At 62.7% G+C, this 57,459-nt stretch carries 48 protein-coding genes, 1 other RNA gene and 4 pseudogenes; 20 read left to right on the top strand and 33 right to left on the bottom strand.

Annotated features, from left to right (window positions below; translation table 11 throughout):
- Positions 1-88 precede the first annotated feature (88 nt).
- Positions 89-934 carry an aldo/keto reductase gene (locus tag BKP54_RS24625; RefSeq protein ID WP_025427651.1) on the top strand — a complete coding sequence of 282 codons (846 nt, stop codon included), beginning with the start codon at positions 89-91 and terminating at the stop codon, positions 932-934.
- A 627-nt stretch (positions 935-1,561) separates the two neighbouring features.
- Here BKP54_RS24625 and BKP54_RS24620 read toward each other — a convergent pair.
- The 7 genes and pseudogenes from BKP54_RS24620 to BKP54_RS24585 all read right to left on the bottom strand — a co-directional run bounded on the left by BKP54_RS24620 (position 1,562) and on the right by BKP54_RS24585 (position 10,971).
- Positions 1,562-2,056 (bottom strand): nucleoside deaminase, encoded by a 495-nt coding sequence (locus tag BKP54_RS24620; RefSeq protein ID WP_025427652.1) that lies wholly within the window; start codon positions 2,054-2,056, stop codon positions 1,562-1,564.
- 472 nt (positions 2,057-2,528) lie between these two features.
- Positions 2,529-3,101, bottom strand: a complete 573-nt coding sequence (gene ilvN, locus BKP54_RS24615; RefSeq protein ID WP_025427653.1) for an acetolactate synthase small subunit — start codon at positions 3,099-3,101, stop codon at positions 2,529-2,531.
- A 22-nt stretch (positions 3,102-3,123) separates the two neighbouring features.
- Positions 3,124-4,902 carry an acetolactate synthase 3 large subunit gene (locus tag BKP54_RS24610; RefSeq protein WP_025427654.1) on the bottom strand — a complete coding sequence of 593 codons (1,779 nt, stop codon included), beginning with the start codon at positions 4,900-4,902 and terminating at the stop codon, positions 3,124-3,126.
- A gap of 795 nt (positions 4,903-5,697) precedes the next feature.
- On the bottom strand, positions 5,698-6,915 hold the full coding sequence (locus tag BKP54_RS24600) for an MFS transporter (protein ID WP_084815050.1): 1,218 nt from the start codon (positions 6,913-6,915) through the stop codon (positions 5,698-5,700).
- A 254-nt stretch (positions 6,916-7,169) separates the two neighbouring features.
- Positions 7,170-7,703 carry an SRPBCC family protein gene (locus tag BKP54_RS24595; RefSeq protein WP_025427656.1) on the bottom strand — a complete coding sequence of 178 codons (534 nt, stop codon included), beginning with the start codon at positions 7,701-7,703 and terminating at the stop codon, positions 7,170-7,172.
- 421 nt (positions 7,704-8,124) lie between these two features.
- Entirely contained in the window at positions 8,125-8,472 is a 348-nt protein-coding gene (locus tag BKP54_RS24590) for a hypothetical protein (protein WP_025427657.1), read from the bottom strand.
- 58 nt (positions 8,473-8,530) lie between these two features.
- Positions 8,531-10,971, bottom strand: a pseudogene (locus tag BKP54_RS24585) (arylsulfatase).
- Between the two features lie 216 nt (positions 10,972-11,187).
- Here BKP54_RS24585 and BKP54_RS24580 point away from each other — a divergent pair.
- Together BKP54_RS24580 and BKP54_RS24575 are read left to right on the top strand one after the other, a co-directional pair.
- Complete coding sequence (locus tag BKP54_RS24580; RefSeq protein WP_162174744.1) at positions 11,188-13,212, top strand: ATP-binding protein; 2,025 nt, start codon at positions 11,188-11,190, stop codon at positions 13,210-13,212.
- Positions 13,213-13,481: 269 nt separating this feature from the next.
- The gene (locus tag BKP54_RS24575) at positions 13,482-13,883 is read left to right on the top strand and encodes a VOC family protein (protein ID WP_025427660.1); all 402 of its coding nucleotides are present in this window, start codon (positions 13,482-13,484) and stop codon (positions 13,881-13,883) included.
- Between the two features lie 29 nt (positions 13,884-13,912).
- On the opposite strand, the gene cax is transcribed toward BKP54_RS24575, so the two are convergent.
- Both cax and BKP54_RS24565 read right to left on the bottom strand, forming a co-directional pair.
- Entirely contained in the window at positions 13,913-15,013 is a 1,101-nt protein-coding gene (cax, locus tag BKP54_RS24570; RefSeq protein WP_057211147.1) for a calcium/proton exchanger, read from the bottom strand.
- A 61-nt stretch (positions 15,014-15,074) separates the two neighbouring features.
- The gene (locus tag BKP54_RS24565) at positions 15,075-15,416 is read right to left on the bottom strand and encodes a potassium channel family protein (protein ID WP_025427662.1); all 342 of its coding nucleotides are present in this window, start codon (positions 15,414-15,416) and stop codon (positions 15,075-15,077) included.
- 186 nt (positions 15,417-15,602) lie between these two features.
- Between BKP54_RS24565 and BKP54_RS24560 the strand changes: the two are divergent.
- Positions 15,603-16,744: pseudogene (locus BKP54_RS24560) on the top strand (sulfatase-like hydrolase/transferase); the annotation flags it as partial.
- Between the two features lie 166 nt (positions 16,745-16,910).
- On the opposite strand, the gene miaA reads toward BKP54_RS24560, so the two are convergent.
- Positions 16,911-17,822, bottom strand: coding sequence for a tRNA (adenosine(37)-N6)-dimethylallyltransferase MiaA (gene miaA / locus BKP54_RS24555; RefSeq protein WP_025427664.1), 912 nt, complete (start codon positions 17,820-17,822; stop codon positions 16,911-16,913).
- Between miaA and serB the strand changes: the two genes are divergently transcribed.
- Positions 17,821-18,708, top strand: a complete 888-nt coding sequence (serB, locus tag BKP54_RS24550) for a phosphoserine phosphatase SerB (RefSeq protein WP_025427665.1) — start codon at positions 17,821-17,823, stop codon at positions 18,706-18,708. The two genes, miaA and serB, sit on opposite strands and share 2 nt — an antisense overlap.
- Positions 18,705-19,280 carry a GNAT family N-acetyltransferase gene (locus BKP54_RS24545; protein ID WP_025427666.1) on the top strand — a complete coding sequence of 192 codons (576 nt, stop codon included), beginning with the start codon at positions 18,705-18,707 and terminating at the stop codon, positions 19,278-19,280. Before serB ends, BKP54_RS24545 begins: the two co-directional genes overlap by 4 nt.
- Before the next feature lie 272 nt (positions 19,281-19,552).
- On the opposite strand, the gene BKP54_RS24540 is transcribed toward BKP54_RS24545, so the two are convergent.
- A complete protein-coding gene (locus BKP54_RS24540) occupies positions 19,553-20,455 on the bottom strand; it encodes a LysR substrate-binding domain-containing protein (RefSeq protein ID WP_084815049.1) in 903 nt (300 codons plus the stop codon).
- A 94-nt stretch (positions 20,456-20,549) separates the two neighbouring features.
- Here BKP54_RS24540 and BKP54_RS37160 point away from each other — a divergent pair, with 94 nt between their 5' ends.
- On the top strand, positions 20,550-20,678 hold the full coding sequence (locus tag BKP54_RS37160; RefSeq protein ID WP_255569857.1) for a hypothetical protein: 129 nt from the start codon (positions 20,550-20,552) through the stop codon (positions 20,676-20,678).
- 331 nt (positions 20,679-21,009) lie between these two features.
- On the opposite strand, the gene BKP54_RS24535 is transcribed toward BKP54_RS37160, so the two are convergent.
- The 9 genes and pseudogenes from BKP54_RS24535 to BKP54_RS24495 form a co-directional block, all read right to left on the bottom strand.
- Complete coding sequence (locus tag BKP54_RS24535) at positions 21,010-22,518, bottom strand: DegQ family serine endoprotease (protein ID WP_057217699.1); 1,509 nt, start codon at positions 22,516-22,518, stop codon at positions 21,010-21,012.
- A gap of 397 nt (positions 22,519-22,915) precedes the next feature.
- Positions 22,916-23,302: an ACT domain-containing protein gene (locus BKP54_RS24530; RefSeq protein WP_025427669.1), complete on the bottom strand. Its 387-nt coding sequence runs from the start codon at positions 23,300-23,302 to the stop codon at positions 22,916-22,918.
- A 5-nt stretch (positions 23,303-23,307) separates the two neighbouring features.
- Positions 23,308-23,493, bottom strand: coding sequence for a DUF2065 domain-containing protein (locus BKP54_RS24525; protein ID WP_025427670.1), 186 nt, complete (start codon positions 23,491-23,493; stop codon positions 23,308-23,310).
- Positions 23,494-23,500: 7 nt separating this feature from the next.
- Entirely contained in the window at positions 23,501-24,424 is a 924-nt protein-coding gene (locus BKP54_RS24520; protein ID WP_025427671.1) for a protease modulator HflC, read from the bottom strand.
- Positions 24,421-25,518 carry an FtsH protease activity modulator HflK gene (gene hflK / locus BKP54_RS24515; protein WP_025427672.1) on the bottom strand — a complete coding sequence of 366 codons (1,098 nt, stop codon included), beginning with the start codon at positions 25,516-25,518 and terminating at the stop codon, positions 24,421-24,423. The genes BKP54_RS24520 and hflK overlap by 4 nt, the downstream gene beginning before the upstream one ends.
- 253 nt (positions 25,519-25,771) lie before the next feature.
- On the bottom strand, positions 25,772-26,308 hold the full coding sequence (locus tag BKP54_RS24510) for a dihydrofolate reductase (RefSeq protein ID WP_025427673.1): 537 nt from the start codon (positions 26,306-26,308) through the stop codon (positions 25,772-25,774).
- Positions 26,301-26,904 (bottom strand): annotated as a pseudogene (locus BKP54_RS24505) (glutathione S-transferase). Before BKP54_RS24505 ends, BKP54_RS24510 begins: the two are co-directional and overlap by 8 nt.
- A 151-nt stretch (positions 26,905-27,055) precedes the next feature.
- Positions 27,056-27,850, bottom strand: coding sequence for a thymidylate synthase (locus BKP54_RS24500; protein WP_025427675.1), 795 nt, complete (start codon positions 27,848-27,850; stop codon positions 27,056-27,058).
- 163 nt (positions 27,851-28,013) lie between these two features.
- Positions 28,014-28,322, bottom strand: coding sequence for a DUF2853 family protein (locus BKP54_RS24495; protein ID WP_025427676.1), 309 nt, complete (start codon positions 28,320-28,322; stop codon positions 28,014-28,016).
- 144 nt (positions 28,323-28,466) lie between these two features.
- Between BKP54_RS24495 and ssrA the strand changes: the two genes are divergently transcribed.
- The 4 genes from ssrA to BKP54_RS24475 all read left to right on the top strand — a co-directional run bounded on the left by ssrA (position 28,467) and on the right by BKP54_RS24475 (position 30,136).
- Positions 28,467-28,830, top strand: a transfer-messenger RNA (tmRNA) gene (gene ssrA / locus BKP54_RS24490).
- A gap of 111 nt (positions 28,831-28,941) precedes the next feature.
- Positions 28,942-29,457, top strand: coding sequence for an SspB family protein (locus BKP54_RS24485; protein WP_025427677.1), 516 nt, complete (start codon positions 28,942-28,944; stop codon positions 29,455-29,457).
- A 20-nt stretch (positions 29,458-29,477) separates the two neighbouring features.
- Complete coding sequence (locus BKP54_RS24480) at positions 29,478-29,687, top strand: DUF4169 family protein (RefSeq protein ID WP_025427678.1); 210 nt, start codon at positions 29,478-29,480, stop codon at positions 29,685-29,687.
- A 212-nt stretch (positions 29,688-29,899) separates the two neighbouring features.
- Positions 29,900-30,136 (top strand): ribbon-helix-helix domain-containing protein, encoded by a 237-nt coding sequence (locus BKP54_RS24475; protein WP_025427679.1) that lies wholly within the window; start codon positions 29,900-29,902, stop codon positions 30,134-30,136.
- On the opposite strand, the gene BKP54_RS24470 is transcribed toward BKP54_RS24475, so the two are convergent.
- On the bottom strand, positions 30,116-31,000 hold the full coding sequence (locus BKP54_RS24470; protein WP_025427680.1) for a GGDEF domain-containing protein: 885 nt from the start codon (positions 30,998-31,000) through the stop codon (positions 30,116-30,118). The genes BKP54_RS24475 and BKP54_RS24470 overlap by 21 nt on opposite strands.
- Before the next feature lie 401 nt (positions 31,001-31,401).
- On the opposite strand from BKP54_RS24470, the gene BKP54_RS24465 reads away from it, so the two are divergent.
- Entirely contained in the window at positions 31,402-32,193 is a 792-nt protein-coding gene (locus tag BKP54_RS24465) for a hypothetical protein (protein ID WP_025427681.1), read from the top strand.
- A 389-nt stretch (positions 32,194-32,582) separates the two neighbouring features.
- On the opposite strand, the gene BKP54_RS24460 is transcribed toward BKP54_RS24465, so the two are convergent.
- Together BKP54_RS24460 and BKP54_RS24455 are read right to left on the bottom strand one after the other, a co-directional pair.
- Positions 32,583-36,320 carry an AsmA-like C-terminal region-containing protein gene (locus BKP54_RS24460; protein ID WP_025427682.1) on the bottom strand — a complete coding sequence of 1,246 codons (3,738 nt, stop codon included), beginning with the start codon at positions 36,318-36,320 and terminating at the stop codon, positions 32,583-32,585.
- A 167-nt stretch (positions 36,321-36,487) separates the two neighbouring features.
- Positions 36,488-37,894: an FAD-linked oxidase C-terminal domain-containing protein gene (locus tag BKP54_RS24455; RefSeq protein WP_025427683.1), complete on the bottom strand. Its 1,407-nt coding sequence runs from the start codon at positions 37,892-37,894 to the stop codon at positions 36,488-36,490.
- Between the two features lie 311 nt (positions 37,895-38,205).
- On the opposite strand from BKP54_RS24455, the pseudogene BKP54_RS24450 reads away from it, so the two are divergent.
- A pseudogene (locus BKP54_RS24450) lies at positions 38,206-38,642 on the top strand (DUF1772 domain-containing protein).
- Between the two features lie 76 nt (positions 38,643-38,718).
- On the opposite strand, the gene BKP54_RS24445 reads toward BKP54_RS24450, so the two are convergent.
- Together BKP54_RS24445 and BKP54_RS24440 are read right to left on the bottom strand one after the other, a co-directional pair.
- A complete protein-coding gene (locus BKP54_RS24445) occupies positions 38,719-41,859 on the bottom strand; it encodes an efflux RND transporter permease subunit (RefSeq protein ID WP_025427684.1) in 3,141 nt (1,046 codons plus the stop codon).
- The gene (locus BKP54_RS24440) at positions 41,856-43,040 is read right to left on the bottom strand and encodes an efflux RND transporter periplasmic adaptor subunit (RefSeq protein WP_025427685.1); all 1,185 of its coding nucleotides are present in this window, start codon (positions 43,038-43,040) and stop codon (positions 41,856-41,858) included. The genes BKP54_RS24445 and BKP54_RS24440 overlap by 4 nt, the downstream gene beginning before the upstream one ends.
- A 316-nt stretch (positions 43,041-43,356) precedes the next feature.
- Between BKP54_RS24440 and BKP54_RS24435 the strand changes: the two genes are divergently transcribed.
- The 4 genes from BKP54_RS24435 to BKP54_RS24420 all read left to right on the top strand — a co-directional run bounded on the left by BKP54_RS24435 (position 43,357) and on the right by BKP54_RS24420 (position 47,979).
- Positions 43,357-44,178 carry a cyclase family protein gene (locus BKP54_RS24435; protein ID WP_057211137.1) on the top strand — a complete coding sequence of 274 codons (822 nt, stop codon included), beginning with the start codon at positions 43,357-43,359 and terminating at the stop codon, positions 44,176-44,178.
- A gap of 131 nt (positions 44,179-44,309) precedes the next feature.
- Positions 44,310-44,714: a carboxymuconolactone decarboxylase family protein gene (locus BKP54_RS24430; RefSeq protein WP_025427687.1), complete on the top strand. Its 405-nt coding sequence runs from the start codon at positions 44,310-44,312 to the stop codon at positions 44,712-44,714.
- 135 nt (positions 44,715-44,849) lie between these two features.
- Positions 44,850-47,294, top strand: coding sequence for a UvrD-helicase domain-containing protein (locus BKP54_RS24425; RefSeq protein WP_025427688.1), 2,445 nt, complete (start codon positions 44,850-44,852; stop codon positions 47,292-47,294).
- A gap of 382 nt (positions 47,295-47,676) precedes the next feature.
- Entirely contained in the window at positions 47,677-47,979 is a 303-nt protein-coding gene (locus tag BKP54_RS24420; protein ID WP_128090488.1) for a hypothetical protein, read from the top strand.
- Between the two features lie 34 nt (positions 47,980-48,013).
- Here the strand turns inward: BKP54_RS24420 and BKP54_RS24415 are convergent, their stop codons facing one another.
- The 4 genes from BKP54_RS24415 to BKP54_RS24400 form a co-directional block, all read right to left on the bottom strand.
- Entirely contained in the window at positions 48,014-48,460 is a 447-nt protein-coding gene (locus BKP54_RS24415) for a DUF488 domain-containing protein (RefSeq protein ID WP_025427690.1), read from the bottom strand.
- Positions 48,461-48,511: 51 nt separating this feature from the next.
- The gene (locus tag BKP54_RS24410; RefSeq protein ID WP_025427691.1) at positions 48,512-48,973 is read right to left on the bottom strand and encodes a GNAT family N-acetyltransferase; all 462 of its coding nucleotides are present in this window, start codon (positions 48,971-48,973) and stop codon (positions 48,512-48,514) included.
- 237 nt (positions 48,974-49,210) lie between these two features.
- The gene (locus tag BKP54_RS24405; RefSeq protein WP_245317893.1) at positions 49,211-49,804 is read right to left on the bottom strand and encodes an isochorismatase family cysteine hydrolase; all 594 of its coding nucleotides are present in this window, start codon (positions 49,802-49,804) and stop codon (positions 49,211-49,213) included.
- Between the two features lie 130 nt (positions 49,805-49,934).
- Positions 49,935-50,609 carry a phosphoribosyltransferase gene (locus BKP54_RS24400; protein ID WP_025427693.1) on the bottom strand — a complete coding sequence of 225 codons (675 nt, stop codon included), beginning with the start codon at positions 50,607-50,609 and terminating at the stop codon, positions 49,935-49,937.
- 248 nt (positions 50,610-50,857) lie between these two features.
- Here BKP54_RS24400 and BKP54_RS24395 point away from each other — a divergent pair, with 248 nt between their 5' ends.
- Both BKP54_RS24395 and BKP54_RS24390 read left to right on the top strand, forming a co-directional pair.
- Positions 50,858-52,102 (top strand): GGDEF domain-containing protein, encoded by a 1,245-nt coding sequence (locus BKP54_RS24395; RefSeq protein WP_025427694.1) that lies wholly within the window; start codon positions 50,858-50,860, stop codon positions 52,100-52,102.
- 107 nt (positions 52,103-52,209) lie between these two features.
- Positions 52,210-52,710, top strand: coding sequence for a CreA family protein (locus BKP54_RS24390; RefSeq protein WP_084815048.1), 501 nt, complete (start codon positions 52,210-52,212; stop codon positions 52,708-52,710).
- An 82-nt stretch (positions 52,711-52,792) separates the two neighbouring features.
- On the opposite strand, the gene BKP54_RS24385 is transcribed toward BKP54_RS24390, so the two are convergent.
- From BKP54_RS24385 to BKP54_RS24370, 4 genes are all read right to left on the bottom strand, one after another.
- Positions 52,793-53,089, bottom strand: a complete 297-nt coding sequence (locus tag BKP54_RS24385) for a hypothetical protein (RefSeq protein WP_025427696.1) — start codon at positions 53,087-53,089, stop codon at positions 52,793-52,795.
- A gap of 247 nt (positions 53,090-53,336) precedes the next feature.
- Positions 53,337-53,801, bottom strand: a complete 465-nt coding sequence (locus BKP54_RS24380; protein WP_018326507.1) for a chemotaxis protein CheW — start codon at positions 53,799-53,801, stop codon at positions 53,337-53,339.
- Between the two features lie 2 nt (positions 53,802-53,803).
- Positions 53,804-55,939: a methyl-accepting chemotaxis protein gene (locus tag BKP54_RS24375; protein WP_038577246.1), complete on the bottom strand. Its 2,136-nt coding sequence runs from the start codon at positions 55,937-55,939 to the stop codon at positions 53,804-53,806.
- A 179-nt stretch (positions 55,940-56,118) separates the two neighbouring features.
- Positions 56,119-56,532: a MarR family transcriptional regulator gene (locus tag BKP54_RS24370; protein ID WP_309141651.1), complete on the bottom strand. Its 414-nt coding sequence runs from the start codon at positions 56,530-56,532 to the stop codon at positions 56,119-56,121.
- A 148-nt stretch (positions 56,533-56,680) separates the two neighbouring features.
- Here BKP54_RS24370 and BKP54_RS24365 point away from each other — a divergent pair.
- On the top strand, positions 56,681-57,459 hold a 779-nt coding region (locus BKP54_RS24365; RefSeq protein WP_245317892.1), incomplete at its 3' end, for an NAD(P)/FAD-dependent oxidoreductase.

Here is a 57,459-nt window from a genome sequence, read left to right as displayed (position 1 = left end):
CCGCCGATTGCGCTAGATTGCGACATACGAAACGCTGGGACCCGCCCAACGCTTAATCCCGTCCACGTCCGACCAAGGGGAAAGCCGAATGCACGATCCGATCCCGACCACCACGCTCATCGATGGACGCTCCGTTCCGGTTCTCGGCCAGGGCACCTGGCGCATGGGCGACGAGCGCTCGCGCGCCGCAGAGGAAGTGAAGAGCCTGCAGGCCGGCCTCGACCTCGGCATGACGCTGATCGACACCGCCGAAATGTACGGCAACGGCGCCTCGGAGCGCGTCGTCGGCGAGGCGGTCAAAGGCCGGCGCGACGAAGCCTTCATCGTCAGCAAGGTGCTGCCCTCCAATGCCAGCCGGATCGGCACCGAGGCCGCCTGCGAGCGCAGCCTGAAGCATCTCGGCATCGACCATATCGATCTCTACCTGCTGCACTGGCGCGGCGGCTATCCGCTCGCCGAGACGGTGGCGGCGTTCGAAGCCCTGAAGAAGGCCGGCAAGATCGGCGCCTGGGGCGTTTCCAACTTCGATGTCGACGACATGGAGGAGTTGTTGGCGGTTCCCGGCGGCAAGAACGTCGCCGCCAACCAGGTTCTCTACAATCTCTCAAGGCGCGGCATCGAATATGATCTCCTGCCCTGGTGCCAGAAGCGCGGTGTCGCCGTCATGGCCTATTCGCCGCTCGACGAGGGCCGGCTCTTGCGCAACGCGGATCTCGTCCACATCGCCAAGGCGCACCAGGCAACGCCGGCGCAGATCGCACTCGCCTTCCTGAAAACCCGCCCCGGCGTGATCTCGATCCCCAAGACTGGCTCGGCGGAACGCGCCCGCGAAAACCGCGACGCGATGGACATCCACCTGACCCCGGAAAACCTCGCGACCCTCGACAACGCCTTCCCGCCACCGAAGCGCAAAAGGTCGTTGGAGATGATTTGAGGGCCGACCGTTTAAGGCCCCACTCGGATCTTTCCGGCAGAAATTGGCAGGTTCAGCTCTCATGATGACGGGTCGTGGAGACGCTGGGGACCGGCCAAACCCCCCGTCATTCCTGTGCTTGTCACAGGAATCCAGCCAGCCCAAGTCTTTGGGCTGAAAGGTCTTTTGACCCGACGGACGTCGAGTCGCTGGATTCCGGCACTACAGCGCCGCGCGTCTTATTAGGCGCGCAAAGGTCGCTGTAGCACTTTGAATTGCTGCATGTATCCTTAGGATACATGCAGTGGGCCGGAATGCGGGAGAATGGCGTGCCCCTATCGCGTGTAGGCTGTTTACGGGATTAGCCAACTGCCTGGCCTGTCGAAGTTTCCTGGCGACTTGCACAGCGTTCCGCCCGCCCCTCATCCGGCCCGCCGGCCACCTTCTCCCCGCCTGCGGGGAGAAGGATAGATGCGGCAAACTTGCGCAATTAGGCAGAAACTGCCACCAGACTCCAATCCATTGGACTCATAGGATCGTCGCGATCCAGAGCATTTCCAGGAAAAGTGCGAAGCGGCATTCCGTCAGGAAATGCGTAAAAACAAAGAGATAGGGCGTTTCTGCGACTCCGTTTGAATCGGAAACGCTTTAACGACGAGACCAGTATTCTTCGTGGAGTTTCGCCGCCTCGTCCACAAGCATGGGGCCGACGACTTCCGTTGGGCGCTGACCGGCGGCGAACACGATGTGGCAGGGGAGATCAAGCGTCGGATTTTCCTCGCTCGCGCCTATCTGTTGTTTCATCTCTCTCTCGGACAGGCCAAACACGACGCGCCCTATGCCTGCCCAATAGATCGCGCCTGAGCACATGGCGCATGGCTCCGCGGACGTGTACATCGTGCATCCGGCAAGAAAATCCAAATCATAGGCTTTGCCGGCGCGCGTGGCTAAAAGCCGCTCCGCGTGGGCCGTGCGGTCGCCACCTTCCGAACTGTAGCCGTTGCACTGTTCCAGTAAGACATTGCCGTCACGGTCGGCGAGAATTGAACCAAACGGGTGATCCCCGCCCTCGCGCGAACGCCGCGCCACATCGAAGGCCTTCCGCAAAAGTGTCTCATCATAGGGCCGCTTGCTGCTTGCCATTTTGTGAGCTCCTGAGAATTATCGCGGTTCATTCACCACTAATGTTTCCCCGGTAACGGAACGGGTAATTTGCATTCTCTGCCAGGTAAAAGGATGTCAGCTCCCCAGCGCCGCCTATCTGCCATTCCCCCGATGAACAGATACAAGAATCAATTTGATCTTTTTTGACTTTGGCAGCAAGGCCGATCGAGGTGCGAGCTTGTCAGGGAAGAATCGGGGGGACGGGTGGCAGTCGCCACCTAGAGCATTTCCAGGAAAAGTGCGAAGCGGTTTTCCGTCAGGAAATGTGTCAAAACAGGGAGATAGAGCGTTTCTGCGACTCTGTCTAAACCGGAAACGCTCCAGTTGCGCAAACTCGAAGTGCACCCCCTCTCCCCGCCTGCGGGGAGAGGGCTGAGGTGTGGGGGCAAACACCCCCCGCCTGGCTCAGATAGGCCAGACAAGGGTCACCCCCCTACCCGCTAACCTACAATCACATCCCCTGCGGGCCGCGGTTCATCGCGGCGATGCCGGTGCGGCAGACTTCGATGAGACCGAGCGGCTTCATGATGGCGATGAACTGTTCGATCTTCGACGACTTGCCGGTGATCTCGAACACGAAGTGATCGATATTGGCGTCGATGACGGAAGCACGGAAGGCATCTGCCAACCGCAGGGCCTCGACGCGATGGTCGCCCGAGCCATGCACCTTGACGAGCGCCAGCTCGCGCTCGACCGGGCGGTCATGGCCAAGCGTGCCGGCACGCACGGTGAGATCGACGACCCGGTGGACCGGAACCAGCCGCTCGAGCTGGTTCTTGATCTGGTCGAGCACGTGCGGCGTGCCGCGGGTGACGATGGTGATGCGCGAGAGATGCGCCTGATGTTCCGTTTCCGAAACGGTCAGGCTCTCGATGTTGTAGCCTCGGCCGGAGAACAGGCCGATGACCCGGGCGAGAACGCCCGGCTCGTTGTCGACGAGAACCGAAAGCGTGTGCGTTTCGGCGACTTCGGTTTCCTTGGCGATGAAATAGGCGGAACCGGTCGGTTGAAGGTGTGCGCTCATTTTATTGTTTCCTGTCCCTATCTCAAACCAGCTGGCGGCCCTTGGCGTCGATCGCGTTGGCGACCGCTTCGTCCGTGGCTTCGTCCGGCAACAGCATCTCGTTGTGCGCCTTGCCCGATGGGATCATCGGGAAGCAGTTGGCGAGGTTGGCAACGCGGCAATCGAAGATGACCGGCGCCGGCGTGTCGATCATGCGACGGATCGCATCGTCGAGTTCGCCCGGCTTGTCGCAGCGGATGCCGACACCGCCATAGGCTTCCGCCAGCTTGACGAAGTCAGGCATCGCCTCGGTGTAGGAATGCGACAGACGGTTGCCGTGAAGCAGCTGCTGCCACTGGCGCACCATGCCCATGTACTGGTTGTTGAGGATGAAGATCTTGACCGGCAGGCCGTACTGGACCGCGCAGGACATTTCCTGGATGCACATCTGGATCGAGGCATCGCCGGCAATGTCGATGACGAGGCTGTCGGGATGCGCGACCTGGACGCCGATGGCAGCCGGGAAACCGTAACCCATCGTGCCGAGACCACCCGAGGTCATCCAGCGGTTCGGCTGTTCGAAGCCGAAGAACTGGGCGGCCCACATCTGATGCTGGCCGACTTCGGTGGTGATGTAGGTGTCGCGACCCTTGCTCAACTCATAGAGCCGCTGGATCGCGTATTGCGGCATGATGACGTCGTCGTTGGCGGCATAGGCCAGCGAGTTGCGCGCCCGCCACTTGACGATGCCTTCCCACCAGTCGGCCAGCCGTGTCTTGTCGTCCGCCTTTGTGGCCGCACGCCAAAGCCGGACCATGTCTTCGAGAACCGAGCCGACATCGCCGAGGATCGGCACGTCGACGCGAACGTTCTTGTTGATCGACGACGGATCGATGTCGATGTGGATTTTCTTGGAGTTGGGCGAGAACGCGTTGAGGCGGCCGGTGATGCGGTCGTCGAAGCGCGCGCCGACGCAGATCATGACGTCGCAGTCATGCATCGCCATGTTGGCTTCGTAGGTGCCGTGCATGCCCAGCATGCCGAGCCAGTTCTTGCCGGAAGCAGGATAGGCACCCAGCCCCATCAGCGTCGAGGTGATCGGGAAATTGGTGAGCTCGACCAGTTCGCGCAGCAGCTGCGAGGCTTGAGGGCCGGAATTGACGACACCGCCACCGGAATAGATGATCGGACGGCGGGCCGTCTTCATCAGTTCGACGGCTTCCTCGATCTTCTTCAGATCGCCCTGCGTCTTCGGCTGGTAGCTCGTCTGGGCCGGAACGGCCGACGGCGGCGTATAGGTGCCGGTCGCAAACTGCACGTCCTTCGGGATGTCGACAACGACAGGACCCGGACGGCCGGACTGGGCGATGCGGAACGCCTCATGGATAACGCGGGCGAGATCGTTGACGTCGCGAACCAGCCAGTTGTGCTTGGTGCACGGCCGGGTGATGCCGATCGTGTCGCACTCCTGGAAGGCGTCCGAGCCGATCAGAGAGGTCGGGACCTGGCCGGAGATGCAGACGAGCGGGATGGAATCCATCAGCGCGTCCTGCAGCGGGGTGACGGCGTTGGTGGCTCCGGGACCGGAGGTAACCAGCATGACGCCGACCTTGCCGGTGGAGCGGGCATAGCCTTCGGCCATGTGGCCGGCGCCCTGCTCGTGGCGAACGAGGATGTGCTGGATATCTTCCTGCTGGTGAATTTCGTCGTAGATCGGAAGCACGGCGCCACCGGGATAGCCGAAGATATGCTCGACGCCATTGTCCTTCAGTGCCTGGAGAACGATCTCCGCGCCTGTCATCTGGTTCTCTGTACCGCTCATTGACTTGCTTCCATCCCTTTTCCCAGTTGGGTGCTTAGCTTGTTTGAAGGCATAAAAAAAGGCCCCGTCAGGAGCCTCGTTTAGCGCATGGGTGGCTACTGCCGGATGGTTACACCATCCTGCCCATGCGCCGTCCCACCACAAGAATAACCGCAAAATTTATCATGGGACGATTTGTTAAACGCAAAAGCCGGAAGCGTCAACGCTTTTTCCGGGAGATATCGGATTGCACGAAACCGGGCCGCCGCCGCCGCAAGCGCCCATGAGGCAACGTCGCGCCATCGCCACCAATCCCTTCCGTTTACCATATCGATCCACTTAAACTTAAGTGGCCTGGGGAAAGATGGCCCGGCTGCATGATGCAGTGCTAAAAAACAAGGCAATGATATGCTTGACCTTTCCGTACTCTCGCCGCTGGTCATCAGCGCTGGCGCCATCTACCTGTTCTTCCGCTGGGTCGTCTTCGACATGAACTCCCACCAATAGAGCGGTTGCGACAGAGCCGGCCCTGCCCGTTCACGGACCAAAGCTCCCTTGATCGCGGCCGAAAGCTCCGCCGACGTCATGCGTTGACCAGCTTAGCCACGAGATCGCCGAGCAACCGTTCCAGTTCCCGGTCACCGTTGGGTTTGCCGACCCGCTGCGTGTCGCGTCATTGACGCGGCCCAGCCCGTCGCTTGCCCGCCTCCGTACACGGGCCGGTCCTCGAACTTCGCCTGGTACCCGGGCGCTGACCGAGCGAGGCGGACCTGATCCAAGCCCTCGCGGCCGTCCACGTGGGCTATCGCCCGATGATCACTGTGCCGGTACGGGCACCGGCACGCCTTTGGGGAATGGCCTGAAGGTCAAGGCGATCAGGAAGGCGCCGAGACCGATGCCCCAGGCACCGATATAGAGCCAGGCGTAGCTGGCGAAGGCGTCATAGATCAGGCCACCGGCCAAGGGTCCGGTCGCCATGCCAAGGCTACCTGCCATGGCCGTGCCGCCAATCACCGTGCCCATCATCCGCTGCGGAAAATTCTCGCGCGCCAGCACCGCATAAAGCGGCATGACACCGGCATAGATGAAGCCGAACAGCACCGCCACCGCATAGAACGCCCCCAGTTCGCTGACGAAGACATAGGCAAGCGCGCCGAACGCCTGGATCAGCAGTCCCAGAACCAGAATGCGCTTGGCTCCGAACCGGTCCCCGAGCAGGCCGAAGGCGACGCGGCCGCCCATGCCCGCGAGCCCTTCGACGCTGTAGATCGAAACGGCAGCTATCATCGGGATGCCGCAGGTGACCGCGTAGCTCACCGTATGGAAGATCGGGCCCGAATGGGTGGCGCAGCAGAAAAAGTTCGTCAGCAGAAGCACGATGAATTGCGGGGACCGGACGGCCTGGCTGACCGACATTGACGATTGCGGCCCGCTATCCATTGCCGAAGCGGTGTTTTCGTCTTCCTGAACCGGCGGGCGGCGCACCAAGAGCGTCGTCGGTATCATCACGGCGGCAACGATGACCGCGATGATCTGCAGCGCCGTTCTCCAATCGTAGATGGAGACGAGCCATGCCGCCAGCGGCGACATGGTCATCGGCGCCATGCCCATGCCGGCAGAAACCAGGGATACCGCCAGGCTGCGATGGGTATCGAACCAGCCGGTGACGCAGGCCATCATCGGCGCAAAGATCGCCGCGGTCGCCGCGCCGACGAGAAGGCCGAAGACGATCTGAAACTCGATGAGCGATGTCGCCCGGCTTGCCAAAAGCAGGCTCCCGGCAAGAATAACCGACCCGATCAGCACGATCATCCGGGCGCCCAGCCGGTCCGAGAGGCTGCCCCAGGCGATGCTTGCCGCCGCCATGGATAGAAAGCCGATGGTCATCGCGCTGGAGACGCCGGTGACGGACCAGCCGGTATCCTGCGAGATCTGCCGAAGAAACACCGGCAGCGAAAACATGGCGCCGATGGCGATGCAGCCCAACAGGCCGCCCGCCGCGACGATCACCCAGCGATATCGGGAATTGTGCATGTGGTATCTCCTCGTACCTCATCTCGACTGCTGTTCTTCAAGCGGCCCGGCTTGCGCCGGCCCGGACGGAAACTCCACGCAAGGCACACACACCGTCCCCTCGGCACAAGGACGCTTCCGGGCTCGGACATCCGACTCGTCGTCGCACTTTTTTTGCGCGAACAGATTTCTGGAGCACAGCCGGCGTGCGGCATCGGGCTCTCGGAGCGAGAAGCCCTGCATCGCCACACGCCTGTTGTGACCGGCGCTCCCCTTCAGGCAGGCAGCCGTTGGTCGTAGTCTTTCATCAGGCGGTTCCAGCCGTCCCAGAAAGGTTGCGGCTCCGTGCCGTTGGCACGAGCAGCCAGAATGTCGAGATGCATGTGCCAGCCGGCACCGAACATCAGCATGGTGGCGCGGTCGGCAATGCTGCGGTGGGTCACGGTCAACAGCACCCTGTTGCCCACCGTCTCCAGCTCGAAGGAAACGTCACCACTACCGGCCCAGCTTATCGAGAGCTTTCTCGGCGGGTCGAGGTCGGTGATCTGGCTCTGCATCCGATGCTCTTCGGGAAAACCGGCCGGGCGCTCGCCGGGCGGGTTGGTGAGTTCGTCGTTGCGCCAGACGAGTTCGACCGGCGCGCCTACCTTCATCTCCATCTGGCCTGACGCCAACCACTGCTGGCGCAGGTCGCTTTCGGTCAGATAGGCCCAGACTCGCTCGATCGGCCCGGGTAGTAGCCGCGTCATCTTCAACGTGTCCGGTTCACTCAGCACGCCATAGGTGTCCAGGGTCGAAAGGTCGTTCATCTGTCGTCTCCTTTTTGGGTTTGTCGGGCTTGGGTTTGTCGGGCCCGGAAAGGCCGGGCGAGGTTCGATCGGGTCGGCTTTGGTCTGGCCACGGCCGGTCGGGCCGTGGTTTTCCGTTGATGGAGACACGCGCTGGCTCAACGCCCTCTCGAGCCTGTCGAGACGGTCGGTCCAGAAGCGTTCTTGGGCATTCGGCAGGTGGTCGGGGTGAAAGACGAACATCATCTCAGGCACCTATAATTCAACCATTTGGTTGAATGTACGCGCGCACTGGCAAATAGTCAACCGTTTGGTTGAATTACGTTTGCGACAGGACGTATGGTTTCCCGAACTTCCCCGTTATTGCGAACAGGTCAGCCGCCGTGGCCTTCAATCAAGGTTGTCGTCCCCGAGATTCCGCGTCCTGAACTGGGATCTTCGTTCAACGCTCCGGAGCGACGAGCCAAGCGCGCGACAAAAGGATGGAAAAGACGGCATGAAGCGCGACGACCGGCCACAGCAGGACGCCGGTCAGCTCACCGGCGACAGCGAGATAGGCAAGATAAAGCGTCACGGCCACATTGTAGGTCAACATGCCGACCAGAGGCGAATGCCGCCAGCAGGCGAGCCCCAATGCGATCAGGGCGATCCCGGCCACGCGAGCAGCCGACGCTCCCGCGCCGGCCAGGGGCTCGCCGAACAACAGTTCCGCCACAAACGACGGGGCGATGAGTAACGCCATCCCCGTGGCCGCCTCGCTGACGGCGGCGAACATCAGGACCGTTTTCATCGAACTCACCAGCATATACCTTTCATTCAACCATGCGCTTCAAGGCTGCCTGAACAGCCTAAGGCTTCGCTGTTGGCTGCTCGCTCAACTTGAAAGTCAACTTGTCGATTTTGCCGGTGAACCTGAAAGGTGGATCGTAGCGATACTCGATCATCGCGACGCCGGAGCGCGTATCCAGGCCAACATCGAAAGATTCGTCTTCCGGAAACGTGATCGGCGTGGTGTGATCCAGCGAATTCCTTACCACTTCCTTGCCATCCACGGTCAAGATACCCGTGCCACCTTGACCCAGCGCTGGGCCGTCCGACTTGAAGTCAAAGACAATGGTGTGCTTGCCGGCATCCAGTGTGGGCCCTTCCCATGTGGTTCGTTTGAGGTCGAGCAGGTTATAGAGGAAGACGACCTTACCGCTCCCGAATCCCAGTTCTCCCTTGCTCAGGAACAGCCCGTAACCGCCGAACCTCCCACCCTCGGTGACGATCATGCCTTCCGCTCCGCCTTCGGGTATCTCGACTTCGGCCGTGATGCCGTAGGACTTGTCCAGTATTTTCGGCGCAGCACTGGCTGGCACACCGCTTAGTTCGCCCGAATAGGTGAATTCCGCCCGTCCCGCCGTCAGGCTCGGACGAGGCGCGTTCCAGCGGGCGAGCGTGGAGTTATCCAGCGGCAAGACGTCGTGTTTTGCTGCCTCCGAATAAAACAGCGCCTGCATTTCCTTAAGCTTGTCTGGCATCTTGGCGGCAAGGTCGTCGAACTGGGTGGGGTCGTCCTTGACGTTGTAGAGCTCCCATTTGTATCCGGAGATCACATCGGGAGGCGTCTTGGCGCTCAGCTCCCACGGCAGGGTCGCTGGCGTCGTCGCCGCCACCCAGCCGTCGTGATAGATGGCGCGATTGCCGAGCATCTCGAAATATTGGGTCTTGCGCGTGGATGGCGCCTCGGCGTTGGCTTTGTCGCAGGTATACATCATGCTCACGCCATCGAAGGGGCGCTGCTGGATGCCGTTGATCGTGTCCGGCGCTGTGATACCGGTCGCCTCAAGGATCGTCGGCACGATGTCGATGAAATGGTGGAACTGCCGGCGGATACCTCCCGCGTCAACAATGTGGCCCGGCCACGACATCGCCATGCCCTGAGCCGTTCCGCCGAAGTGCGACGGCACCTGCTTCATCCATTTGAACGGCGTGCCCATCGCCCACGCCCAACCAGCGGAGAAATGCGGGAACGTGCGGTCCGACCCCCAGAATTCGTACCAGAGATACTGGTCTTTCACCGGGACCGGAACGCCGTTGAACGTCGTGAACTCGTTCGGCGTGCCGTTGACCATGCCTTCGGCGCTCGCACCGTTGTCGCCGCTGATGTAGATGATCAGCGTGTTGTCGCGTTCGCCCAGATCGTCGACCGCCTGGATGACCCTGCCGATCTCATTGTCGGTATAGGCGAGATAGGCTCCATAAACGTCCGCTTGCTTGATGAAGAGCTTCTTCTGCTCAAGATTGAGGGTATCCCATTCCGGCAGTTCCTTCGGCCAAGGCGTCAGCTTGGCATTTTCGGGCATGATGCCCAGCCGTTTCTGGTTGGCAAAGATGGTCTCGCGAAGCTTGTTCCAGCCTCGTCGAAGAGATGCATATCGCCGATCTTCTTAATCCATTCCGGCGTGGGATGGTGCGGCGCGTGGGTGCCGCCGGGCACGTAGTAGACGAGGAACGGCTTGTCTGGCGCGATCTCCTTCAACTGCGTCATGTACTGTATGGCATCGTCGGCCATTGCCGTGGTCAGGTTCCAATCGGGCTTGCCCTCGAACGGGTAGATGGCCGTGGTGTTGCGGAACAGGTTCGGTTGCCACTGGCTCGCGTCGCCCCCGACGAAGCCGTAGAAATATTCGAAGCCCATTCCGCTCGGCCATTGGTCGAACGGGCCCGCCTGGCTTGACTGATAGAAGGGCGTGTTGTGGTTCTTGCCGAACCACGAGGTGGCATAGCCATGGTCCCTGAGAATGGTGCCGATGGTGCCGTTCTCCTTGCGGATGATCGAGTTATAGCCAGGATATCCCGTTGCCATCTCACCAACGACACCGAAGCCGGCGACGTGATGGTTGCGGCCGGTAATCAATGCCGCTCGTGAAGGCGAGCACAGCGATGTGGAGTGGAAGTTCGCGAAACGCAGGCCCTCGTTGGCGATGCGATCGAGAGCAGGCGTCGGGACGACGCCACCAAAGGTGCCGGGCGCACCGAAGCCCACATCGTCCGTCATGATAAGCAGCACGTTGGGAGCGCCCTGCGGCGGCGCGATGCGCGGGGCCCACCAGGGCTGCGACTCCGAGGCCTTTTGATTGATCACGCCGCCGAAGCGCGGATCGGCTTGGGGAAGCTGCTTGCCGTCAATCGTGATCGTGGCGTCCGGAGAACCCGGGAGACCTTTGACCTCCTGCGCCAACCCGGGGATGCAACTCATGGCGAGAAAACCTGCGCCCGCAAGCATGCTGTGACAAATTTTCATGAGGAAAATCTCCCGTGGCTCAGGCACACTTTGAATTCATTATATTAGAGTACGCGCATAAATTGATGCGAGCAATGCACCAGCCATGCGTCGCTGGCAGCGTTCGCGCCTGATCGTCGCAGCCAATGCCGAAACCACTTGTTAAATCCCCCGCGCTAACATGAAGGACCGTTGTGCCGGGGTTGTGCGTTGCTGAACAATGATCTTCATTCCTCGATGCGTGCCGGAGAGCAGGATCGCCGCGACGGCTTGAAGCCCGGCAATCGCTTCCTCGGCCGCGTCGTCGCGTGCAGCGGTTCGCGCGCAACCATTGCTGCCGTCGCGGAAAAGGGCGAAACCTCGCTGACGGAACTCTGGTCGGTCGGCCGGCTGATCTCGATCACGGTCGGAAGAAACCGTGTGGTTGCCCTCGTCTATTCCATGCAGACGGCCAGCAGCGAATGGGGCGAAGACACCGACAACACCTTCCGCATCGAGGTCGAGCTGATGGGAGAAGTCCATGTCGGCCCCGGAGGCCGTGAGGAGTTTTCCGCCGGCATCAGCGTGTATCCCTACCTTGGTGCGGTCGCCCATCGCATTCGCACCGCCGATCTCGCCCGCATCTACGATTCCGGCCAGGACGATTGCTGCATCATCGGCAAGCTGACCCAGGACGAAAGCCTCGACGCGACGATCCATGTGCCGTCGATGCTGGCCAAGCATTTCGCCATCGTCGGCACCACGGGTGTCGGCAAGTCGACCGCCGTGACGCTGCTGCTCAACAAGGCGATTGCCGCCGATCCGAAACTGCGCGTGCTGATCCTCGACCCGCACAACGAATTTGCCGCCGCCTTCCCGGAACTTGCTGTCGTCATCGACCCCGATACGCTTGACCTGCCGTTCTGGTTCTTCCGGCTGGAGGAGTTCGCCGAGGTCATTTTCCGTGGCCGTCCCGCCATCCCCGAAGAACTCGACATCCTGCGCGACGTCATTCCCGACGCCAAGAAAGCCTTCAAGGGCAGCGCCGAGTCCGGCCTCGTGCGCCGCCAGACGGAAAAGAGCTCGATTACCGCCGATACCCCCGTGCCCTATCGCATCGCCGACCTCTTGGCGCTGATCGACGAGCGCATTGGCCGGCTCGAAGGGCGAAACGACAAGCCGCATCTGCGTTCGCTCAAGGTCAGGATCGTCTCGGCGATCAACGACCCGCGCTACCACTTCATGTTCTCGTCGAACACGATCTCCGACACGATCCAGGACACGATCGCCAAGGTCTTCCGCATTCCCGGCGAGGGCCGGCCGATCGCCACCTTCCAACTCGCAGGCATCCCGTCGGAAGTCGTCAATTCCGTCGCCTCGGTGCTTTGCCGCATGGCGTTCGAAATCGGCCTTTGGAGCAGTGGCGGCATCCACATGCTGGTCGTGTGCGAAGAGGCACACCGCTATGTGCCCGCCGACCCGTCGCTCGGCTTCCTGCCGACGCGCCAGGCGATCGCCCGCATCGCCAAGGAAGGCCGAAAATACGGGGTCTCGCTCGGCATCATCACCCAGCGTCCGGGCGAACTCGACCCGACGATCCTGTCGCAGTGCTCGACGGTCTTTGCCATGCGGCTCGCCAACGACCGCGACCAGGAGATCATCCGCTCGGCCATTCCCAACTCGTCGATCTCGACCACCAGTTTCATCTCATCGATTGGCAACGGCGAAGCCATCGCCTTCGGCGAGGCGGTCGCCGTGCCCATGCGAATGCGCTTTACCCGCGTCAACGAGGAGCGGCTGCCCCGCGCCCACGGGATTATCGACCGGGTCGACGAGGACGCGCCGCCGACCGTCGACATCCGCTCGATCGTCAACCGCATGCGGGCGATCACCGGCCCGAACATCTCGAATTTCCAGCAGAGCTATCTGGCGGCCGCCACCACCGACGAGCAGGACGAGCGGCTCTGGGCCGCAGAACTGGGCCCCGAGACCCGCGACGAACCGGCGCCTGCCGGCTTCGACGACGATGACGTAGCGGAGATCGAGCCCTATCGCCCCGACATGCTGCCCCGCGCGCCCGAGCCCGGCAATCCGCAGCTCGAGCGTTTCAACCAGATCCGCCAGCAGCTTCTGACCGAGACACCGGAGCCGGCGGCCGGCTATCGCCCGCCGCCACCGACTGATGCCTATGCTGTCCGCCCCGCCACCGAACCGCGACGCGAAGGCTCGCTGCGCGACAGCCTGCTCAAGCGGCCGCTCGGCAGCATCATCCGCAAACCCTGAGACGCGCAGGTGCGCCTCGGCAGGCTTCGGCTCGCGCCGGCCCCTCAAGGCGTTTTCACCCTCCCCACCGGACATCAGCAGATCGGACAGACTTGTGCGCCCCCGCCGCGTGCGGCAAAAGTGCGCCCGCGTTCGCGCCAGCAAAGGCACGGGCGCGTCAAAGGAGCGGGAACCGCAGGGCCGACCTGGCCGTTCTCCAGTACGGGGCCAAGCCGACATCAAAACAGCGCCGCGGCGTGCGGCCAAAACATTCGACGCAGGAGGCAGACATGGTAGCAGCCGTCACCCCTTTCCTGATGTTCCAAGGCAGCAACAGGGCCGAGACCGCGATGGCGCTCTACGTCTCGCTGTTTCCCGATGCCGAGATCCTGTCGATCGAGCGCTATGGCCCTGGCGAACAGGGTGCCGAAGGCAGCGTCAAGGTGGCAGCCTTCCGCCTTGGCGGCCAGACGGTGAAATGCATCGACAGCCCGGTCAGCCACGCCTTCGATTTCACCCCGTCCTTCTCCTTTTTCATCGATTGCGACAGCGAGGAAGAACTCACTCGTCTTTCCACCGCTCTTGCTGAGGACGGCAAGATACTGATGCCACCGGAGGATTACGGCTTCAGCCGGCGTTTCACCTGGGTCAACGATCGCTTCGGCGTTTCCTGGCAGATCAACCTGCCCTGAACAGCTGGGTCCTTTGCCTGCGTGCGAGCTCACAAGAGCTTGGGCGGCAGCAGATACAGCGTCATGGCGAAGATCACATAGACCATGAGCATCAGCACGCCTACGAACCACGCGGCCCGGCCGCTGGTCGTGACGATGAAGGCCGTCATGGTGGAGAGCAGCACCATGGTGACCGCACCCGGCCAGAACTGCAGGTCCATCGGCGTCGGCCCGATGACGTAGCTCAAAAGCACGAGAACGGGAGCAACGAAAAGGGCAATCTGGGCAGCACTACCGAGCGCAATGCCGACGCTCAGGTCCAGCCGGTTTTTGCGAGCGCCGGAAAATGCCGACGCCATTTCGGCCGCCGCCCCCACCAGTGCCACGACGATAAACCCGACGAATGCCGGCGTCATTCCGAACGTCTCGGCCGCCTGCTGCACCGATTCCACGAAGACTTCGCTGACTAGGGCGACCATGACCGTCACGGCGGCCAACGTCGCAAGCGCAACACTCAACGGCCAGGGAGCATCGTCCGAGGTGGCAGCATGCTCGACGCTGCCGAAGAATTCGCGATGGCTTTTCAGGGAGAAGAACAAGCCCAACCCGTATGCGATGATCAGAACGATCGCCAGACCGAAGCTCAACTCCTGCATGAAGTCCGGTGCCGCTGCGAGACTATCGGCCTCGGCCATTGCCGACGGAACGATAAGGGCGATCGTTGCCAGGAAAAGCATGCTCGTCTGCAGGCGGGCGCCGACGCGATTGTAGTCCTGAACGTGGTATTTCAGGCCGCCGAGCAGGAATGAAGCGCCCAGCATGAAAAGCGTGTTGCAGACGATGGCGCCGGCCAATGAGGCCTTCACCAGCGTGTACTGACCAAGCCGCAAGGCGGCCAGCGCAATGATAAGCTCGGTCAGATTGCCGAGTGTTGCGTTGAGAAGGCTGCCGACCGTGTCGCCCGTCCTGGCGGCGACGGCTTCGGTGGCATGGCTCAACAAAGTTGCCAACGGAATGATCGCCAAGACCGAAAGCAGGAAAAGCAGCGTGTGCGCATCGGGTGCGGCACTATGCGCCACCAGCACCAACGGCCCCAGGACCAGGAGCCAGAGGAGCGGAGTGTGCCGAATTTCGTGCCAAAGCTGGCTCATGAGCCCCCCAAATGCATCGAGGCTTCTCGACCGGAATGCGGCCGGCGACAGCAAACAAGGCTCAGTCTGGCGAATCTCGCCCGTTGCTATCATCGGCCGTAGTCCTCAGCGCCTGGACACTGACGGCTGCCACGAGGCCGGTGAGCACAATCCCCGTAAGACCGATAAGCAAGGCCAGCACGCGCGAAGACAAGTGGCTCGGCACCAGATCGCCGTAGCCGATGGTAAGACCGGTCACGAAGGTGAAATACAGCGTGTCCATCATCCGCCATTCCTCTATTCGCCCGATCAACAGGCCGCACCCGAGCATGATGCCAAGCATGCCGGACAGGATTGGCCAGACAACGCCAAGCTGGCGATAGAACTCGATGAAGAAGATCCGTCTTGTGCGCTTAGTACCCATCGGACCCTGCCCGAGAAACGAAAGCCGCCATCCCCATGATGGCCGCCTGAAAGACATTTCCAGATAATGCCGACGACCAGATTACCCCTGCAGTCCAGATTACAATTTAGGGTGATCTAATGTGGAGAAATGTCAACTCTGTAACGGTAACGAGGTAGGTCGGCTGCCATCGAGCGGATTTTGCGGTTCCCCGACATGGATCCGAAGCTGCGGGCGATGTTCCAGAAAGTGACCAAAGGCGCTCTGTCAGGCAAAGCGGGTGAAAAAGCCGTGGAAGAGTTCAAGATCAACGGCCAGTACGTCGATACGCCGACGATCAACGGTGCACCGGGTGTTGTCGGTATTCCGTTCTTCGATAGCTACGTCGAGAAGGCCGCCGTTGGCTTCCTGACGACGCATCCAAATCCGACAAGCCATTCTTTATCAGCGTCAACTTCATGAAGGTGCACCAGCCGAACCTGCCTGCACCGGAGTTCGAGCATAAGTCGATGTCGAAATCGAAGTATGCCGACAGCATCGTGGAACTGGACACCCGCATTGGCCGCATCATGGACAAACTCCATGAAACCGGCTTGGACAGAAATACCCTCGTGTTCTACACCACCGATAACGGCGCCTGGCAGGACGTGTACCCCGACGCCGGTTACACGCCATTCCGCGGCACCAAAGGTACCGTTCGCGAAGGCGGCAATCGCGTTCCCGCCATCGCTGTCTGGCCGGGCAAGGTCAAGCCAAACAGCAAGAACCACGATATCGTCGGCGGGCTTGATCTGATGGCGACTTTCGCCTCCGTCGCCGGCGTCGCCCTGCCGGATAAGGACCGCGAGGGCCAGCCGACCATCTTCGACAGCTATGACATGTCGCCGATCCTGCTCGGTACGGGCAAGTCGGAACGCACGTCCTGGTTCTACTTCACCGAGAACGAACTTTCGCCCGGCGCTGCCCGCGTCGGCAATTACAAGGCGGTGTTCAATTTGCGCGGCGACGACGGTCAGTCGACGGGAGGACTGGCGGTCGATTCGAACCTTGGCTGGAAGGGCGCATCCAAATATGTCGCAACGGTCCCGCAGGTCTTCGATCTTTGGCAGGACCCGCAGGAGCGCTACGACATCTTCATGAACAACTACACGGAGCGCACCTGGACGATGGTCACCATCGGCGACGCGATCAAACAGCTGATGGAAACCTATGTAAAGTATCCGCCGCGCAAGCTGCAGAGCGCGAGCTACTCCGGTCCGATCGAGATCTCGAAATACCAACAATTCCAGTGGCTACGCGATGAGTTGTCAAAGGACGGTTTTAGTATCCCGATGCCAACAGGCAACTGATCACCTATCCCGAAGGTGGTCGCCCGCATAGCCGCGCCGTCGACCGCGGCGCGTCTTGACGACGACACTTCCGCACCAAACGACAAAGCCGCCGAGAATGGCGGCTTTGTCCTGCAAGTCTGAATTTTACACATCGTTATCCGGTGGTGCGATCGCCCGCCGGAACTCAAATAGCCTCGGCAGCATTCTCGATGCGCTGCCAGCTGTCGTCGAGCTGGTTGCGAAACCAGGTCATCTGCCGCTTGGCATATTGCCGGGTTGCGGCGGCGCCGGTCTCGATCACCTCGGCCTCATCGATCTCGCCGCGCAGGAGCGCGGCAATCTGGCTGACGCCGATCGCCTTCATCACGGGCATGGCCGGATCGAGGTTCAGCGCCAAGAGCGCACGCACCTCGTCGATCGCCCCACCGGAGAGCATCATACCGAAGCGGCGGTTGATGCGATCGTGCAGCACCTTGCGATCCGGCAGCACGACAAGCTTTCGCGCCCGTTGCGGATCGATGATCTCAGGGCCGCTCTTCTGCTGGTAGAGGCGGATCGACTGGCCGGTCGCCTCCACCACTTCGAGCGCGCGCACGATACGCTGGCCGTCGCCGGGCTTCAGCGTCTCTGCCGTCTGCGGGTCGCGCGCGGCAAGCTCGGCATGCAGCCCATCCGGCCCCTCTTGCATCAGCCGCTCGCGCAGCCGCTCGCGAATGGCGGCCGGAATTTCGGGCATGTCGGCAAGCCCGCCGGTCAACGCCTTGAAGTAGAGCCCGGTGCCGCCGACGAAGACCGGCAACCGGCCGGTCTTGCGCAGCGTGGCGACGAGCGCTTGCGCCTCGCGCAGCCACGCCCCGGTCGAATAGGCCTGACCGGCAGGCATATGGCCGTAGAGACGGTGTTCGACGCCACCCATATCGGCCTCGTCAGGGCGCGCGGTCAGCACCCGCAAAGTGTCATAGACCTGCATGCTGTCGGCGTTGATGACCACGCCGTCATGCCGGCGCGCCAATTCGACCGCAAGCGCGGACTTGCCGCTGGCGGTCGGCCCGGTTATCAGGATCGCGTCCGTATCGGTTTCAAGGTTGTTGTCCATGGCTCTCGTTGCCACGCTTATCGCCAATCCGTCAAATCCTGTTCTGACGCCAGCGCTCGCGGAAGCCGCCGCTGACGCCGTTAGGGCATCCGGTCTCTACTGGCTCGCCGACGGCGTCGCCTGCGACCTGGCGCTCACCGACGGCACGGACCCCTTTGCCGCCGAGGCGGCGCTGCGCGGCGCGCTGAACGGAACGCCTGTCGATGTCGCCGTCCAGGACGCCGACACCAGGCGCAAGAAGCTTCTGATCGCCGACATGGACTCCACCATGATCGGCCAGGAATGCATCGACGAACTTGCCGCCGAAGTCGGCCTCAAGGACAAGGTTGCCGCCATCACCGCCCGCGCCATGAACGGCGAGATCGCCTTCGAGCCGGCGCTGATCGAGCGCGTCGCGCTGCTGAAGGGCCTGCCTTCGAGCGTCGTAGGCGATGTCATCGCCAGGCGCATCACGCTGACGCCGGGCGGCCCTGAGCTGATCGCCACGATGAAGGCGAAGGGCTACTACACCGCCCTCATCTCCGGCGGCTTCACCGTGTTTACCGGCCCGGTCGCCGACATGCTCGGCTTCCAGGAAAACCGCGCCAATACGCTGATCGAGAAGGACGGCACGCTGACCGGCGAGGTCGCCGAACCGATCCTCGGCAAACAGGCCAAGGTCGATGCGCTCATCGACATTGCCGGCCGCCTCGGCATTTCGACCGACGAGGCGCTTGCCGTCGGCGACGGCGCCAACGATCTCGGCATGCTGCAGCTCGCCGGCACCGGCGTTGCGCTGCACGCCAAGCCCGTGGTCGCCGAACAGGCGAAGGTCCGCATCGACCATGGCGACCTCACGGCCCTTCTCTATCTGCAGGGCTATCGAAAGACCGATTTCGTCAGATGATCGTTTCCGAGACCGAACGCCTGCGCATCCGCGCCTGGAAGGAGGCCGACCGCGATCTCTTCTTCGAGATCAACAATGATGCCGAGGTGATGGCGTTCTTCCCCCATCGCCGCAACCGGGAGGAAACCGACGCGCTGTTCGACCGCGTCGGCCAGGGCATCGCCGAAACGGGGCTCGGCTTCTTCGCTGTCGCGCTGAAAAAAGACGACCGGCCGATCGGCTTCTGCGGCCTCGCCTATACCGACCTCGAGCCCCACCTGCCGAAAGGCACCGTCGAGATCGGCTGGCGGCTCGCCGCCCCCTTCTGGGGCAAGGGCTATATCACCGAGGCAGCGTCCGACCTCCTGCGCTACGGCTTCGACGAAAAAGGCCTTCGCGAAATCGTCTCCTTCGCCGTCCCCGACAACACCCGCTCGACGGCGGTGATGGCGCGCCTTGGAATGCACCGCGACCCCGCACGCGACTTCAACCACCCGCGCATCCCCGCCGACAAACCGCAGCTCGTTCGCCACGTGCTCTACGCAATCACCCGGGCGGAATGGCAGGCACAGCGGGCGAAGGACGTGGCGTGAAAGCGCCGCGGCGCCGGTAAACGGCGGCTTGCGGGTTCATCCGTCAGCCGCTTGCAGTTCATGACGCTGCGCTTGCCCCTCACTGTCCTGCCGGACATCTCTCCCCGCCAGCGGGGAGAGATGCGCAAGCCGAACCCTCTTCGCCAATCCGCAACGTTTGCGCGTTGTCAGTCCGGTCACATCCGAGCCTGCTCCCCGCAGGCGGCGAGAAGGTGCCAGCAGGCGGATGAGGGGCGACCCACCCGGAACATCTCGCAACGCCATCCGAGACGTCACCCCCCGCGCCCTGCCCCCGGATAACTCCGTTCGACCCAAGTGACGAACGCCTGCGCCGCCTCTGACAAAGCGTCGAACCGCCGCGCCACGAGAAAGAAGGCGCCATAGGGCACCGAGACATCGAACGGCTGCAGCAGGCGCCCGGCCGCAAGCTCGTCGCGCACATGGTCGCGATCGACCAACCCGACGCCGTTGCCGCGCAACGCCGCCTGCAGCACCATGGCGCCATCGGTAAAGATCGCGCCCCGCTCGATGCGAACCGGTCCCGCCCCGGCAGCAGTGAACCATTGCTGCCATGCTTCGCGATTGTCCTCGTGCAGGAGCGCATGCTGCATGAGATCGACAGGCATCAACAAGGGCCTGCCGGACCGGGCAAGCTCCGGCGCGATCACCGGGATCATCTCCACCTGCGCAAGCCGTCGCGCCTCGACGCGCGGCCAGGAGGAGAGCTTCAAGCTGTGACGCATGGCGATATCAGCGTCCCCGCTGCGAAACTCCACAAGCCGCGGGTCGGCGTCGATCAACAGGTCGATCTCGGGATGCTCGCTCTGGAACTCCGCCAGATGCGGAACCAGCCAGCAGCCGGTAAGGGACGGTTCGGCACTGACCCTCAGCGTATGGCCAGGCTTGTGCCCGGAGAGCGCCTCCAGGCTGTCTCCCACCATGTCGAAGGCGGAGGTCAGCACCGAAAGCAGCGACCGGCCCTCGACCGTCAGGCTGACGCTGCGGTGGCGCCGCTCAAACAGCGGCCGGCCGATGAGGTTTTCCAGCTCGCGGATCTGTCGGCTGATTGCGGCTTGGGAAACGAAAAGCTCGCCGGCAGCCAGCGTGAAGCTTTCGAGCCGGCCCGCACCCTCGAAACTCCGCAACGCTGTCAGGGGCAGACGGCCGCGCTTCATGCATAACCTCAAGTCATCCGAAGACAACTGTAAACTCGTTTGAGCCTTTGCGACAAGTGCGTTGAAATGAGGAACCAGAAAGGAGGATCCGGCCATGTACGCCATCCTCGAGACCCTGATCGACGCGCTGCGCCTGATGACCTTTCAGCCCCTGCGGCACGACATACACCGCACCCGACCGGAACGGACCGCCAGCCACGGCGTGCCCTGCGCCAAAGACTGAGGGGGGGGGCCGCCGCACCGCTTTCCCCAACGGCGCTGCAGGCGGTACCTCCAAGACAGCGGCCACCGCCCGTCACCACAGTGCCGGACGTAAGACAGGACCTACCAAACATGCAGCAATTCAAAGTGCGACAGCGACCTTTGCGCGTCCAATAAGACGCGCGACGCTGTAGATCGCCCGAAGCGCCACCGCATAATACTGAGCTTCGACCGCTGCCGGTTCAAGGAAGACACCGCCTTGAATCGAAATCTCAGGGATCGGAATCAAGCCGGGAGAGAACGGCGCGATCATCCTGAAAGGATTCAGGAAAAGGCCATCGCGCCACGCCGTCCTATTCCATGCGCACGGTGACGAAGCGCAATTCGCCGGTCTTGTTGGAAAGCATCAGCAGCGCATTGCGCCGGCCGTCGGACTTCAGCTCTTCAACGCGCTCGGAGACGTCGTCAGGCGTATCCATCGCTTCCTGGCCGACCTCGACGATAACGTCACCCGGCTCCACCCGCCGCTCGGCGGCGGCAGAGCCTGCCTGGACCTCGGCGATCACCACGCCTTCGACATCGTCGGCAATGCCGAACTTCTTGCGGCTTTCGGCATTGAGCGTGGTCAGCTTCATGCCGAGCACCGTGTCGGTGGCGGGCAGCTCGGCTGCCGGCGGCTGATCCGTCTTCTTGTCCTCGCCGCCTTCTTCATTGGTGGTTACCGCGGCATTGGCGATGCCCTCGCCATCCTCGAGCCGTCCGAGCGTGACCTTGACCGTCTGCTCCTTGCCGTCGCGGATGATCACCACGTCGACGGCCTTGCCGACGGCACTTTCGGCGACCGCCCGCGGCAGGTCGCGCATCTCGGAGACGTCCTTGCCATCGAACTTGATGATGACGTCGCCGGCCTTGATCTCGCCCTTGGCGATCGGCCCGCCCTCGATAATGCCCGAGACCAGAGCGCCGCGCGGCGAGGCCATCTTCAGGCTTTCAGCGATATCGTCCGTCACCGGCTGGATGCGCACGCCAAGCCAGCCGCGCCGCGTCTCGCCGAAATCCTTCAGCTGCAGCACGACATTGGCGGCAAGCTCGGTCGGAACCGAGAAGCCGATACCGATCGAGCCGCCCGTCGGCGAAATGATCGCCGTGTTGATGCCGATCACCTCGCCCTGCATGTTGAACAGCGGGCCGCCCGAGTTGCCGCGGTTGATGGCGGCGTCCGTTTGGATGAAATTGTCGTAGGGGCCGGCATTGATGTTCCGGCCGCGCGCCGAGATGATGCCGACGGAGACAGAGCCGCCAAAGCCGAACGGGTTGCCGATCGCCATGACCCAATCGCCGATCCGCATCTTGCGGGAATCGCCGAAGGGTACTGCCTTCAGCGGCGTCTTCGGCTCGACCTTGAGCACCGCGAGGTCGGTCTTGGTATCCTTGCCGACGAGCTTGGCCTTCAGCTTGCTGCCATTGGCGAAGATCACTTCGATATCGTCGGCACCCTCGATCACGTGATTGTTGGTGACGATGACGCCGGCGGGATCGATGACGAAGCCGGAGCCGAGCGAATTGACGGTGCGCTGGCGGTTGCCGCCCTTGTCGCCCTGCCCCTTGAAGAACTCGTCGAAGAAGTCCTGATAGGGCGAGCCCTCCGGCACCTGCGGCGTCGGCGCATCGTCGTCGTTCTTGACGCGCTGGGACGTCGAAATGTTCACGACCGCATCAAGCAGGCCGGCCGCAAGGTCGGCGACGGATGCGGGGCCATTGCTCGGCGGGCGAACGGCGGCCGTCTGCGCCATGGCCGCATTGGACAGAAGCAGCGTGGCGGCCAGCGCCAGAGCGCCGAAGGATTTCGATCGAGTGGACAATTCGCGGAGCTCCTCACATTGTCTCGGCGGTGCGGCGCCCTTGAAGGTAGCCGCGTCATGCGATGCTCTGCAGCCCCATGCGCCCGACAAAGAGCAAGGGTCGCTGCAGCGACTTTGATTTGCCGCATAATTTATCCCACGATCGATCCCGATCGGAAGACTTATGCAGCCGGTGACAGCGACGCGATCCGGGGATCACGTTGCACCCGATCTTCCAGTGAAGATACGGCGGAATTCAGAAGCGTCCAGACACGATTTTCTGATCCGCTCGAAAGTGCGGATACGGAGCCTACAGCGCCGCGCGTCAAATATGACGCGCTAAGGACGCTGTAGCACTTCAGGCTCACTGCATAATTTCTCCTTAAATCGAATCCGATTTAAGGAATTATGCAGTAGATCAGATGGTGATCTCGTGCCCGTGCTCTTTCAGCGCCTGCACCGCTTTGTCGAGATCGGAGCCCGGCACGAAGATATAGTCGGTGCTGAAGGTCGAATTGGCAAAGACGCCGATGCCCGCGGCCGACAGCGGCCTGAGCACGGAAGAAAGCACGCCGGGCACGTCGACGCTGAAATGCTGTTCGATACGGAAGCAGCGCCAGCCGAGCGAACTCTGGGTGCTGGAAGGGACGCGCGCGGCGCGACAGACGAGGGTCATTTCCTCTCGCGAGCTGGACACGGTCCAGAAACCCGGCCCCGGCAGCCATTCCGGCATCTGGGAACCGACATTGAGACGGGTGATCGCATATTCGGCATCGACCAGCCGGATCAGCAGTTTATGTGGCATTCGCATTATCCTCGAAGCAACCAGACAAGTCCGACACCGGCGGCAACGGAAAATACCCCGGCCAGTCGAAGCTGATGCTCCGGGACATACGGCAAACGCTTCGCCAATTCCACTAAAACCAAAGGGGCCAGTGCGTACACCAGCCCCTCGATGATCAGGAAAAAAGCAATCCCGGTCAGAAAGTCGGACATTGTCCGCTTAGTTCCCGGTCGCCGGTTGCGTCTCTGTCGCAGCCGGTGCTTTGCCTTCCGAGTCATTGAAATAACGGAAGAACTCCGAATGCGGCGACAGCACGAGCGTCGTGTCCGAGCTACCGATGGACTCCGTATAGGCGGTCATCGAACGGTAGAATTCGAAGAACTTCGGATCGCGCGCAAATGCGTCGGCAAAGGTCTTCGTCCGTTCGGCTTCGCCTTCACCGCGCAGGATTTCCGATTCGCGCTGGGCGTCGGCGACGATCTCGACGACCTGACGGTCGGCGATGGCGCGGCGACGCTGGCCGGCTTCGTTACCGCGGGCACGGATCAGTTCGGCTTCCGCCAGACGCTCGGCCTTCATGCGGTCGAAGGTCTGCTGCGAGACTTCCTGCGTAAGGTCTGTGCGACGGATGCGAACGTCCTCGATGTTGAGGCCGAGCGATTCGGCATCGGTTTTGAGGTCGGCGCGAACTTCGCGCATCATCGATGCACGCTCGTCGGACAGCGCTGCCTCGAAGCCACGCAGACCGTAGACGCGACGCAGCGATGCGTCGAGACGGGTGCGCAGACGTGCCTCGGCAGAATCGCGGTCGCCCGAAACGGTTTCGCGGAAGCGACGGGGATCGGCGATCTTGTAGATGACGAAGGCGTCGACTTCATAGAACTTGCCGCCCGAAACCTGGACGCGGATGTTGTCGAGATCGAAGCGCAGGGCCTGGTCTTCGACATACTGCACGCGATCGGCATCCATGAAGGCGAAGGGCAGCTTGAAGTAGAGGCCCGGCTGGGTCTTGACGTCCTGGATCTGACCGAAGCGAACGACGATCGCCTGCTGGCGTTCGTTGACCACGAAGATCGACGAATAGAGACCGACCAGGACGACGGCGAGCAGGATCAGGATGATTGAAGTACGATTGTTGATCACTGTGCGCCTCCCGACTGTGCCGGCCGACCGATTTCATTCAGCGGCAGATAGGGCACGACGCCCTGCCCGTTCTTCTCGTCGATGATGACCTTCTTCGACTTGCCGAGAACGCCTTGCATCGTTTCGAGATAGAGACGCTTGCGGGTTACATCAGGCGCCTTTGAATATTCGTCATAAACAGAGATGAAGCGCTGGGCCTCACCTTGCGCTTCCTTGACGACGCGGCCCTTGTAGGCGGCTGCCTCTTCGCGGATCTGCGCGCCCTGACCGCGGGCCTTGCCGAGGATCTGGTTGGCGTACTGGTTGGCTTCTTCGACGAAGCGGTCTTCGTCCTGCTCGGCACGCTGCACTTCGTCGAACGCATCGGCGACTTCGCGCGGCGGGGCCGCATCCTCGATCGCCACGGTGTTGACGGAAACGCCGGCGCCGTAGCTGTCCATCGTTGCCTGGATCGTGCTCTTCACGTCGGCGGCGATCGCCTGACGGTTATCGCGGAAAATGTCCTGGGCCGGACGACGGCCGACCACTTCGCGCATCGCGCTTTCGGCGACCTGCTGCAGCGTGTCAGCCGGATTTTCGACGTTGAAGAGGTAGGCCTTCGGATCCGTGACCGAGAACAGCACCGAGAACTGAACGTTGACGATGTTCTGGTCGCCGGTGAGCATCAGGCCGGCATTGGACTGACCGCTGTTGCGGCCGCCGATGTTCTGCTGCTGCTCGGTGATCTTGACGAACTCGACGGTTTCGAGCGGCCAGAAGTGATAGTGCAGGCCCGGCATCGAGATCTCGTCCTTCGGCTTGCCGAAGCGCATTTCGACGCCGCGTTCATCCGGCTGGACGGTGTAGATCGAGTTGATCAGGATGAAGCCGACGATCAGCAGGCCGACGATGGCGAAGATGCCGCCGTTGAAACCGCCGGGAACGACGTTCTTCAGCTGATCCTGGCCACGGCGAATGATCTCTTCGAGATCCGGCGGTCCGCCCTTGCCGCCGCCACGCGGCCGGTTCGGCCCCTGGCCCCATGGCCCCTGATTGCCTCCGCCGCCGCCGCCGCCCCAAGGGCCGCCGCCGCCATTCTGATTGCTCCAGGGCATCAAAACCTCTCTTTTGAATACTGCTCACGCTGAACTGCCGCGCGAATGCACGGACGTCCACGATGTGAACCCGTTATAGGTATGACATGCACCGCTTTCAACGCGATACGCCAGAGTTCACCGTAAATGGTTCAAAATAGTTGACGAATGGCCCATTACGCGCGGCGCGCCAAACATGACGCGCCAAGGACAGCGCTTCAAACTCGCTGCATAACTTTCTCCTTAGATCGATGCCGATTTTAGGAGGCATGCATTAGCGCGTGGCCCGGCGCCGCCACGTCACGAAATGCATGGCATGGCTGTCTTTCTCGCCCTGCGGCAGGTCCTCTTCGAACACCTTGTCGAAAACGTCAGGGTCGATATCCGGAAAGCGAGTATCGCCTTCGACTTCCGCCTGAACCTCTGTGATGTGCAGGATATCGGCGACGCCGATCGATTGCCGGTAGATCTCGCCGCCGCCAATAACGCAGATCTCGTCTGCCCCTGATGCCGACGCTTCGCGCCGCGCTGCGCCCAGCGCCTCCTCCAGCGAATGCGCGACGGTCGCGCCCTCAGCAGTAAAATCTGCGCTGCGGCTGATGACGATGTTCGCTCGGCCGGGCAGCGGACGTCCGATCGAGGCCCAGGTCTTGCGCCCCATGATCACGGGCTTGCCGATCGTCAGCGCCTTGAAGCGCTTGAGATCGGTGGAAAGCCGCCACGGCAGATCGCCGTCGCGGCCGATGACGCCGTTGGCGGCAACCGCGACGACGATGGAGATTTTCGGCTCGTTGGTGCTGGTATCAGTCATGGAACCCATTCGGTTTGCTGTCGATTTCACTTGCCCTGACATAGGCTGCCCGGTCCGTGACCACCCGGATATAGCGGTCGACGACCTCACTCTCGGGCAGGATCTTGCGCATCCATTGCAGTGCGCTGGCCAAAAGCAGGTCGGCGGCGCTCATCGTCGCGCCGAGCAGATAGGTCTGTCGGTTGAGCACGTCGATCACATGGGCGCACATTTCGCTGTAGAGCCGCGCCTGCGCCGGATTGTTGATCGTCGCGCCGGTGATGTGGGCCAGCGCCGTCGGCTCGATCACGCCGGCATAATAGGCAAGCCAGGAGAGATAGGCGCCGCGCTCGGGATGCCGGGCGCCGGCCGAGACTGCATTCGGGGTGAAGGTCGGTGAGATATTGTACCACGGCCGCCGATTCCCAGATCAGCGCACCCTTGTGCAAGAGCGCCGGCACCTGCTTGTGCGGATGCGGATTGTTGTCGTCGGGTGCGCCGGTGCCATCCCAGCGGCGGATCGAGACATAGCGGATCTCGTATTCCGCGCCGATCTCCTCGAGCAGCCAGACGATACGCGACGAGCGCGACAAGGGTGCGTGGACGAGCGTCAGCATCGAAACCTCCCGACAGCGCCTCGCCGAACATGATGCGCAAAGGCCGCTGTAACATCTGAACTCCGTAAGAAACGGCAAACCCTCCCGGTCTGCCGCCGTTACGCGAATGCCCGTATCGACCGCCTGCCCGCACCCCCGAGGCGACGACGCCTCAGACGGCGATCGGCGCCTTGATGGTTGAATCAGCTTCGTAGCCGACCAGGGTAAAGTCTTCAAAACGGAACGAAAACAGATCCTTGACGTCTGGCTTGATCTGCATGGTCGGCAGCGTCTTCGGCGTGCGGGCAAGCTGCAGCCGTGCCTGGTCGAAATGGTTGTGGTAGATATGCGCGTCGCCGAAGGTATGGACGAAATCGCCCGGCTTCAGCCCGGTCACCTGCGCCACCATCATCGTCAGAAGCGCGTAGGAGGCGATGTTGAACGGCACGCCGAGGAAGATGTCGGCCGAACGCTGATAGAGCTGGCAGGAAAGCTTGCCGTCGGCGACATAGAACTGGAACAGGCAATGGCACGGCGGCAGGGCCATCTCGTCGACCAGCGCCGGGTTCCAGGCGGAAACGATATGACGGCGCGAGTTCGGATTGGTCTTCAGGCTTTCGACAAGACCGGCGATCTGGTCGATATGCCGCCCGTCCGGCGCCGGCCAGGAGCGCCACTGGTAGCCGTAGACGGGCCCGAGATCGCCGTTTTCGTCCGCCCATTCGTCCCAAATGCTGACGCCGTTTTCCTTGAGATAGGCGATATTGGTCTCGCCCTTCAGGAACCACAGCAGTTCGTGGATGATCGAGCGCAGGTGCAGCTTCTTGGTGGTCAGCACCGGGAAGCCTTGCGAAAGATCGAAACGCATCTGGTAGCCGAAGACCGAGCGCGTCCCCGTTCCCGTCCGGTCACCCCGGTCGGTTCCGCTGGTCATCACATGGTCGAGGAAGTCGAGATATTGCTGCATGGTCTGGCGCCGCCGATTCGTGTTGTCCCAAATTTAGGGTGAAGCCGGCGGCAAACCAATGTCCCGGGGGTGTTTATCCCGCATATTCAGCCGCGCTCAAAGCGGGATCAAGGAAAGTGCGCGCGGTTTTCCGCCTGCATCCCGCCTTCACAATGAACGTGATCTACAGCGTTTGCAGCTTACCGAGGTTCTTGGCCACCAGATAATAGAAGGTCACGCGTGACTTGGATCGATCTGCCGACATCGCCTTCGTCGTCGCCGAAATGGCCGCATCCGCTTCCGCACCCACGACGCCGAGCTTCTTCTCGCACCATTTTTCCCTAACGCGATCGAGTTCCTTGGGGTCCGTGGCCGACACGAGCGAGGAATCCTTGTTGCGCAGTGCAATGCCGAGATGGCGCACGATCTTGTTCACAACAGCTTCGTCGGCGCCGCTGTCATACTTCTGCACATCTGCGAGATAGTCAGTCATGATGCCTCCAGATTGATCTTGCTCGATAAACCGCAGCGCCCTTGCAGGCCGCGTGCAGCAGCCGGAGTTTTTCACGGCTGCCATTCATGTCAAGGCGTTTGGCATGTCAGGGGTTTTGGAAAAGCTGCGATATATCCGTGCTTTCCCCTTTTCTTCAGCGCCGGAAAGACCTATATGACAGATGCCGTCTTCGGGCGGCTATGGCAATAAACGGGCGGTGAAATAAACCCATTGGACCCGGGGGCGGTACCCGGCGCCTCCACCAAAAACCGGTCGAGATTTCGATGACCGGCTTTTGATGGGGGCGAAATAGGATCGACAAGGGCGTAAAGATCGACTTTTTGCTCGGCATTGTACCACCGTTATCGGGCTAAACTTATAGTTGCAAACGACAACTATGCTGAAGCACGTCTCGCTGCCTAACGGCGGTGCGACACTTCAAATCAAGTCCTTCCGGGTAGCACCGTAAGGCGGGGTCCGAAGGCACCTGGCAACAGAAGCCTTCACCTTCTCCCCCGCTTCGAAATGGTCTATAGATGCTTGAATAATTGACTCGTCATATCGAGACGGGCAATGGAAAGCCGACAGTAGAATTGAGTTCGAGAAAGACGGGAATCTCATGGGCCAGGACCACATTCGCTACGACATTCTGGCGCAGGACGCGCTTCGCGGCGTCATCCGCAAGGTGCTGACCGAGGTTGCGGCCACCGGCCACCTGCCCGGCGAGCACCATTTCTTCATCACCTTCCTGACCGGCGCGCCGGGTGTTCGCATCTCGCAGCACCTGAAATCCAAGTATCCCGAGCAGATGACCATCGTCGTGCAGCACCAGTTCTGGGAACTCAAGGTTTCCGAGGCCGGCTTCGAAATCGGCCTGTCCTTCTCCGATACGCCGGAGCGGCTGGTCATTCCGTTCAATGCCATTCGCGGCTTCTACGACCCCTCGGTCAATTTCGAACTCGAATTCGACGTGGCGACGGCCGAAGAGGAAGAGGCCGAATCGGCGGAGATCACCGCCTATCCCGTTCCTGAAACCGATGGCGAAGTGCCGCCCAAGGACCCGGAAAAATCCGGCGACGCCAAGAACGGCGGCGGCTCGGTGGTTTCGCTCGACTCCTTCCGCAAGAAGAACTGAGGCAAGCGAAAGGACGCGGCATGAGTGGTGACGTCGTCAATCTACGCCAGTTCCGCAAGCGCAATGCCCGCGCCGAAAAAGAAAAGCAGGCCGAACAGAACCGCATCTCGTTCGGCCGCACCAAGGCCGAGAAATCGCTGACCGACGCCTTGAATGCGAAGGCGGCAAAGGCCCTCGACCAGGGGCGCCGCGAACCTTCCGGCGATCGACCTGACGAGGCCGAGGACTGAAGCGCCGCGCGCACGAACGGCTGCGGAACGTTTAAAGCGTTACAGCGACCTTTGCGCGTCTAATAAGACGCGCGGCGCTGTAGAGATCGCGACGCGCTTTAGAACGTCGAACCCGGCGCACGACCTGCAAAAAAGCGATTCCGCTTCAATGACTTGCAGCAACGTCCCGAATCAAACCGCCAACGACTTGAATCAATTTGCGAGCTCCGGCGATGATCCGAAAACACTCCGCCACCTTGCACGGCCACCGCACCAGCTTCTCGCTGGAAGATCCGTTCTGGTTGGAGCTGAAGACGATCGCGGCCGCCCGCGCCATGCCGATCGCCCAACTGATCGTCGAGATCGACGATGCGCGTGGCGCCGACAGCAACCTGTCTTCGGCGCTCCGCGTCTACGTTCTCGACTGGATCAAGGCGAATATAGAGCTGTCAGCGGCCAGCGACACTTGACGGCTCTTCGCCTGGCTCATCGCGGCCGCTTCCGAATGTCTCGGTGAAGACGCCTGCAAGCCCCTCGCGCAGCTGGTTTGCCATCGCCCTGATGCCGCCCGGCCGACGCAAATACTCGACCAGGCAAACCCGGTTGCGCCCGGTATTCTTGGCGAGATAGAGCTGGTCGTCGGCGATCTTGAAGACATCCTCATAGTGGGCGGGATAGCTGAACAGCGCCACACCGACGCTGACAGTGACTGGCTCTGCGCCCGGCGCGATCGCCTGCCCGCGCTCGGCCACCGCCAACCGAATTCGCTCCGCCATCGCCCCTATCGTTTCGGGACGGGCATAGGGAACGAAAACGCCGAATTCCTCTCCGCCGAGGCGCCCCGTCAGGCCGCTACCGTCCACTGCCTGGCGCATCTCGGTTGCTATCGCCACCAATGCCTGATCGCCGGCCAGATGGCCGTGGCAATCGTTGATGCGTTTGAAGTGGTCGGCGTCCAGCACCATCAGCGCCGACGTCGGCGGAAACGGCTCGAGGTCCTGATCGGCAAAGAATGCGGTGACATCCGATGTGAAGGCGGCACGGTTGAGACAGCCCGTCAGGCCGTCATAGCGACTGGCCAGCGTCAGAAGATCGTTGGCAAGTGCCAACTGTTGGAGCTTGATGCCGATGAAGGCGAAAAGCGGGATGGCCAGCAGCAGCGGAATGAACAGCGCAAGGCGCATTGAGGTCGCCATCAGCTCGCCGCCGAACGGGACGATGTAGTAATAAGTGATGAGAAGGGCAACGGCCGTGCAGCCGGCAGTGCCTGAAAACGTCCAGTTCATGATCCAGATGATCGCGCGGCGATCAAGGCCCTGCTCCAGCGACTTCATGCCACCCCCCGTTGCAGGCCTCACTGTGAAGGCAGGATGCTAACTCCTGCTCAATCAATCCATTAGGATTTTAGGGGTCTCCCCATTTCAGCGCGCAAAAGCAGGCATTCGGCGCAGGAGCGGGATTGCCTTCACAAACCAGATGCATGCCTCAGCACCCGTCCCTGAACACACCAATCCGGGAAAATTTGAAGCACACGCCGACAGAAACATAGACTTGAGATTGCAACTGTGGCCCATCCCACCGGTTTCTGTGTGCTTGGCGCCACAGCTCGGGCATTTCGGTAACGCTTGATCCGGCAATAAACGCGAATGGGCTTGTTTAGACTGCACTAATTTCAAACAATCATACAGTTGCCAGCGCACGAGAGTCGCTGGCTGGACAGGAGAGGGAGGAACCCATGAAGCTCTATGCTCGTATCGGTCTGGCCACGTGTTTGACTTTGTCATCGGCCGCCATCGCCAGCGCCGCCGATATCGCACCCCTTCTTGCACCCACAGCCCAACAGCAGGAGACGGAGAGCGGCTGGAAGTTCACCGTTGCACCCTACTTCTGGATGGCGGGCCTGACGGGCGACACCGCCCAGTTCGGTCTCCCTGAGGTGCACATCGATTCAAGCTTCGGAGATATCTGGGACCATCTCGATTTCGCTTTCATGGCGACGGGCGAAGCCCGCAACGGGCCCTACAGCATCTTCGGCGACGTGATCTATACCGACCTTTCCGCCGACGGCCACACGCCGAACGGCATTCTTGCCAATAGCGTCGATGTGAAATCGAAGACCTTTGCCGGATTGCTTGGCGTCGGTTATGCGATCTACGAAGATCAATCGTCCAACCTGGATTTCGTCGGCGGCCTGAAAGTCTGGTCGGTTGATTCGACGCTTTCGTTCTCAGGCGGCCTGCTCAACGGTAGGAAACGCGAAGACAGTGCGACATGGGTCGATGCGGTCGCGGGCTTGCGCGGCGCCTATTACTTCACGCCCGAGTTCTATATGACCGGCTGGGGGCTGGTCGGTGCGGGCGGCGCGGATCTCGACTGGGATGCAGCGCTCGGTCTCGGCTACAAGTTCACGGATACGATCTCAGTCGTCGCCGGCTACCGCGCACTCGGCGTCGACTACAGCGACGACGGCTTCAAGTTCGACGCCGTGCAACACGGACCGATCCTCGGCGTTGCCATCCACTTCTGAACCGGGACGCGGCGACGCTTCGCAATCCTGGCCGAAAGATTCTATGCTCCAATGCGAGCTGGAGACCCAAGCATTTCCAGGAAAAGTGCGAGGCGGTTTTCCGTCAGGAAATGCGTAAGAACAAAGAGACAGAGCATTTCTGCGACTCCGCTTAAACTGGAAACGATCCAAGCGTGATCGTCCGGTGTGAGCACGCGGGCGACAAACCGCACAGCTGCACGCCCGACGGCACGCACAGCTACAGCGACCTTTGCGCGTCTTATTAGACGGGCAAAGGTCGCTGTAGCACTTTGAATTGCTGCCTGTTGTTATCCTTAAATCGAATAGGATTTAAGGAACCATGCAGTAGGCCAACGCCTATGCGGCGCGCAACCGCGATGCCGGCAAGACTATTGCACGGTAATGTCGGGCAAGACGTCGAAATTCAGCCCCTGGCCGCCCGGTTTCTGCGGGCCTTCGACGGTACCTGTATTCGGCTGCGCCTGCGCTGGCGCGCCCAGCTGCTGTTGCTGCTGGCGTTCGCGTTCGGCCTGAGCAGCCTCTTCCGCCGCCTTGCGGGCCGCCTCGGCGCGGGCGGCGAGATCCGCCTTCACCCGCTCCGCCTCGACTGCCGCAGCGGCGCGGCGCCGTTCTTCGGCGATCGCCCGCAGGCGCTCGACTTCACGCTGCTGCGCCTTTGCCTTGTAGAGCTGCACCTCGCGGCGCAGCCGCTGCTTCTCAAGCACGTTGGCCTGCAGCGTCTCGACGCGCCGGCGCTCGCGCTCGAAGGCCCGAAGCGAGAGGAAATTCGAGAGATCGGCAACATCGAGGCTGACGCCTGGCGATGCCAGCAGTCCCGCGAAGCCGAGCCGCACGCGCGGCTCAGCGCCAGCAAGCGCCTCGTCACCCGGACGGAAAGTCATGTCGATGCCGGCATCGATGCGTTCTGCCGCAAGGTCGAGCGACGCCTCGCCGGCAAAAGCTGCGTTGCCGTCGGCGGCCGTCACGTTCTGTGCCCGCAGCACGCCGCCGGCGATGCTGAAGGGCACCTTGACCACACCGACGACCGACTGGCCCGAAAACACCGTCGCCTCCGCCGCCTGGCGGATCGCGTCAGCTGAAATCTCCATCTTCAGCGCATCGGCAGTCGCCATCAACTGCGGCAGGGCGGCGCTGTTGATGCCGTTGAGTGTCACGCCGTTGAAGGTCGCAGTGCCCGAGCCGCTTGCCGAATGCGCCATGGCTTGCGCGTTCGCGCCCGATGCCTCCAGCGCCACGGACAGGTCGAAGGTGCCGGTGGCAACCGGCGCGCCTGCCCGCATCCAGCCCGCCTGCGCCAGATCGCCGCCCTTGACGTCGAGACGCGAGCGCAGGAAGCCGGAACCGTTGGCATTGCCGATCTGCACCCGGCCCTCAAGTTTGCCGCCGAGCCAGTCGCCGGTCGCGTCGGTGAAGGCGATCTCGTCGCCCTTCCATTCCATCTTGCCGACAAAATTTCCAACGGCGCCGTAGAAGCCCGGCCAGAAATTGGCCGCCTGCACATCCAGGGCCACGTTGAGGCCGGTCCAGGCCGCCTGGGCGACCGGCGTTTTCGACAGCGCGCCGGTCGACATGTCCTGAACCTGGCCGAGGATGCCCTCGGCGAGCCAGGCGAGATCGAGCGTTGCAAGGTTGATCTGGCCCTCCGCCTTGCCCGGCACCTTGCGGTCGATCGTCAGCGCGCCTGCAAAGCCGTTGTTATCCGCCTTGCCTTCGACCGTTGTAAGGGCGATCGCCTCCGGTGTCGTCGCCACGTCGGCCGAAACAGAGATCGGCAGGCCACTGCCCGTCTGTGGCAGGGCGATGCCCTGCTGCAGCAGATAAGGTTCGAGGTCTTCCGTCTGCAGCGTCAGCTTGGCCTGGCCCTCGAGGAAATGGTCGCGCGAAAGATCGAAGCTGCCCTTGGCGGCAAGCGCCGTCTTCTCAGTGGTAAAGGTCACCGTGCCATTGGCGTTGGAGCCATCGGTGCTCTGCAGCTTGACCGAGAGGATGCCGTTGGCGTCCGCATCGAATGGCAGCGGATCGAACCCGGCCTGGCCGAGCAGCAACAGCGTCTGCGGGTTTTCGAGCGTCGCTTCGAGCAGCATGCCCTTGCCGGCAAGCGCCTGGGCCATGTCGGGCGCCTGATAGCTGGCGGCGATCTTGGTGCCGTTGGCCGTGCCGAAGATGCCGAAGGTCGCGGGCGCGTTGCCTTCCTTGTTGCCGGCGGTCAGCGTCACGTCGAAGGCGGCGTCCGTGTAGTACGGGCCAGCCTTGGTCAGCCGACGAAGGGCCGGATGATCGACGGCGTGCCGGCCGATCATTTCCAGGAACGGCGTCAGATCGTTGGCCGCGAGCTTCATCTTGGCCGAAATGACGGGCTTTGCGAGATCGCCGCTGGCGCGGCCGGAAAAGGCAAGCTGCGCGCCGGCAAGCGAGCCGATCGCCACGCGCTCGGCCTGTAGCTGGCCGTTCTTGAGCGTCACCACCGCCTGAACGTCGCGGGCATCTTCGCCGAAGGCGGAGAACTCGTCGGCCGAAAGGTCGGCAGCGATCGCGTGCTGCATCAATGTCGAGGTCGAGGCATCGCCGGCGACGAGGCCAGCCAGCGCCTGCAAGGCTTCGAGATCGATGCGGTTGCCGTTCAGCTGCAGCGAAAGGTTCGGCTGCTGCTCGGCGAAGGACTGGCGCTCGAGCCGCCCCTTGAGGCTGGCATCGCCGGCCGCGACTTCAAGGTTTTCGAACTGCTGCAGCGTGTCGGTCAGGTTGACGGTTGCCGAAAAACCCGCGGTCTTCAGCTTGCGGATGGCCGGGTCGACAGAGCCGGCCAGCCAGCTCGCCAGCCCCGACGGCTGGTTGGACGCGAGCAGCAGGTCGCCGCGGAAGGAGCGCTGACCCTTGAGGTTGAGCCGTCCCTTGGCCTCGAGCTGGGTGCGACCGGGCAGAAGCGCCACGACATTGTCGATTACCCATCCGGCGCCATCAGGCTGTACGTCGATGCGCACGTCGCGCACCGTCGTATCGCCGATGACGATCGCCGGCAGCTTCAAACTGGCCCTGCCCGGCACCTGCGGAATGGGAATGTCGGCAGCGATCGCCAGCATCGCTTCCAGCCGCTGGCGCATGGAGATCGCCGGGTCGCGCCCGGTCTTGCCGTTGCTGCCGGAATTGCCGATGCGGCTGACGTCGATCTGCTGGCCGTCGGCAATTAGCAGGAACTTCTGCTCCTTGCCGGTGTCGAGCGTCGCCTCGCCGGTCACCACGTAAGGATCATCCGAAGGACCGACCTCGAAGCGATACTCCGGCACACGGATGCTCTCATTGGTCAGCTGGAAATCGCCGTTGATGCGCAGCGGCGCATGGTCGTCGACTTCTTTGGCCTCGCCCTGCGGGCGGTTTTCGGTCAGCGTGAAGCGGCCGCCGTAAAGCGGCTTGAAGTCGACGATCTTCAGCGCGCCATCGAGCTCGACGCCGAATGGACGCTTGTCCGGCGTCACCCGCGCCTTGAGGCTGAGCGCGCCCGCCTCGTCCACCTTGTTACTGGCAAAGGCAAAACTGCCGGCCTCGCCGTCCAATGCCGCACGACCTTCGACCTTCCAGGGGCCGGCCAGCGACCGGGCCGAAAGATCGGCGGCAAGGTCGGTCACGCGCCGGGTGCGGCCGGTCTGCTCGTCGATGAATTCGATCTCGCCCTGGGTGATCTCTACGTTTTCAAGCACCACCGTCTTGGCGGGGATCGCCGTGCGCGTACCACGCGCCCAGTCGAGCGTACCGTCGGAAAGCAGCCGGACCTTGGCCTTGGGCCGGTCGAGGCGCATGTCGAAGATTAGCGCTTCGCCACTCAGGAACGGCGCAAGCTCCGCGCTCATCGAGAATTGTTCGACCTGGATCAGCGGTTCGCGCGCATCGCTGCCGCCGACACGCACGTCGTTGAGCGTCACGGTCGGGAACGGGATCAGGCGTGCGTCGACGCGGCCGTGCACGACGACGGGTTTGCCCATGATGCGGCTAGCCTCGCGCTCGAATTCCTTGCGGAAACCCGTCCAGTCGATGAACCACGGGGCGATCAGCGCCGCAAAGAGCGCAACAACCACAAGACCGCCGATGGCAACCAGAATTCGCGAAAGCACCGTGCCTACATTCCCATCAAGTTCTCGGGGCGCCTGTCGACGCCGTCTGCGTCCATATGAACGCCAAAGGGACGTTTCCGTCCATTACAATTGCGCGGGCGCGCCCGCCTTTGCCCCAAAGGGGTAGTGGCCGCGCGGCCGCGTGTCCCCTCGCCCGTCGTCTCGCGTCAGGCGAAGATCTTGCCGGGGTTGAAGATATTCTGCGGGTCGAGAGAACGCTTGACCTGCCGCATCAGATCCAGCGCGTCGCCGAGTTCGGCTTCGAGGAACGGCATCTTGCCCTGACCGATGCCGTGTTCGCCGGTGCAGGTCCCGTCCATCGACAGCGCCCGCGCATTCAGCCGCTCGACGAAGGCCTCGGCCCGCGCCACGTCGGCGGCGTCCTTGTCGTCAAACAGCAGGCCGACGTGGAAGTTGCCGTCGCCCGCGTGGCCGACGATCGGTGCCGTCAGACCGTGCTGGGCGATGTCGTCATGGGTCGCCGCAACGCAATCGGCCAGCCGCGAGATCGGCACACAGACATCGGTGGAGAGAATTGCAGCCCCGGGGATCAGGCTCTTCTGGGCCCAGTAGGCGTTGTGCCGCGCCTTCCACAGCCGCGCCCGCTCTTCCGGGTTGGTCGTCCAGATGAAGCCGCTAGAGCCGAATTCCGACGCAATTTCGGCAAAGTGCCGCGATTGCATCTCGACGCTCTCGCTGTTCCCATGGAATTCGACAAAAAGCGTCGGCGTTTCCTCATAGGAAAGGCCGGAGTAGCCGTTGCACGCCTTCATCTGCAAAGCGTCCAACAGCTCGATGCGGGCGACCGGAATGCCGGACTGGATCGTCAGGATCACCGCGTTGCAGGCATCGGCAATCGTCGGGAACGGGCAGACGCCGCCGGAGATGACCTCGGGAATGCCCTGCAGCCGGAGCGTGATCGAGGTGATGATGCCGAGCGTGCCCTCGGCCCCGACGAAGAGCCGGGTCAGGTCATAGCCGGCAGACGACTTGCGTGCCCGATGCGCGGTGCGCACCTCGCGCCCGTCTGATGTCACCACCGTCAGCGCCAGCACATTGTCCTTCATCGTGCCGTAGCGCACCGCGTTGGTGCCGGACGCCCGCGTCGAGGCCATGCCGCCGATCGAGGCGTTGGCGCCGGGATCGATCGGGAAGAACAGGCCGGTGTCGCGCAGATAGGTGTTCAGCTCCTCGCGGGTGATGCCGGGCTCGACCCGGCAATCCAAGTCTTCCGCGTTGACCTCGAGCACCCGGTTCATCCGCATCATGTCGACGGAAATGCCACCGTTCGGCGCGTTGACGTGGCCCTCGAGCGAGGATCCGGTGCCAAAGGGAATGAGCGGCACGGCATTTGCGGCTGCGATCGCAACGATCTCGCGCACCTCGTCGGCACTCTCGGGGAAGACGACGCCATCGGGAAGCTGCGCCGGGATGTAGGTGGTGGTGTGGGCATGCTGGGCACGGATCGCTTCGCCCGTCTGGAACCGATCGCCGAATCGGGCAGCAAGCTGCCCCTTTGCGGTTTCGATCCCGGTTTCGTTTCTCGAGCCAGCTCTGATCGCCTTCAATGCCACGGAAAACGTCCCTTCTTCATGCCATTCGCGCTGCCCCATTCCGACATAGGGGAAGCGCTTTCATTTCAAGGCGCTACTGTGCAAATCGGAATCACTTTGTCCAGACGTTCACGCAGTCTCCGGCAGACTATCGCGTGAAAACGCCGCTGGTGAGACCTGAGTGTCACAAAGCTTTCGCATTGCGACGGATAACGTCGATCAGAATTCCCTCCCGGATCTGCCCTTGAGCCGGCAGCTCTGCGCCCAACGACGACACCTATCGTTGTGCAGCCCCTGACGGTATATACTGAAGGGAGAGAGGAGAAGGTCAAATGCTCGGTCTGCTCGCTTTGTTTACCGCAGCGGTATTCTTCGGCGCCGCCGTCTACATCAACGTCGCCGAACACCCGGCAAGGCTTCACCTCGATGAGCGGCCCTCGCCCAATGGGTGCCGGCCTACCGGCGAGGTTTCGAGATGCAAGCCTCGCTCGCAATCATCTCGGGCCTGCTCGGCGCTGCCGCATGGTGGCAGAGTGACAATGCACTTTGGGGCCTAGGGGCAGCAATCATCATTCTGAACTGGCCCTACACGATCCTCGTCATCATGCCGATCAACCGACGCCTCGAGGCAACGCGGCCGGATGAGGCGAGCGAGGAAACCCGCGCGCTTCTCCGCCGCTGGGCGAGGCTCCACGCCGGCAGGAGTGCGCTGGGCGCGATCGCAGCGGTGGTCTTTCTGATCGCCGCCTGGCTTGAACTTCAGGGTTAGCGCTTTTTAGAGCCAGGGAGCAGCGCGACAGGCGGTCAGCGTTGACATCTTCGCTGCCGACGCTGAGAGCCCGCCGCTATTTCGTTTCGAGCGCGGCCGCCGCTTCCATTTCCTCGTGCAGCTTGCGCTCCTCGTCCGCATGCGGCTTCGTGAGCCCAGCAATGACGAGATAGGCGACCGGCGTGAGATAGAGCGTCACGACCACGGCAAGGCCGAGCCCGCCGACCAGCACCCAGCCGAGCGCAATGCGCGCCTCGGCACCGGCACCGCTTGCCAGCACCAGCGGCACCGCGCCGACGATGGTGGCGATCATCGTCATCATCACCGGCCTGAGGCGAATGTTGGCGGCGTTCTCGATCGCCGTGCGCACATCCTGGCCGCGATCACGCAGCTGGTTGGCGAATTCGACGATCAGGATGCCGTTCTTCGCCATGATGCCGACAAGCATGACCAGGCCGATCTGGCTGTAGATGTTAAGCGTGTTGCCGGTCATGATCATCGCAAAGATCGCGCAGGCAAGCCCGAGCGGCACCGTCGCCATGATGATGAAGCCGCTGATGAAGCTTTCGAACTGCGCCGCCAGCACCAGGAAGATGATGACGAGGGCAAAGCCGAAGGTGATGACGAGGCCGTTGGCGTTCTCGTTGAGGGTGGCAGCCTCGGCCAGCGGCATGATGCGCGAGCCCGGCGGCAGCAGCGGCTCGGCCATCTGCTCGACCATGGTCAGCGCCTCACCGAGCGCCAGGTCGGACTTGAGCCCGGCCGACAGCGACACGGCGCGAAGCTGCGATTCGCGCGAGAGCTGCGGCGCCACGGCGGTTTCCTCGACGCTGGCGATCGTCGACATCGGCACGATCTTGCCGTCGCCGGCTTTCAGAAAGATGTTCTGCAGGTCGGTCGGGTCGTTGACCGGATTGGTCGAGGACAGGAGCTTGACCGGGTAGGATTCGCCGTCGACATAGACATCGACGACGCTGTTGCCGTCGAGCATCGCCTGCAGCGCCCAGGCAAGGCCGCCGATATCGACGCCCATGTCGGATGCCCGCTCGCGGTCGATGGTGATCGAAAGCTGCGCCTGGTTGGCCTCATAGTTCAGCCGCACATTCTCGAAGCGCCCGGTGTCTTCCATCTGGCGCACCAGCTTTGCCGCGGCATCGCCGAGCTTGGTGTAGTCGTTACCAACAAGCGCCACCTGCAGGCCGCTGCCGGCGCCGCGAATGCCGAGGCTGTTGGGCTGCATCGCAAACACCCGCACCGAGGGGATGCGCGCCGTCACCTTGTTGATGTCGGAGACGATCTGCTGCTGGCTGCGGTCGCGCTTGTCCCAGGGGGCAAGCGTCAGCACCATGAAGCCGCTATTGGCCGAACCACCCTGGCCGGAGATCGAGAAGATGTTGTCGATCTCGCCGGATTTGACCAGCGGCTGCAGCCCGTCCTCGATCCGGCGCATCTGCGCCTGCGCATATTCCAGCGACACGCCCTGCGGCGCGTTGATGCGCATCATCACCTGCGAGCGGTCCTCGCTCGGTGTCAGTTCCGATTTCAGCGTCATGAAGCCGATGCCGCCCATGGCGGTGAAGAAGGCGGCAACGACGAAGACGATCAGCGGCGCATTGAGGCAACCGCGCAACGTGACCCGGTAGAATTCCGAAGCCCGTGCCCCGAACCGGCGCATCGGCCCCGGCTTCTCGTTGTGGGCCTCCTTTGTCAGCATGCGCGATGCCAGCATCGGGCAGAGCGTCAGCGACACGAAGGACGAAAGCAGGATCGAGAAGGCGAGCACGAAGCCGAACTCGCGGAAGAGCCCGCCTGTCTGGCCCGGCAGGAAGGACAGCGGCACGAACACGGCCGCAAGCGTCGCGGTCGTCGCCAGCACCGCGAAGAACACTTCGAGCGTGCCGTGCACGGCCGCGGCCCTTGGGCCCAGCCCTTCGGCCCGCCGTCGCACGATGTTTTCCAGAACCACGATCGCATCATCGACCACGAGCCCCGTGGCGAGCACGATCGCCAGCAGCGTCAGGATGTTGATCGAGAAGCCGGCCATGTAGATCGCCGCCACCGTCCCGATCAGCGCGATCGGCATGGTGATGGTCGGGATCAGCGTTGCGCGCCAGTCGAGCAGGAACATGTAGATGACGAGCGTGACGATGAAGATCGCCACGCCCAGCGCAATCTCGACCTCGTGGATGGCGCCGTTGATGAAGACGGCGTCGTCGCTGGTGATCCTGAGCTGCGTGCCCTCGGGAAGAATCTGCGTCTGGATCGTCTCGACGACCTTGCGCACGCCCTCGGAAATATCGACGGTATTGGATTGCGCCTGGCGGATGATGCCGAGGCCGATGCCCTGGCGGCCGTTGGAGCGCAGCGCCGTGGTGCCTGAATCGGGTCCGAGCGTCACCGTGCCGATGTCGCGCAGCCGCACATTGTTGACGAGGATGAGGTTTTCGAATTGCTCCGGCGTCTGCAGGTCGGCGGTGGCGCGCACCGAAATGTCCTGGCTGGCGCTCGTGAGCTTGCCGGCCGGCACGTCATAGGAGGCGTTGGCAAGGGCCGTCCTGAGGTCTGCCACCGTCACGCCGCGCCCGGCAAGCTTGGCTTGGTCGAGGTCGATGCGAAAGATTTTTTCCTGGTCGCCATAGACGGCAACGTCGGCGACGCCCTCGACGGCGGCCAGCCGGTCGCTGATCTCGTTTTCGACGAGCAGCGTCATGTCTTCCATCGACATGGTATCGGAGGTCAGCGCCAGGCGCATGATCGGTTGGCTGTCGGCGTCCGCCTTGACGATGCTCGGCTCGTCCGCCTGGTCGGGCAGCTGGTTGCGAACGCGCCCCAGCGCATCGCGGATATCGTTGGCCGCCTGGCCGATGTCGGTGGTGTCGGAGAATTGCAGCGTCACGCGGCTGCGGCCGAAGGACGAGGTCGAGGAGATGTCGCGGATGCCCTGCACGCGCGAGACCGCACCTTCGACGACCGATGTCACCTCGCGGTCCATGGTCTCGGGTGCTGCACCGTCGAGCGTCGTCGTCACGGAGACGACCGGCTGGTCGACCTGCGGCAGTTCGCGGATCTCGATGCCGTTCCAGGCCGCAAGGCCGGCGACGACGATCAGCGTGTTGACGACCAGGGCGAAGATCGGCCGGCGGATGAAAAGCGCGGTGAAGCCGGTCTTGCCGGCCTCGCGCGCGGTCTGGTGGCCGGGTTCCTTCGCGCCGCTCACTTCCCGTCCTCCGCGACCTTCTGCGCGGCATCGCGGCGCTCGCGCCCGGCAATGCGCACGTCGCCGCCGTCGCGCAGCCGCTGCACACCTTCGGTGACGACTTCGTCGCCTTCGCTCAAGGCCGCATCAACCAGCACCTTGTCGGGGTTGCGCTGGATGATCTTGACCGGAACCCGCTCGCTCTTGTCGGCGCTGACACGCCAGACATAGGAGCCTTCGGAGCTCCACTGGATCGCGAGCGGATCGACGGTCGGATAGGTGTCGCCATCGAATGCCATGGTCACCGAGAAGGACATGCCCGCCCGCAACGTGTCGTCAGGATTTTCCAGCCGCGCCCGCACGCGCAGCGTCCGGCTTGCCTGGTCCAGGCGGTTGTCGATGGCGTGAATGACGCCCTCGAGTTGGCTGCCCGGCTGGGCAATGGCGTGCGCTGTCACCGGCTGGCCGACGACGATCTTGCTCGCAAAACGCTCCGGCACCCAGAAGTCGACGAGGATTTCCGAGCGGTCGTCGACCACGGCGATCGGCGTCGTCGTGGTGACGTAGTCGCCGACATTGACGGTGATGATGCCGACAACGCCCTGCGACGGCGCAACGATATCGCGGCGCTTGAGGTCGAGCTCGGCGGTCTTGAGCGCAAGCTCCGCGGCCTGCATGGCGATTTCGGCGTCGCGCACGTCGACGGCGGTCACCGCGCGCGCTGTGCTGAGGTTGCGATAGCGCTCCAGTTTTTCGCGGGCACTGTCGCGCGTCAGCCGCGCCTGGTCGGCAGCAATCTTCTGGTCGTCGCTATCGAGCTTGGCGATCACCTGCCCCTGCGCCACCTTTTCGCCGGAGCGCACGAGAATTTCGGTGAGGTTGCCGGTGGCCGTCGGCGTCACGGTGACGGAGTGGATCGCCTCGCCGTTGCCGATCGCGTTCAGCCGGTCATTGACGACAGACGTTGCCGAAGGGCGAACCATGACGAGGATGGCGTCGTTGCCGCCCTGCCTCCGTCCGCCGCTGCCTTGGCCGCCCTCGCCCCCAGCGGCACCGCTCTGCTTGGAGATGGCATCGATCAGCGGATGCGAGACACCGATCGCGGCCAGCGTTTCGCCTGCTCCGGGCACGAACCGCACCCAGACGCCGGCACCCACCAAAAGCACAACGGCGCTCACCGCCAGCTGTTTCCAAACCCGCATTCATGTCTCCAAATATGCAAAACGCGCTCCTGCGCGGCACGCGCCGGCGGAACGTTCCGATTTGCCCAGAGTATCGTTGTTCGCACCTTTGTGGGCAACGGCGGAATGCCATCATTACGCAATTGTAATAAAAGCGTATTTGTTGGCGGCATGATGACATCAGCGCCATCGTGCGCCGGCAATCGCGATCGCCGTGTCATTCCATCAAAACGCACGGGACAAAGACCGTTTACAGCGATTTCCTCTGAGGTATCCTGCAACCGCTGGCAGCCATTGCCATCAGGTTTCGACCGGTTCTTGAGAGGGAAGCAAAGACATGTGCGATGCGTGCGTCATGGAATCCGTAAAGCAGAAAATGTTGTCCCGCCGCAGCTTCTTCAAGGCAGCAGCCGTCGGCACAGCGGGCATCGCCGCCGCGAGCGCCGGTATCGCCCCGCCGGCGCTCGCCCAGGGACACACCGGCGTCACCGACCTCACCCACGAACTCTACGAGGAGTTCCCGACCTTCTTCGGCCAGCAGCAGTTCTTCCGCGAGCAAAAGTTCAGCTACGCCAAGGACAAGTTCAACCTGTTCGAGCTCCGGGTGAACGAACACACCGGCACCCATGTCGACGCGCCGCTGCATTTCTCCGCCGATGGTCTGTCGGTCGCCGAGCTGCCGGTTGAAAAGCTCGTCGTGCCACTCTGCGTCGTCGACATCCGCGAGAAGGCGTCCGCCGATGCCGATGCGCAAATAACACCCGACGACATCAAGGCCTGGGTCGCCGCCAATGGCGACATTCCGGAAAACGCCTGCGTCGCCATGCTTTCCGGTTGGGGAGCGCACCTTGGCACTGACAAGTTCCGCAATGCCGATGCAAACGGCAAGATGCACTTTCCCGGTTTCCACGCCGAGGCGGCGAAATACCTGCTCGACGAGACCAAGGCGGCCGGCATCGCCGTCGACACGCTTTCGCTCGACCATGGCCCCTCGCCTGATTTCGCCACCCACTATGCCTGGCTGCCGGAAGGCCGCTGGGGACTGGAGGCGGCCGCCAACCTCGACAAGGTGCCCGTCAAGGGCGCGACCCTCGTGCTTGGCGCGCCCAAACACCGCGGCGGCACCGGCGGTCCGGCGCGCGTGTTTGCGCTCGTCTAGAGCATACCCAGGAAAAATGCGAAGCGGTTTTCCGTGAGGAAATGCGTACAAGCAAAGAGGGATACCAACCTGCCGATCCGGCGCGTCCGCCGCCGGACGCCCCCCGATTGACCCTATGACCAGGAGACGTCATGAGCACCATCGCCCCGCCTGCCGATCCGGAATCCGACGCGCGCGTAAAAGCCGTGTTCGACGACATTCGCGCCACCCGCAAATCGGATTTCATCAACAATATGTGGCTGTGGCTCGCCTTCGATGCCGACCTGCTGGAGCAGACCTGGCGCGACGTCAAGGCGGTGATGGCAACGCCCTCCGCGCTCGATCCGCTGGTCAAGGAAATGCTCTACATCGCCGTTTCCGTCAGCAATGGCTGCGGCTACTGCGCCCATTCGCATACGGCTGCCGCGAGAGCCAAGGGCATGAGCGACGCCGAACATGCCGATCTCTTGCGCGTGATCTCACTTGCCGCCAGAACCAACCAGCTGGCGACCGCCTTGCAGGTGCCGGTGGACGCTGCCTTCGACAGGACGGCCTGACGGCGGTGAGCGCGAGAATAAGCGGCTTCGAAATCGCCTGTCTTTCCACAGGCTTGGTGCGGGTGGCGCAGAAAACGGAATAAAAGAAGAACATCCTTTCTGGCCTTTCGCCTCCGAATCACTACATTGAGCCGCATGATGAGTGGTTTCGACGACATTCCCTTCTTCGACGAAGAGCCGGCCCCGCGCAAGCAGCCGCCAGCAACGGGCGGCATCGCCGCGCGCGCCATGGCTGCCCGCGACCGCCAGCAGCGCCCGGATTATCTCTCCGGCCTCAATCCGGAACAGGCCGAAGCGGTCGAATCTCTGGATGGCCCGGTGCTGGTTCTCGCCGGCGCCGGCACCGGCAAGACCCGGGTTCTCACCACCCGCATCGCCCATATTCTTTCCACCGGCCGCGCCTTCCCCTCGCAGATCCTTGCGGTGACCTTCACCAACAAGGCGGCGCGCGAGATGAAGGAGCGCGTCGGCGTGCTCGTCGGCCATGCGGTCGAGGGCATGCCCTGGCTCGGCACCTTCCACTCGATCGGCGTCAAGCTGTTGCGCCGCCACGCCGAGCTGGTGGGCCTGCGCTCCGACTTCACCATTCTCGACACCGACGACGTCGTCAGATTGATCAAGCAGATCATCCAGGCCGAGGGCCTCGACGACAAGCGCTGGCCGGCCAAGCAGTTCGCCGGCATGATCGACGGCTGGAAGAACAAGGGCCTCGACCCGGCGCAGATCCCCGAGGGCGATGCCCGCGCCTTTGCCAACGGCAAGGGCCGCGAGCTCTACGCCGCCTACCAGAACCGGCTGCGCACGCTGAACGCCTGCGACTTCGGCGATCTGCTGCTGCACCCGATCCGCATGTTCCGCAGCAATCCGGATGTGCTGAAGGAATACCACGACAAGTTCCGCTACATCCTCGTCGACGAATATCAGGACACCAACACCGCGCAGTACATGTGGCTGCGGCTTCTGGCGCAGCGCGCCAAGGGCGTGCCGCAGAACGTTTGCTGCGTCGGCGACGACGACCAGTCGATCTATGGCTGGCGCGGCGCGGAAGTGGACAACATCCTGCGCTTCGAAAAGGATTTCCCCGGCGCCAAGGTCATCAAGCTCGAGCGCAACTACCGCTCGACCGAGCATATTCTCGGCGCCGCCGCGCATCTGATCGCCCACAACGAGGGGCGCCTCGGCAAGACGCTGTTTACCGAACGCACCGACCCGGATGACGAGAAGGTGCAGGTGCACGCCGCCTGGGACTCCGAAGAGGAAGCCCGCGCCGTCGGCGAGGAAATCGAACAACTGCAGCGCAAGAGCCACAAGCTCAACGACATGGCGATCCTGGTGCGCGCCTCGTTCCAGATGCGCGAATTCGAAGACCGCTTCGTCACGCTCGGCCTGAACTACCGCGTCATCGGCGGCCCGCGCTTTTACGAGCGGCTCGAGATCCGCGACGCCATGGCCTATTTCCGGCTCGTCTGCCAGCCGGCCGACGACCTTGCCTTCGAGCGCATCGTCAACACGCCGAAGCGCGGCCTTGGCGACACCACCATTCGCACCCTGCACGACTATGCCCGCGCCCGCGACGTGCCGATGCTTGCGGCTGCGACTGACATCATCGAGACCGACGAACTGAAGGCCAAGGCCCGCAAGGGGCTGTTCGATGTCGTCGCCGATTTCCGCCGCTGGCAGAGCCTGCTCGAAACCACGCCGCACACCGAACTTGCCGAGCAGATCCTCGACGAGAGCGGCTACACGGCTATGTGGCAGAACGACAAATCGGCCGAAGCGCCGGGCCGGCTCGAAAACCTCAAGGAACTGATCCGCTCGATGGAAGCCTTCGAGAGCCTGCGCGGCTTCCTCGAACACGTCGCGCTGGTGATGGACGCCGAGCAGAACGAAAACCTCGATGCCGTCTCGATCATGACGCTGCATTCGGCCAAGGGGCTGGAGTTCGACACCGTGTTCCTGCCCGGCTGGGAGGAAGGCCTGTTTCCGCACCAGCGCGCGCTTGACGAGGGCGGCCGCTCCGGCCTCGAGGAAGAACGCCGTCTTGCCTATGTCGGCATCACCCGGGCAAAGCACCGCTGCCACATCTGGTTCGTCTCCAACCGCCGCATCCACGGGCTGTGGCAGTCCACCCTGCCCTCGCGCTTCCTCGACGAGTTGCCGAATACCCATGTGGAGGTGGCCGAGACCGAGCAGTCCTATGGCGGGTACGGCCGCGGCGGCTATGGCCAGTCGCGCTTCGACAAGGCCGATCCCTTCCAGAACAACTACTCCACCCCCGGCTGGAAGCGCGCCCAGCAGAACCGCTCGGATGCGACGCGCGACAACTGGGGCTCGCGCTCCGGCCACGCCGTCGAGCGCATCGGCTACGGCGAAAGCGGCCCGCGCAGCCGCACCATCGATGGCGAACTGGTGGCGAAATCCACCAGCACCGAGCCCTCGCGCTTCACCGTCGGCGACCGCGTCTTCCACATGAAGTTCGGCAACGGCAACATTTCAGCGATCGAAGGCAACAAGCTGACGATCGACTTCGACAAGGCCGGGCAGAAGCGCGTGCTGGATGGATTTGTCGAGAAAGCGTGAGCGCAACGAGTCTGCTAGGCTGGCACATCAGGTGGCAACCAGTTGGGACAACGGACGATTTGGATTGCCGGCATCGGATTCTAAATCGCCCAGGCGGAACGGCCAATATGATTGACACCTCCCGCACCGTCGAAGTCAAAAAATCCTGGCCCCAATTGATAGGAATCCTCGCCGCCGCCGCAGCACTGTCGGCGGCTTCCCTAACAACTGTACTGAACTGGATGTAGAAGCAGGTTCTGGTCGCTTGTTGTTCGCCCGCTATCTCGGCTCGATAGCTTGGCCCGCTGCATTCCTGGGTGTACTCGTCCTCTACGTTCCGATGCGACGCAGCGTTATCATGTTGTCCCCTCAGGGGTTTAGCGATGCTCGACTGGCTCCGAGCATGATCCCCTGGCCCGCGATCGTCGGCCTCAATCCGATCGAGTATCACAAACAAAAAATGATTGTGTTGACACTCGATCCGAACACGATCGGCCGCCTACATAAGAAAATTGGCGCGAAGATTCGGCGAAGCGGCATGTTTGGAACACCCAAAGGGCTCCTAGTGGTCTCGCACGGCCTTGCCATTACTTTTGCCGAGCTACATTCACTACTCCTTGCCTACCATCGCGACCATGGCCACAAGGCTGATGTTGTTCAAACAGCTTGCGAGTACGGGAGCGTTCATCAAGAGCGTGACGGTTGAAGGAGACGGCACAGCTGCTGGCGACTGTCAGGTCCTACAGATGCTCGACGCGAAGGCGGCCTCCCCAACGATCGTTGAGATATTCGCAGACGAGGGTGCGGTGGCAGCGGTGCGGTTTGTCCTCGGCGCAGAGCAGGCAGGCGCCCTGCAGCGCCTCCGGCTTCACGTGCTGCTCGACCTTGCGCTCCGCCATCAGGTCGAGAAAGTCCCGCGAAAAGGTCTTCCAGTCGCCCTTGTCGGTCTTGTAGGCCTTCATGATCGCCTCGGTGGGCGCAAAAAGCGGCTGGTGCACATAGTCGATACCGCCGATCTTCTTCAGGAAGAACGCAAGGTCATTGGCCTTGGCGAAGCCGGCAAGCTGCGAGGTATTGTGCAGCCGGACATCGACGATCGTCTTGACGCCGGCCTTCTGCAGGCGATCGAAAAAATCTTCCGCCGATGATTTTGTGAAGCCGATCGTAGAAACCTGCACGTTGTCCATCGCGTCCACCCCAGTTGCCCGCTGTCACACAGCCTTCAGCCAAGCTAAAGCCTAGATCATCTTGCGGTAGACGAGAAAGCCTGAACGCTCCGCCACCTTGTCGTAAAGTGCCATCGCTGTGGCATTGGTCTCATGTGTCTGCCAGTAAACCCGCGGCGAGCCGGCCGTGCGGGCGGCCTCGTAGACGCCTTCGATCAATGCCGCGCCAACGCCCTTGCCGCGCGCAGCTTCGCTGGTGAAGAGATCCTGGAGATAGCAGTTCGGCCCGATGGACGTCGTGCTGCGGTGAAAGAGGTAGTGGGTGAGCCCGACCAGCCGTCCCTCGTTTTCGGCCACCAGCGCGTGCATCGGCTCGTAAGCATCGAAGAATCGCGACCAGGTCATTGCGGTGATATCAGGATCGAGCGCCGTTGCACCCGACCTTCCATAAAAGGCGTTGTAACCATCCCAGAGCGGCAGCCATTGCTGGTAATCGCTGCGGACAATCGGGCGGATGCGAACTGCGTCGGTCATATCTCTATCCTGCTGGATCGATGCGAATGAACTATGGGGATGATGGCGTGATGTCTTTCCATTCATAGCCTGCCTGCGCAAGGCGTGCTCAGCCCTCAAGGGGCGAAGGCGCCACGGTCTTCGCGATTGCGAGGACCGTGCACCCACTGAAACAGCCCGAGCTGGAGCGGACCAGCGACAAAGACTGCCGCTACATTCGGCCCTTGGCCATCGCCCCGATGATCTCGTCCACGCCGGTCAGGATCGCGTCGCCCATGAAGGCGATGTTGTCCATCGAGCGCTCGCCGGCCTCGTGGTGGCCGCGCCGCAGGCATCGCGGATGACGATCGGCACCAGCCCAAGATCGGCGCCATGGCGCACCGTCGGATCGATACCGATTTCGGTTGCAATGCCGCAGATGGCAAACGAGGTCAGTCCGAGATCGCGCAGGATGATGGCAAGGGGCGTGCCCTCGAAGGCCGAGAACGTGATCTTGTCGAGAATGGCCTCATCGTCGCGCGGCGCCAGTTCCGCCACCAGCTCGAAGCCCGGCGTGCCGCGCAGGAACCAGGGCTTGACGGCATCGGGATCGTCCGTGCGCTGCCAGGCCATCGCCTGGCGCATCTGGAACGCGCCCATCAGCGGCTTCGGCATCGACAGATGCCGCAGAAAGATGATGGGATAGCCGCCGGCGCGCGCGGCCTCCAGAACCTTCAGCACCTCAGCCAGGATCGCCGGGCCATTCTTGACCTGATTGGTGATCCCCGCCTGCATGTCATAAACCACCAGCGCCATCCGGTCCGGTCGGCAAAAATCGGCAAGCGTTTTCCCAATGTCCAGTGAAACTGCCATCATTCCCCTCTTCCGGCCCACCTCCTCCGGCGGCCGTCCTCACGCTTCAATCAAGCACCGGGAATGTGGCGCGGCGGTTCCAAGGTTTCAATACGGCCGGAGGCAGATGTTGGCGGTAACAACCTCCGTCTCAAGCGTCATCGCACCCGCCTGCCCTCGCCCTGCTGATCAAGGTCATGACCTCGGCATCCGAGGTCTGCTCGAAGTCGCGGTAATGCAGGCCGACGGCGCGGAAGAAGGCGGGGGTGGAGAGACAGACGATGCCGTCGACCGACGGCCGCAGGCTTGCGAGCGCGCTCGCCGGCGCAACGGGAACCGCCAACAGCAGGCTACGCACACCGGTCCGGCGCAGCGCCTGGATCGCCGCGCGGATCGTGCCGCCGGTGGCAATGCCGTCGTCGACGAGCACCACATTGCGATCCCTCGGCGAATGCGGCTCGCGATCGCCGAGATAGAGCACCCGCCGTCTTGCGATTTCCGCGCGTTGGCGCTCGGCTTCGGCGGCGATGTAGCCGCGCGGCGGCCGCACCAGGCGCACGGCCTCGCGGTTCAGCACCAGTTCCGCCTCTTCGCCATCGACCAGTGCGCCAAGCCCGAATTCCTGATGACCCGGCGCGCCGATCTTGCGCACGATCAGCACCTCAAGCGGTGCGCGGAGATACGTGGCAATCTCGAAGGCAACCGGAACGCCGCCGCGCGGCAGCGCCATGACCAGGGGCTCCGGCGGCGCCTCGACGGCCACCGCCTGCGCCAGCCTGCGGCCGGCGTCGGCCCTGTTTTCGAAGAACACCGGTCCCGTGAACATGTCGCCTCTCCCGGCCCGCAGAAGGCCGCTTGAACCGCCTGGCACCGCGTCACCGCCGACGAAACGCCTGACCATCCGGCAGTTGTCACTCCGCATCGGTGGACAACCGTGTCAATTTCGGCAGTCGCTAAAATTGCAGCGATTTCCGCCGGGTTTCGTTAAGGCGCCAAAGCTACCAATTGACCCCTGCATATTTGGCATTGACGTAAGCCGCCTTCCTCGATTTTAGCACGACAGGCCGTTTCGAAATGAGCTTTCTCCCCGCCCTATCGATCATATGCCTACTGGTGATGCTGCCGGTACTGCTTTCGCTGCAGAAATCATCGATGCCAGGCGCTGCGGAGTTCGCTTCCGGCTGTGCCATGACAGCCATTGCCATGACACTGGTGATGCTGGCCGAGATCCAGTCTCTCCGGCCGCTGCTGCTTGTCGGCTTTGCGTTTCTTGCCATCGCCTGTCTCTTCGTACTCGCCGGGTTCCGCTCGTTCTTCGCTCTACCCAGCTGGAGGCCGGCAATCCTGCCGCTCGGCGCAACGATGGTTGCAACCATCTCGGTTCTGGCTGCGTTCGGCGCTGAGAGTACCGCGGCTCGGGCGCTGATCACGCTCGGCATCGCCGCCGCCGTCTTCGTGGTCGCCTCCATTTCCGTCCTGAGGCTGCGCACAGCGAGCGACCCGACAACACGGAAGGCAATCGTCATCGGTGCCGCCATTGCCAGCGTCACGCTCCTGCAGATCGCCGCGATCTCGCCCCCTTCCCCCGTGAACGAGGCGGGCCCGGCTCCCCTTGTTGCTTGGAACTTTCTGCTGGCTGCGATGTGGCTGCTCTACATGCCCATCCTGTTTCTCGGCGTCATCCTGATGACTCATGACCGCGTCATCGCCGATCTCAAGACCACGATTGCCCGCGACGAGTTGACAGGAGCGCTGTCGCGGCGCGCCTTCATCGAACTTGGCGAACGCATCTTTGCCTCGTGCACGGCGCACGCGCGCCCCGCCGCCTTCCTGCTGCTCGACCTCGACTATTTCAAGCAGATCAACGACCGCTATGGCCATGCGGCCGGCGATGCCGCGCTCGGCCATTTCGCCGACACGGTCACCGCCTGCCTTGCCGGACGCGGCACATTCGGCCGCATCGGCGGCGAGGAATTCGGCGTGGTGCTGTCTGACCATACCGAAGGCGAAGCGTTTCTGCTGGCCGAGGAGATCGGCCGTACGGTCCGCGTCACCCCCGTCGGACGTTTCGGCCAGCCGATCCGATTGACTGTCAGCATCGGCATTGCCAGCGCGGGCCTTGGCGATACCATGACCGACGTGATGATCCGGGCGGACATGGCACTCTACGCCTCCAAGGCCGACGGACGCGACCGCTGCACCATCGCCGGGAGGCTGCAGCCAGACGCCAGCGGTCGCGTGCTTGCCGCTGCCGCCGCACAGCTTCGCGCTGCCGAGGCCTATTCGCTCGCACCGCAACTGCTGCGCGACACCGGCTGATCCGGGAACCTCCGCTCAGCCCGGTTCACGTGTCCACCTTGCGCTGGCCATCTTGCATTGATTGGGGCAGAACCTATGTGAACGGTGCAAACCACCGGAGGAAATTCATGTCCCGTTCGTTCCGCGTCTTGATGCTAACCAGCCTTGCCGCTTTCGTAACGACAGTCTCTCCCGCCCGGGCCGAAACCGTCGGCGAAGTCGGCGTCGACTGGCTCGGCAACGACATCATCGTCGACGCGGTCAGCGATCCCAAGGTCAAGGGTGTGACCTGTCACGTCACCTATTTCGATCGCGGCGTCATCGATAGGCTGAAAAACGGCAACTGGTTCGAGGATCCATCCAACAACTCGATCGCCTGCCGCCAGACCGGCCCGATCGAGATCGGCGACATCGACCTTTCGAAAGAAGGCGAGGAAGTGTTCCGCTCCGGCTTGTCCTTGATCTGGAAAGACCTGCTCGTCACCCGGATCTATGACCGCAAGAACGACACGCTGATCTATCTTGCCCACTCGCGCGAACTGACCGACGGCTCGGCCAAGATGTCGATCACGACGATCCCGCTCTACGGGCAGACCGTCAACTGGCAGGAAGGCAAGCCGAAGCCCTGACAAAACGAACCCTCCCGGAAGAGTGTTCCAGGAGGGCTTTGTCACCGGCCAGTCCCCACAACTGGCGTCAGGCCATCGATGCTCAATAGGTAGGCGGGACGATACCCTGGTAGTAGTCGCCGTCACCACCCTGATAGCGATCAGTTAACGGCTGCTGGTAGGCACGCGGAACGGTTCTGTAGATACTGCCTGTCGACATCCTATCGACTGGAGCAACGGTGGTGCGCATCGGGGCGACCCTGGCGCGATACTGTGTTCCGGGAGGATTGTTCGCGTCGATGCCCTGATAGTAGCTGTCAGCCAGAACTGGCCCGGCGGCGCCGGCAATGAGCGTTGTTACGGAGAGCGCGGCAATGAGTTTCCTTACAGACATGGTCATAGGTTCAACTCCTGTTTCAAAAATACGGTACCCGGCCTCCGAACAGGTACGCTGCGACAACGCTAAAGTAGTACAACTGTTCCGTCAGCGCTCATGACGTTTTGTCACGATAGCCTCGCCCAAGCGTGAAAATCATGACGCAAGTTTAACTTGACCTGCGGGCTTTCTGACCAACGTGCCACGCGCAAAACGCGAAACGCCCCGGGAAAGCCCCAGGGCGCATCGCCAATCCGCGGCTCGAAGGTGGTCAGGCGGCCTGCGCCAGCTCGTCGGCAATCACCGTGTCGAGGTTGAGGAAGCAGACCATGGTCTTTTCCAGCGCGACAATGCCGCGGCAGAAGGCACGTTGCGCTTCCGGAATGATCTCCGGCGCCGGCTGCAGATCTTCGCTCTTGATGGTCATCATGTCGGATACCTGCTCGACGAGCAGGCCGACCAGCTTGCCGGCAATGTCGGTGACGATGATCGCCGAACGTTCCGACGGTTCGGTCATCTTCATGCCGAGACGGCAGGCCATGTCGATGACCGGGATCACCGCGCCGCGCAGGTTGATGAGGCCGAGCACGTAGGGCGGCGTGTGCGGCATCGGCGTCACCGGCGCCCAGCCGCGGATTTCGCGGATCGCCATGATGTCGATGCAGAATTCCTGGTCGCCCAGATGAAACGAAACGATTTCGAGATAGGCACCGGACTGCTTGATTGCGTTGGACATGATCAGAATTCTTCCCAATTCTCACCGGAGGCCGACGTCGATGGCACGGAGCCCGGTTGGTTGCCGAATGCGCCCGCTAGCTTGCCCATCAGGGCCTTGGCGGGGGATGGAGCTGGACGCGAGGTCGATTTTGCCGAGGCAAGGTTGTGCAAAGGCACCGCCTTGTGCGTGCCCCTGGGTACGAGCCTTGCAGCTGCAGGCGTCGTTGCGGCTGCGATCTGCGTTGAAGCCCGCGTCTGGACAGGCGCTGCCGGCTTCACGGTCGTAACTGGCTTCACGCTCGCGGTCGTCTGCGACGGTGCGTTGGAGCGCATCAATGCTTGGACGGTCCGGCCCTCGTGGAACTGGCCGACGAGTTGCGTCAGCTTTTCCGCGTCCTGCGCCAGCGTGTGGCTGGAGGCGTTGGTCTGTTCGACCATCGCGGCGTTCTGCTGCGTCATCTGGTCGAGCTGGCCGACCGCCGTGCTGATTTCGTTGAGCCCGGTCGACTGCTCACGCGCCGCCATGACGATGGAACTCATGTGCTCGTTGATCCGCGCGACATCGGCGCCGATGCGACCGAGCGCCTCGCCCGTCGCCTGCACCAGCCGGACACCGGTGCCGACCTCGTTGCCCGAGCGGCCGACGAGCGTCTTGATATCCTTGGCGGCGCCTGCGGCGCGCTGCGCCAGCGCGCGCACTTCCTGCGCCACGACGGCAAAACCCTTGCCGGCTTCCCCTGCCCGCGCTGCCTCGACGCCGGCGTTCAGCGCCAGAAGGTTGGTCTGAAAGGCAATCTCGTCGATGACGTTGATGATCGTGCCGATCTCGTTCGAGGCATCCTCGATGCGGGCCATGGCGCTGATCGCCTCGCCGACGATGCGGCCGGATTCCTGCGCATTGGTGCGGGTCTCGTCGACCATGCGGCTCGCCTCTTCGGCGCGCTGGGTCGCGGTGCGCACGGTCACCGTGATCTCGTCGAGGGCGGCGGATGTCTGCTCCAGCGATGCGGCCTGCTTTTCGGTGCGGCGCGCCAGGTCGTCGGCGGCGGTGCGCATCTGGCGGCCATTCGTCTCGATCGAGAGCGCGTTTTCCTTGACGTTGAAGAGCACGTCACGCAGGCGCTCGACCGTCTGGTTGAAATTGCGGCGCAGCGTATCGAGCTTGCCATCGAAGGGGCGGTCGATGGTGACGGCGAGATCGCCTTCGGCAAGCTGCGTCAGTGCCAGGCCGAGGCTGTCGACCGCAGCCTGGATGCGGCGAACCGCTTCGTCGCGCTCGCTTTGCTGCTGTTCGCGTTCCTTCTCGATTTCGCGGCGGCTTGCCGCCGCATTCTGCTCGAGCGATTGCTTTTCTATGGCCGAGGCACGGAAGAGATCGACGGAGCGGGCCATGACGCCGATCTCGTCGCCACGGTCAAGCGCCTCGACCTTGGAGCCGAGCTCGCCCTTCTGGATGCGCTGCATGCTGTCGCGAAGCCCGAGGATGCCGCGGCGCAACGTCGCCCCGTGAAACCAGAGCAGGCCGAGCAAGGTCGCCATGGCGACGAGACCGGCTATAGTCTGCAGCAGAAGCGCATCGGCCGAAACGGCGCGCGCTTCGTCGACCCGCGTCTGAACCAGTTGTGTCGCAGCCTCGGAGAGCTGCGAAAGTGCTTTACCAAGCCGTTCGCCGGCACCGTCGATCGCGTCGTCGATCTTGCCGAATTCTTCCGTCGAAGCCTTGCCTTCGACCAGCGTCTTCAGGTCGACGCCGATTGCCTGGCGAAGTTCGGTGAGATCCGCGTCGAAGGTCGAAAGCGCGTCAGTCCGGCCGAGCAGCGTCGCCAGCGTCTTGATATCCGCCTTGCTGGCTTCGAGAAGGCTAAGCGTGGTTGCGATGCCTGCGGCGCGCTCCGGATGGATCACGCCTTCGTTACGGTCGACGATGGTATCCATGGCGTTGAGCACGAGGTTGGTGGTGGCAAGCCGCATCTCGTCGACGGCGGTCAGGCCGCGCTGCGCGGTGATCGCCCCGTTCAGCGCCTCGTTCGAGCGCATGTCCTCATACCAGCCGACGCCGAGCACGGAGCCGAAGCCAACGAAGGCGGCACCGGCGAGCGTGGCAAGCCGCTGGCTGACGGTGAGGTTCTTTTTCAGGGGCGCAGACGTTGCGGTCATAGGGCAGTCCATGGTCACGGACCTGCCAAAACCAGGCGAAGTCCTCCGTTAAAATCGATGCGGAAAGCCGGGCTCGATCAAACCGGATGACGTCATGTCATGTAGAGGTGAAGCACTTCACCCGCGTTGGCAAAACACTGGCAAACAGACCTTAAGCATTCGCTAAGCCGACCCCCGAATCATGGGGAGAAACGCAGCGCGGCGAGATGCTTTTGCTGGAGCGCGGTCGCCCCTTCGAGAAAGCGCAGCAGAACCGCCTGCTCCTCGGCTGAAAAGGTCGCGAGGAAGCCGGCACCTTCCTCGGCGATCGGCCGGTAATAGGGCGCCGTCAGCATCTCCACTGCATCGGTGTTTTCCACCATCACCTTGCGCCGGTCTTCGGCGCTGCGCGTCCGCTGCAAGAGGCCGCGTGCCTCCATCCGGTCGATCAGCGCCGTCACCGCCGCTGGCGTCAGTCCCGTCTCCTCGGCAATCGCGCCGGCCGGTCGCGGGCCGGCATGCAAGAACGCGAGGCAGCGGCGCTCGGCGGCATTGAGCTGCAGCCGCTCGCCCACCGCCTCGTCATAGGCTTGGGTCGCATCCTGCCAGCGCATCACGGCGCCGCCAATTGCTCGGACGAGTCCGTCCGGCGCCGGGCTTGACGAATTTACTTCGATCATCTAAATATTAATCCATCGTACTTTTCATTCATCGCAACAATATGAACTTCGCTTGCAGCGGACGCAAGCCTTGGAGACGCATATGCCAAAGCAGAATTCCATCGCGATAACAGGCGCCGGCATTGCCGGCCTGTCCCTCGCCATTCGCCTGCGCCAGACCGGCCACTCAGTCCAGATCTTCGAGGCTCGGCCGCGGGAGGCGTCCGGCGAAGGCGCCTTCCTGACGCTGGCGCCGAACGGCATCAATGCGCTGCGCGCGCTCGGCCTTGCCGAGCGTGTCTCTTCCCTCGGCATCCCGACGACCGGCATTGAAATCCTCAACGCCGCTGGCCGACGGCTGGCATTGCTCGATGAGCGGGAAGCCCAACGGCAGGCGGGCGCCGCGAGCATCACCCTGCGTCGCGCCGACCTGCTGGAGGCGCTACGCCAGACAGCGTCGGCGCAGGGCGTCGACATTCGCTATGACCACGCGCTCATCGACATCGAGCGGAAAGCGGACGGCGTGACCTTGCGCTTCGGCAACGGCGAGAGTGCGCATGCGCATTGGCTCGCCGGCTGCGACGGGGTCTGGTCGCGCACGCGGCGCCTCGCATTGCCCGCCTCGCCCGAGCCGCTCTATACCGGGTTGACAGGCACCGGCGGCTTTCTCGATTGTCCTCACGTGCCGTCGAGCGGCGGCGTGCTGCGCCTGATGTTCGGCGAAAGCGCCTTCTTCGGCTACATCAAGGCGCAGGAAGGGCCGGTGTTCTGGTTCGATTCCTTCACGCTCGACGAGGAGACGGCGATCGGCCGGCCGGATCCGGCAGCCCTTGCCGCCCCGCACCCGCGCCCAGCACGCCGGCGACGCCGCCCCGGTCCGCG

This window comes from Ensifer sp. 1H6 (genome assembly GCF_001976035.1).
GTDB classification, from domain to species: Bacteria; Pseudomonadota; Alphaproteobacteria; order Rhizobiales; family Rhizobiaceae; genus Ensifer; species Ensifer canadensis.
The sequence above is the reverse complement of the archived record's forward strand: the minus strand, read 5'-3'. Positions and strand labels throughout refer to the sequence as shown.

Bases quoted from the DNA above. Each gene is read 5' to 3' on its own strand.
- BKP54_RS24625 (WP_025427651.1), top strand. From the start codon at position 89: ATGCACGATCCGATCCCGACCACCACGCTCATCGATGGACGCTCCGTT.
- BKP54_RS24620 (WP_025427652.1), bottom strand. From the start codon at position 2,056: ATGGCAAGCAGCAAGCGGCCCTATGATGAGACACTTTTGCGGAAGGCC.
- ilvN (WP_025427653.1), bottom strand. From the start codon at position 3,101: ATGAGCGCACACCTTCAACCGACCGGTTCCGCCTATTTCATCGCCAAG.
- BKP54_RS24610 (WP_025427654.1), bottom strand. From the start codon at position 4,902: ATGAGCGGTACAGAGAACCAGATGACAGGCGCGGAGATCGTTCTCCAG.
- BKP54_RS24600 (WP_084815050.1), bottom strand. From the start codon at position 6,915: ATGCACAATTCCCGATATCGCTGGGTGATCGTCGCGGCGGGCGGCCTG.
- BKP54_RS24595 (WP_025427656.1), bottom strand. From the start codon at position 7,703: ATGAACGACCTTTCGACCCTGGACACCTATGGCGTGCTGAGTGAACCG.
- BKP54_RS24590 (WP_025427657.1), bottom strand. From the start codon at position 8,472: ATGAAAACGGTCCTGATGTTCGCCGCCGTCAGCGAGGCGGCCACGGGG.
- BKP54_RS24580 (WP_162174744.1), top strand. From the start codon at position 11,188: ATGCGTGCCGGAGAGCAGGATCGCCGCGACGGCTTGAAGCCCGGCAAT.
- BKP54_RS24575 (WP_025427660.1), top strand. From the start codon at position 13,482: ATGGTAGCAGCCGTCACCCCTTTCCTGATGTTCCAAGGCAGCAACAGG.
- cax (WP_057211147.1), bottom strand. From the start codon at position 15,013: ATGAGCCAGCTTTGGCACGAAATTCGGCACACTCCGCTCCTCTGGCTC.
- BKP54_RS24565 (WP_025427662.1), bottom strand. From the start codon at position 15,416: ATGGGTACTAAGCGCACAAGACGGATCTTCTTCATCGAGTTCTATCGC.
- serB (WP_025427665.1), top strand. From the start codon at position 17,821: ATGGCTCTCGTTGCCACGCTTATCGCCAATCCGTCAAATCCTGTTCTG.
- miaA (WP_025427664.1), bottom strand. From the start codon at position 17,822: ATGGACAACAACCTTGAAACCGATACGGACGCGATCCTGATAACCGGG.
- BKP54_RS24545 (WP_025427666.1), top strand. From the start codon at position 18,705: ATGATCGTTTCCGAGACCGAACGCCTGCGCATCCGCGCCTGGAAGGAG.
- BKP54_RS24540 (WP_084815049.1), bottom strand. From the start codon at position 20,455: ATGAAGCGCGGCCGTCTGCCCCTGACAGCGTTGCGGAGTTTCGAGGGT.
- BKP54_RS37160 (WP_255569857.1), top strand. From the start codon at position 20,550: ATGTACGCCATCCTCGAGACCCTGATCGACGCGCTGCGCCTGATGACC.
- BKP54_RS24530 (WP_025427669.1), bottom strand. From the start codon at position 23,302: ATGCCACATAAACTGCTGATCCGGCTGGTCGATGCCGAATATGCGATC.
- BKP54_RS24525 (WP_025427670.1), bottom strand. From the start codon at position 23,493: ATGTCCGACTTTCTGACCGGGATTGCTTTTTTCCTGATCATCGAGGGG.
- hflK (WP_025427672.1), bottom strand. From the start codon at position 25,518: ATGCCCTGGAGCAATCAGAATGGCGGCGGCGGCCCTTGGGGCGGCGGC.
- BKP54_RS24510 (WP_025427673.1), bottom strand. From the start codon at position 26,308: ATGACTGATACCAGCACCAACGAGCCGAAAATCTCCATCGTCGTCGCG.
- BKP54_RS24500 (WP_025427675.1), bottom strand. From the start codon at position 27,850: ATGCAGCAATATCTCGACTTCCTCGACCATGTGATGACCAGCGGAACC.
- BKP54_RS24495 (WP_025427676.1), bottom strand. From the start codon at position 28,322: ATGACTGACTATCTCGCAGATGTGCAGAAGTATGACAGCGGCGCCGAC.
- BKP54_RS24485 (WP_025427677.1), top strand. From the start codon at position 28,942: ATGGGCCAGGACCACATTCGCTACGACATTCTGGCGCAGGACGCGCTT.
- BKP54_RS24480 (WP_025427678.1), top strand. From the start codon at position 29,478: ATGAGTGGTGACGTCGTCAATCTACGCCAGTTCCGCAAGCGCAATGCC.
- BKP54_RS24475 (WP_025427679.1), top strand. From the start codon at position 29,900: ATGATCCGAAAACACTCCGCCACCTTGCACGGCCACCGCACCAGCTTC.
- BKP54_RS24470 (WP_025427680.1), bottom strand. From the start codon at position 31,000: ATGAAGTCGCTGGAGCAGGGCCTTGATCGCCGCGCGATCATCTGGATC.
- BKP54_RS24465 (WP_025427681.1), top strand. From the start codon at position 31,402: ATGAAGCTCTATGCTCGTATCGGTCTGGCCACGTGTTTGACTTTGTCA.
- BKP54_RS24440 (WP_025427685.1), bottom strand. From the start codon at position 43,040: ATGCGGGTTTGGAAACAGCTGGCGGTGAGCGCCGTTGTGCTTTTGGTG.
- BKP54_RS24435 (WP_057211137.1), top strand. From the start codon at position 43,357: ATGTGCGATGCGTGCGTCATGGAATCCGTAAAGCAGAAAATGTTGTCC.
- BKP54_RS24430 (WP_025427687.1), top strand. From the start codon at position 44,310: ATGAGCACCATCGCCCCGCCTGCCGATCCGGAATCCGACGCGCGCGTA.
- BKP54_RS24425 (WP_025427688.1), top strand. From the start codon at position 44,850: ATGATGAGTGGTTTCGACGACATTCCCTTCTTCGACGAAGAGCCGGCC.
- BKP54_RS24420 (WP_128090488.1), top strand. From the start codon at position 47,677: ATGATCCCCTGGCCCGCGATCGTCGGCCTCAATCCGATCGAGTATCAC.
- BKP54_RS24415 (WP_025427690.1), bottom strand. From the start codon at position 48,460: ATGGACAACGTGCAGGTTTCTACGATCGGCTTCACAAAATCATCGGCG.
- BKP54_RS24410 (WP_025427691.1), bottom strand. From the start codon at position 48,973: ATGACCGACGCAGTTCGCATCCGCCCGATTGTCCGCAGCGATTACCAG.
- BKP54_RS24405 (WP_245317893.1), bottom strand. From the start codon at position 49,804: ATGGCAGTTTCACTGGACATTGGGAAAACGCTTGCCGATTTTTGCCGA.
- BKP54_RS24400 (WP_025427693.1), bottom strand. From the start codon at position 50,609: ATGTTCACGGGACCGGTGTTCTTCGAAAACAGGGCCGACGCCGGCCGC.
- BKP54_RS24395 (WP_025427694.1), top strand. From the start codon at position 50,858: ATGAGCTTTCTCCCCGCCCTATCGATCATATGCCTACTGGTGATGCTG.
- BKP54_RS24390 (WP_084815048.1), top strand. From the start codon at position 52,210: ATGTCCCGTTCGTTCCGCGTCTTGATGCTAACCAGCCTTGCCGCTTTC.
- BKP54_RS24385 (WP_025427696.1), bottom strand. From the start codon at position 53,089: ATGACCATGTCTGTAAGGAAACTCATTGCCGCGCTCTCCGTAACAACG.
- BKP54_RS24380 (WP_018326507.1), bottom strand. From the start codon at position 53,801: ATGTCCAACGCAATCAAGCAGTCCGGTGCCTATCTCGAAATCGTTTCG.
- BKP54_RS24375 (WP_038577246.1), bottom strand. From the start codon at position 55,939: ATGACCGCAACGTCTGCGCCCCTGAAAAAGAACCTCACCGTCAGCCAG.
- BKP54_RS24370 (WP_309141651.1), bottom strand. From the start codon at position 56,532: ATGCGCTGGCAGGATGCGACCCAAGCCTATGACGAGGCGGTGGGCGAG.